Raw genomic sequence first — 57671 nt, 5'->3', positions numbered from 1 at the left:
ACAAAAGGTGCAGTCCATCGTACACGTCTTGAACGGAATCAGATCCACTCCCAACGAGCGGCCCAGGCGGCGCGAAGGAACAGGACCAAAAAGGTATTTAAAGTTTTTAGTCATAACCCTTTATGTCGTACATTTCTGAAGCGGCATCAACTGAAATAGGCCGAAAATTAATCCGTATAAATCGGTGCACATTTGTTATAAACCTTCTTTCTGAACTGGTTTCCGCCGGATGAATCCCCCTGCATTTTTCCCGTTGCTTCCCCCTGCGATTCCTGTTCATATTCCCAACATGAAAATAACGTTACTCTACAGCCTGCTCCTCTATGCCGCAGCCGCCGCCGGAGCAACAACCGAAAAACTCTACCAGAAACATTGCTCGCATTGCCACGGTACCAAGTTCCAGGGCGGTAATGCTCAGAGCCTGATCGACGGCATCTGGCAGTTCGGCGATGCCGACGGTGCCATCCAGCGAAACATCAAATTCGGCATTACCCATCTCGGCATGCCGGCTTATGAAAACACGCTGTCCGATAAAGAAATCCGAGATCTCGTCTCTTTTCTGCGGAAAGCGGAATCCGCCGCAGAACCCGTCCCTCTGCCGTTGCCCGCTTATCTCCAGACTCTGGATTATCAAATTAATGTGGAAGTTTTTGCCGAAGGACTCGACATTCCGTGGGATATCGCTTTTCTGGATAAGGACACCGCCCTGATCACCGAACGCTCCGGTGCGCTGCGCGTTTATGCCGACGGTCACCTCTTTTCCAAACCGGTCGAAGGCACCCCCGAAGTCGTTGCCGAAGGCCAGGGCGGGCTGCTTGCCGTCGCTTTCGATCCCGACTATACAGACGAAGGTAACCAATGGGTCTATCTGGCCTACAGCCATGGTCTCGAAATCGGCCCCAACGGCCGTAAGGCGCCGGCCATGACCCGGATTGTACGTGGCCGCATCGACGGTAACCTCTGGAAAGACGAAGAGGTGATTTTCGAGGCACCGCACGAAACCTACCGCACCACCCGTCACCACTACGGCACGCGGATTGTTTTCGATAAAAACAAAGACCTCTATTTTTCCATCGGAGATCGCGGCACCGGTATGCATGCTCAGGATCCGGCACGGCCCAACGGAAAAATCCACCGCATTCACCGCGATGGCAAAATTCCGCGAAATAACCCCTACCGCCGCACCAAAGATGCAATCAAATCCATCTGTTCTCTCGGCAACCGCAATCCGCAGGGCCTTGCCTTTCATCCTGAAACCGGCGAACTCTGGGCCTCCGAACACGGACCGCTCGGCGGCGATGAAATCAACGTCATCAAAGCCGGAAAAAACTATGGCTGGCCCGTGATTTCGTACGGCCGGAATTACAACGGATCCATCATCACCGAGCTCACCCATAAAGAGGGTATGGAACAGCCCATCTGGTACTGGAACCCCTCCACCGCCGTCTGCGGAATCGATTTTTATTCCGGGGATCTGTTTCCGAAATGGAACAACAAACTGATCGTCGGCGCACTCAAATACGAAGACGTCCGCATCCTCAGTATTGAAGGGCACCGCGTCATGCACGAAGAGGTTATCCTCAAAAACGCCGGCCGCGTCCGCGACGTCTGCTGCGGCCCCGACGGCGCCGTCTACATCGTGCTCAACAGCCCCGGAATCATCCTCAAGCTGACGCCGAAGAAATAGCTGAATACTCACGGCTGCCCGGACTTCGCACTCAGGGTATACCAGTCGACCTTCCGGGTGAGCATCATCGTGAGCGCAATGAGCCCGAACACCAGCGCAGAGCCGGCGACCAGGGCATGATCCTCCGACTGCAGCAGGGCATACAGCACCCCGTAGAGCAGCAGGAGCAACCCGCCGAAGAGTCCGCCGCGCCCGACTCCGCAAAGTACATGGCACAGATAAACGGTAATCAGCAGCACCGTGGCAACCGTTGCCGTCAGATAGGAAAAGCCGTAACCGATGTGCTCAGACAGGCTGAGCAGCAACAGAAAAAATACCGCCTGCGCCAGTCCGACAAAAACATACTGCACCGGATGAATCCGCAGCGCCGCCAGCATTTCAAAAAGGAAGAAAGCGGCAAATGTGATGAAAATAAACAGAAAGCCGTATTTCAGCGCGCGGTCAGTCAGCGAATATACATTGACCGGATCCATCAGGCTCACCCCCATTTCCTGCAGGCGGCCTTTCCGGGCATGGGAAAGATCCTGCTGCACTGTGCTGGCCAGGCCGTTCACATTCCATTCCGCCGAAAATCCGTTTTCTGAAACCGTCCGTTCCGTCGCCAGAAAATCGCCGGTAAAAGATGGGTGCGGCCAGGCGGAAGACAACCGGATGCAGTTCTGGTCTCCGACCGGCACAAACGTCACTTCGCCCATCCCGTGTACCGCCAGTTCCACTTCAAAGCCGAAACGGGCACCGAACAGTTCAGCCGATTCCGGCAGCGTTGTATGAATGCCGCTTCCCGCAAAATCCAGCTCACTCCCCGGTTCAATCTCCAGCGTTTTGTCCTGCCAGAAAAATGCAGGCACCCGGGTGAGTCCCCGCAGGTCACTCAGTATCATATGGGCTTCAACCGACAGCAGCTCCAGTCCGGAACCCTGCCGCGTCCGCAGGCTTTCCCATTCCGGGAAGACCACTTCGCCCTCGATGGCGCCTTCAGTTTGGAAAATATTGGCCTTGAAAATTCCGCGGTACCGCTCCTCCACCTCCATTTTCCCTGAATACGCATAACGCGCCGGATACACCACATGGATACGGTCAGCACTCAATTCTTCTTCGTACCACGTATCGGTTTCACGGTTGTATTTTCGCTCATTCCAGCATTCACGGAACTGCACCGTGAAAACCGGCCCGATGATCCGCTGACTCCGCGCATAGCTTTCCGCAATATTCCGTTGCACCGCGGCCGACCGGTCCTTTCGCTCCCGCGCCAGGCCGTCGATCGACGACAGCGCAATCAGCATCCCCATCGAAATCAGGAAGAGCACCAACAATTTCAGGACCATATTTTTACGCATACTTCACCTCCGGTTAATGTTGTTTCCAGAGGTTGGAATCCGTGTTTGAAGTGCAGTTGAAGTGAATGTGAACTCGACGTGAAAAATCAGCCCCACCGCAACACGGCCTCCACGCCGCCTTCCGGACGGTTGTTCAACTCCACATCACCGCCATGCAACCGCGCAATTTCACGCACAAAATTAAGCCCCAGTCCCGAACTTTTGGCGCCTCCGTCGGGACGCGGCAGCGAATAGAACCGTTCAAAAACACGACAAAGCGCATAGGCCGGAATGCCGCCGCCTTCATCTTTCACCGTGATCTGCGATTCGGATGCCGCCACTTCAACCCCCCTGTTCAAGGGGGAAAAATCAATCGCATTCATCACCAGATTCATCAGCGCCTGCCGCAGCAGAAAATAATCGCCTTTCAAAATATCGGTATTGGAAACCGATGTGCGAATCGTGATTTCTTTGGCCTGCGCCACCGGCAGCAGGCTGTCGGCAACATCCTCCAACAGCACCTGAAGATCAATGTACTCGTGCAGTTCCAGTTCTTTTCGTTTTTCAATGGCGGCCAGTGCAAGCATCCGTTCCACCAAACCGTGCAGTCGTTCCGATTCCGTTTTGATATTCAGCAGAAAACGCCGGCGCTGCTCATCACTCATCTTTTCATCCAGCAGTTCCGCCGCCCCCTGGATTGCCGCAAGCGGACTTTTCATTTCATGGGTGAGCGACTGCACATATTCTTCGACATACTGTTTTCCTTCCAGCGCATCCCGCATCTCTTCAAAGGCATCCGCCAGCTCACTCATTTCCCCGCCATGGCCCAGCTTCGGGCGCTGCGCTTTCCGGCCGTCGCGAACCGCCCGGGCATACCGCGTCAGCGCACGCACCGGCTGAATAATCCAGAGCGAAACCGGAATCAGCAGCAGCACAATGGCTGTAAATCCCGCCAGCCCCGAAACCACCAGCCGCAACCGGGCCGATTTCATAAACGGGGTAACACTGACCAACGGTTTTCCCACCGCCACTGCACCCACAATCTCCTCTCCGCTCAGAATCGGTGCCGCCACATACATGTGGGTACTGTAGGCATCGTATGGATTTTCATAGGTGGTGCGTGCCCCGTATTCCCCCCGCAGGGCCAACGTTGCATCGCGCCAGTCATACCGTGCACCGCGCCGCAGATCGCCGCGCGAGTCAAATACCGTCCGGCTTCCGGCATCCACAACCACCACCCGCAGATTCATGTTGGTTTTGGTGTGGTTATAAATCCTTGCAGCAATCTCTCTCTCGCGCGCCCTCACCAGCGCATCTTCAAAATCCGGACGGGTACCCCCGCCACCGGCCAGCTGCTCCGCCAGCAGCACCGACGTATCCGCCAGTGATTCCTCCATGGTGATAAAATAATGCAACCGGACATCGCGAACAATCCAGTCGACCAGCCAGTAAAAACCGATCGACAGCAGCAGCACGGCCGTCAGCAGCAGGCGGCTCCGCATCTTCATACATCGACCCTCAGGCAATAGCCGAAACCGCGACGCGTCTGCAGGCAGTCGCACACCGGGTCCACATTCCGCAGTTTGGAACGCAGTGTTTTTATGTGCGTATCCACTGTCCGGTCATAACTCGCGTCTGGCTCCTCCCAGGCATGATTCATCAGTTGATCGCGCGAAAAGACCTGGCCCGGATGACGGATCATCAGCTCCAGCATGCGGAACTCATAGCGTGAAAGATTCAGCGCTGCGCCTCTGTAAAAGATGGTTTTTGTTTTCTGGTCTACGGAAAACAGCGGCTCCGGTTTTCCTCTTCCATCCCCTGGAACCGCATTGCCGCTGCGGCGCAGAATCGCCCGTATCCGGGCGGTCAGCTCCCGCGGACTGAACGGCTTCGACATATAATCATCGGCCCCGAGTTCAAGCCCGACAATACGGTCAATCTCCGATTCACGCGCCGTCAGAAAAATGATCGGCACATCACTCCGCCCACGAATACGCCGGCAAAAGTCAAAACCGCTTTCATCGGGCAGCCCGACATCCAGCACGATCAGATCGACAGCCCCTTCAGCAAGCCGCTGTTCCGCTTCCCCGGCCGTGGGCGCATACACCGCTTCCATGTGCTCGGTCTCGACGGCAAAAGCAATATTATCCGCAATCGCCTGCTCATCCTCAACAATCAGGATCCGTTTCTGTGTATGGTTAACATCTAATCCCATCCCTCTATAAAACACAAAGGCACGAAGGGCGTAAAGCCCTCGTGCCTTCAGCGTTTCCAGCCCTTGTAAAATTTTCAGCCGGCCATTTTATCGACCACGCCGGCAACCGCCTGAATGGCCTCACCGATTTTGGAAGCGTCTTTCCCGCCGGCCTGGGCTTTATCGGGCTTGCCGCCGCCCCCGCCGCCGCAGATTTTCGCAATCTGCCCGATCAGCTTGCCGGCGTGAATACCCTTCGCCACCAGATCTTCGGAGACGCTGGCTGCAAGACAGGCCTTTCCTTCATTGGAGGAACCGATCACAATGACGGCGCTCTCAATTTTCTGGCGCAGACCGTCAAGTACCTGACGCAACGCATCCATCGGCATTTCGCCGAGTTCAGCCGCCAGTATTTTCACGCCGCTGCTTTCCTGCACTTTATCCACAAGACCATCGACATTGGCCACGGCCGCTTTGGTCTGCAGTTCTTTCAGCTGTTTTTCCGCCGCCTTAATCTGGTCGGCCATAGACTTAATCCGCTCCGGCAGTTCCTGCGGTTTTACACTCAGGCTCTGACTCAGACCGCTCAGCAGAGCATGTTCCTCCGCCGCCCAATTCAGCGCATCGAGACCGGTCACCGCTTCGATCCGTCGGATTCCCGACGCCACGGACGATTCGGAAACAATACGGAACTGGCCGATATCGCCGGTCATCTGAACATGGGTTCCGCCACAGAGTTCTTTACTGGTTTCCCCGATGGAAACCACACGAACCACATCACCGTATTTATCATCGAACACCGCCTGAATATCCGTTGAATTCTGCACATCAGCCAACTCCATTTCCGCAGTCTGAAGTTCGGTGTTTTTCATAATTTCATGATTCACCATCTGCTCAATCTGGCGAATCTGCTGCGAGTTGAGCGCTTCAAAATGATTAAAATCAAAACGCAGATAGGTATTCGCCACCAGCGATCCAGCCTGTTTGATGTTCGGATCAACAATCTGACGCAGCGCCGCGTTCAGCAAATGCGTCGCAGTGTGATTCCGCCGCATCTGCCCGCGGCGGAAGCGGTCAACTGCTGCAATCACAGGAACCCCTTTCATCGGTGCGCCGTATACCAGCTCACCCTTGTGCACAATAATGCCCTCCGGCGTCTTCTGCGTATCGGTTACTTTAAAGCCGAACCCGTTTCCTTTGATTTCACCGTGATCGCCCTGCTGCCCCCCGGACTCGGCATAAAACGGGGTCTCTTTCAGAATCAGCGTATTGTTGTCAAGCACCTCCGCCACTTCGGTCTGAAGCTGCGTCATTTCATATCCAAGGAACGGCGTTTCATCCACATCCAGTGTTTTGTCCGACGCCATCACCACCGATTTTTTCGCGGCGTGGTCGGCCCGGGCTTTCTCGCGCTGTTCATTCATCAGGCGCTCAAAACCGTCCTCATCAATATGCATGCCCTTTTCGCGCGCCATCAGCTCCGTCAGGTCATACGGGAATCCATAGGTGTCGTAGAGCTTGAATACATCCGCGCCGTCAATCGTCTTCGATTTGGTGCTGCCCAGAATCGAATCAAAAACCTCCATGCCTTTATCCAGCGTGCGGTTGAACGATTCCTCTTCCGCCTTCAGCGTTTTGCTCACGCGGCCGCGGTTGTTGACCAGCTCCGGAAAGGCCCCGCCGAAATGCTCAACGACCGTGTCCGCCAGCTTAAAGAAGAAGGGCTCCGTGAATCCGAGCGTACGGCCGTAGCGCACGGCACGGCGCAGAATGCGGCGCAGGACATAACCTCGGCCTTCATTGGAGGGAATGATGCCGTCGGCAATCGAGAACGACAGGCAGCGGATGTGGTCGGCAATCACGCGGAACGCCACATCAACCGCCTCCTGCTCGGTCTGTTTCGCAGGGTCTTTCGGAAGCGTGCTGGTATAGGATTTTCCGCTCATTTTTTCCAGGGTCTGGAAAATCGGTGTAAAGACATCGGTTTCATAGTTGGAGATGACGCCGGAAAAATCGGTGAAGTTTTTGGTGCACTGGATAATCGAGCAGGCGCGTTCGAACCCCATACCGGTATCCACATGCTGCGCCGGCAACGGCGTAAAGGTGCCGTCGGGGTTGGCATTAAACTGAATGAAAACCAGATTCCAGATTTCAATACAGTCGGCGCTGTCGGCATTCACCATCTCCGCCCCGCAATCGCCGTTCGGTGTCAGATCGACGTGCAGCTCCGAGCACGGACCGCACGGACCGGTGTCACCCATCATCCAGAAATTATCTTTGCGATTACCCGGCACCACACGCTCCGGCGGAAGCAGCTTCAGCCACATTTCCTTTGCTTCCAGATCGGCTTCTGATTTCTCGTCGCCGCCGAAATAGGTCGCATAAACCCGCTCCGCCGGAAATCCCCAGACCTTGGTGATCAGCTCAAACGACCAGTCGATAGCCTCCTGCTTGAAATAGTCCCCGAACGACCAGTTGCCCAGCATTTCGAAAAAGGTGTGGTGATACGTATCGAGCCCGACATCGTCGAGGTCATTGTGCTTGCCCCCGGCACGGATACATTTCTGCGTGTCGGCGGCGCGGCCGGGTGTATAGGGGCACTTCTGCTGCCCGAGAAAAATTGGAACAAACTGGTTCATCCCGGCATTGGTGAACAGCAGGTTCGGCGCATCCGGCAGAAGACTGGCGGATTTTACGACCGTGTGCTGTTTCGATTCAAAAAAATCAAAAAACGATTGGCGGATTTCATTGGATGTCATGGCATTCCCTGCTTTCTAAAATGAGTGTGCCGGAATTCATCCGGCGGAAAAAGCGCACTTTATACTGCTTGCCTGCCCGATATGCAAGTAATGCCATGCAGGGAAAGGCCTAAGGAAAATTCCATACCGCCCTGACTTGAAAGTCTATTGCCTGGTCAGCTATAGGTAACGGTATGAATGGAAAAACACTGTTAAGAAATCTGATCGGCAGCACGAGTCTGATTCTGCTACTCACCGGTTGCGGCGGGGGAACACAGGATCCGAAAACCCTTTATAACAAAGGCATCGCCCTGCTAGATACCGATCAGGCCCAGGCCGTTGAAGTGCTGACAACTGCAGCAGAAAGCGGTCATGCCGGGGCCATGATGGAACTCAGCACCTGCTATACCTACGGCACCGGCGTTGACCGGGACGAAGAACTGGGATTCAGCTGGATCAAGCGGGCGGCCGATGCCGGCTCCTCAAAAGCAAAAGCCTATATTTCGATTTTTTATCTGCAGGGTATCGGCACCACACCGTCGCCGGACACAGCCATTCAACTGCTGGATTCGGAAGTGGAAGCCGGAAATATCGATGCCATGACCATTATGGCGGGTCTGCTGGAAATCGGGGTCGGGGTCGACAAGGACCCGGCAAGAGCCTTTCAGCTTCATCTGCAACTCGCTGCACAGGGCAACATCGATTCCATGTATTATGTGGCCCGTTCCTATGCCAAAGGCAAAAACGGCATAAAGAAGAATGAAAAACTCGGTGTGGATTGGTACCAGAAAGCGTCAACCGCCGGGTCGGTGGCCGCAACCGGAAAACTGGGGGCCTGCTATATGATGGGTAAAGGGGTGAATCAGGATATGGTTGCCGGCATCAGCCTCATCAGAAAAGCCGTCAAGGAAGGCGATCCCGATTCCATGCATAATCTCGGAGTCTGCTATGAGCGGGGTCTGGGCGTACAGCAGGACATGGTCAAAGCCGTCGAGTACTACCGCATGGGAGCCGAGGCCGGGTGCGCGGAAGCCATGTATAACCTGTCCATCTGCCTCTCCAGCGGAAACGGAGTTAAACGGAATCCCGAAGAAGCCGCAGTCTGGAAAGCCAAAGCCAGCGAAAACGAAACCCCCTTGCGCGGCCGCGAAAGCTAAGCCGCAAAGCCCAGAAAAGGATGTAAATTCTTTTTCCGGGCCGATAACGCCGCACCAACTTTTAAGTTGATGAAGTCTGAAGCTCCGGCATGGCCGGGGCTTTTTTTGATGGGAGCAGCTCCCGTATTTACAATCCCCGGAACCGGCGCTGATGCACTATGCCGCCATTCGTACAGATCGAGAGAAACCGGTTTTATTTTTTGTGCAGAACGTCGCTCTGCGCCGTGTAGCGCTATCATGATCCACGGAACAGAGCCCCGTTTCAGCAATTCAATATATCCCCGGGAGTTCTCATACAATCAACCGAACAGATTCCAGCTGGCGGTGGAAGCGGTCGTTACCTCAATATTGGAAAGGGTAACCCCGAGCACAACGACCAGCAGGCCTGCAATCACGATAGCAACCGCAATCGGATGCCCCGGAAGGTTACGCTCCGGCGTCTGGACGGGACGGGTAATTACTTTAGACTCGCCCTTAGACGATATGGGCTGAACGGTATATTTTCTTCTACGGTTTTTCATTTTTCAGTCTCCAGTTTCAATACAGTTTCTTTAGCTGCATGAATAACGGGAGGCCTGAAAAATTATTGTGCATCAAAATGCCGATTTATTTTCAGCACGAAAAATAGAAACCATAAATCATTAAAATTCCACGTCTTTGTGCAGACGCGCCTCGAGCATCGGGCGCGCCTCGCTCCACCCTTTGGAAAGAGCATAAAGGTCATGCTTAATACGGGTGGTCTCTCTGAACCGCTCTTCGTTGGTCATATCGGTCCGCCGGGCAAGCACCTGCTGTTCGCGCTCCAGAGACCGTTTCCAGAAAAGCAGGATATAACGCTGCGCCAGTTCCAGCGGCAGCGTTTCCACATCGATTTTCCGCGATTCCTCCACCTGCACCCGGCTGATAATTTTCTGCTCCGGTTCTGAAAATTCATGAAAGGCTTCGGTCAGCGTTTCCGGCGGATCAAGCATGAGCACTTCGACCAAATGCCGGCAGGTGGGATCCGTGAGATGCTCCGTCGGCAGGAAATCGTGCACCAGCGGATGAACCTCGCGATAGTGGTGAACCAGCAGCTCCAGCAACGCCGTCTCCTGTCGCGGATAGGTTTTCTGCGGCACTTTCGGTACAGCAGCCGGTTCCTCTTTTTTCTTTCCACTGCGTTGCTGCGGCTTAATGCGCCCCAAATCCTGGTTCAAAGCCAATGGAGAAATATTCAGCCGGTCCGAAGCCCCACGAATCATCGGATCACGCCGTGCGGCGGAAGGACAATGACTGATCAGGTTGAGTACCGCCTTCACAACACGCATCCTCCCGGCTTCCGTTTTTATATTTTCCGAACGTTGGAAAGCATCAATCAGAAAATCCAGCGCGCCGGGTGCTTCCTCAACCAGTTTAATCAGGACGTCCCGGCCGCTGTTCTTAATCAATGAATCCGGATCCTCTTTTTCGGGAAGCGTCACCACGCGAACACTCAACTCGTTGGCGATAAAGATTTCGGAGGAAGCCAACGCAGCCTTCACGCCGGCGGCATCGGCATCGAGCACCAGCACCACTTCGTCGGCATAGCGTTTGATCATTTTGGCATGGTTGTCGGTAAGCGCGGTGCCCTGCGAAGCCACCACATTATCAAGGCCGGCCTGATGGCACCGGATGGCATCAATCTGCCCTTCCACCACAATCGCCTGTCGCGACTCAACGATGGGTTTTCGCGCTTTATCAAACCCGAACAGCACCCGGTTTTTTTTGAAGAGTAAAGTTTCCGGACTGTTCACATATTTTGCGGTTTTTTCGGCCTTATTCATGATGCGGCCGGAAAAACCGATGACCCGCCCCATCTGATCGCAGATGGGAAACATGACACGACTGCGGAAACGGTCGTAGAAACTCTTTTTTCCGTTACGGTCGGAAGGCACTACCAGGCCGGCCGCTTCGAGCTGCTCGTCTGTATATCCCTTTTTCTTCGCCCGCGAACGAAGCTCCTCCCAGCCCTGCGGCGCATAACCGATCTGCCATTCTCTGATAATTTCCATCGGCAAGTCGCGCTCTTCCATGTAGCGCCGGGCTTCCTCGCCATCCGGGCTGTCGGTCAATATACGATGATAAAAGGCGGCGGCATCGGTATGCAGTTTAAACAGCACATCTTTATTTCCGCTTTTGTCGGGCTGCCCCCCTTCATACACAATTTCCACGCCGACGCGCTCGGCCAGAATCTTCACCGCCGTCACAAAATCAACCTTTTCATAATCCATGACAAACTTGAAGACATCCCCACCTGCACCACAGCCGAAACAGTGAAAAATCTGACGGGCATCATTGACCGTAAACGACGGCGTCTTTTCCTTATGAAAAGGGCAGCAGCACTTATAGGTCGAGCCGCGGCGACGCAGTTCGGGCAGGTACGCTCCCACCACGTCCACAATATTGCATCGTGCACGAATTTCCTCGATCTGCTCTTTGGGAATCATGGCCATAATTTACTGCTGTTCGTACGTTTCATCCTTCCAGACAAACAATTTGGTGACACACCATTCAGCACCCTTCCATACATAACCGAGCGGACCGAGCACTTTTTCATGCTTCAGGGCCTTCAGCTGAACCGTAAGCGATGCATAATCCACCTTTCCCTTCATGGCCTTGAGACGGGCAGTCATGGAATCGATATCTGCCTGCAGACGGGTCAGCTCCTTTTCAATGGCCAGAATATCTTTCACTTCGTCGGCGCGATCTAACAGGTTCTGCAACCGGTCACGCAGTTTTTTCTTGGTGCCGAGACGGGCCTGCATATCGATATAGAGCTCGGTTACATCCTGCGAAGACAGACTCTGCGCGGTCACTTCACCCAGGCTGCCCATTGAATCCACCATGCCGCCCAGCCGGTCAGCCGGAATACGAACGACCATGGTGGCGGTCGGTCCCTCACCGGACTCATACCGGCTCGTCGATTCAATATAGCCGCCGGCAGCTTCGGCCTGCACGGTAATCTGCGCAGAAGCATTCGTGATGCTCACCACTTCAATGGAAATCGACCCGGTCCAGATCAGCATCTGCTCCGGCAAACCCGCCCCACCGGCTTCCGACAGCGGACGAGCCTCGATGGCGGCATCCGCGGAAAAATCAGCTCCGTATTGCGCTGGACTGTAGCTATGGCATCCCGCCAAAAGAGTTGCGATGAAAAGCAGGGATAAAGTGTGTTTGAGCATGATGGTTCTCCGAAATTAAAACTGGCTATAGACATACCGGAACCTTGCATCCCCCTCAATCCTGAGGGGCGGAATTTTACGCCTGCTGCCTGACTGGCACAAAAATCGCTTTTTAAACAAGCTGGAGAGGACCCGATGAATCTACCGAAACTGGAAAAATTTGACAGTGAGCGCTTCATGCACGAAGCGTTCGACAAAACGATGCGCGCGCGCTGGAAAAAAAGGATCAGCATTCGGCGTAATGTATATCTGTGCCTCTTCCTCATCGGAATGCTCTGCATGCTTTATACCGCACTTATTGCACGCACTACGCTCTGCATTCTTTCTCTTGCACTGGCGATCATCTCGCTGGTGGTAATGACCAAGTATGAAACCCAACTGCATTTCCTGAAGATTCTGCAGACACGGGAAAAACAGAAAAACAGTACTCCCGATTATTCATGAACCGTCGAAAATCGGCCGAATTACATATCCACTTCACTTGCGGCTTCTTCACGCCGGAGCAGTTCCGCCTTCCAGTCCCTGATTTTGTTTTCATACAGCGTCGTTAAACGCGGTTGAATGCGCGGCACAATTTTATGACATACGGTTTTCCCGACATAGGATTTCATACGAAGCTTGTCGTACGATCCGCCCGTACGGTCAACCATCACCAGAATAATCAATGCAATCAGTCCAAACAGAGCCCCGTGGATCAGTCCGAGCACAGTACCCCAACCCGCGTCGGCGGCATCGGATACATTCGACTTCAAAACCGCAGCCAGAATTTTACTGAACAGCACAAAAATCCCCGCTCCCGCCAACAGCAGCAGGCACAGCAGAATCCACATTAGATAGGTCTCTTCCAGATTCCGGAAAATACGCCCGAAATATACGAAGCAGAATGGATAAGCAAAATAAAGCAATGCGCCCACGGCCACAAAGGTGATCACATGGGCCACCTGTGCGGCAAAACCTTTTTGCAAACCGCCCCATGCAAACAGACAGACGATCAGCACATAAGCCGCATCAACGAAACTCAACCAATTGGGCAACATAAAACCTTCTCCTTTTCAATAAGCAGGGAGCACCAACCGGATATAAGCAAGTTCAAAGCCATCCCGATACCAAAAATTGAAAATACCATACTTTACTAGGTATTTAGCATTTTTTACCTTTTAACCACAATATATGGTATACCCCCCTTGACAACGACACTCTTACTTGCGTAATTTATTTTCTCGAAATCTGGCAGAAACTGCCGCACAGAGACCTTAATACACAACAATGCAGGGGGAAAAATCATGCCGGGGGAAAGACCCAACACCGCATTTGACGGTTTTCAGAAACGTTCAGGACTCATTGTTCCATTCAGCGGGCAGAAAATCGAGCGCGCCATCGACCGCGCCGTTGAAGACGTTGCACGCAAACAAGGCAGTGAAAAAAACGAAGGGCTGGACTCGAAAACAGCCGATCTGGTACTGCAGCAGCTGAACAATCCGAACAGCGAATTTTATGTGCATGCCGACGAAAACGGAAAACGCATTCCCAAAATTGAAGATGTGCAGGACCTCGTGGAAATCACACTGGCCGAACAGGGCGAAACCCTCGTCGTCGCAACCTATAAGCGCTACCGCAAACAACGCGAAATTGCCCGTCGCAACATCCGTGTACGCGGAACCGATTCCGCTGCTGTCGATGTCACCGACGCCGCCCTTCTTCTGGTGGAATCTTCTTCAAAAAATGTCAATCTTCCGTGGGACCGAAAACGCATTGTTAAACAGATTCTCGACAAAACCGACCTCTCGGTCGAAGTGGCCATCAATGTCGCCAAAGCGGTCGAAAACCGCATTATCGGCGGCGATATGACCATCATTTCCACCGCGCTCATCCGCGAGCTGGTCAATAACGAACTGACCGAACGCGGCTATGCCCAGCAGCTTCGCGATCTCTCGCTCTACCGCGTTTCCAAAGATTACCTGGAAAATCTGATGTTCACCAAATCGACCGAAAACTCGAACATCGTGAACAACAACCCGGAAGCCGTAAACCTGGGTATTGCCGAACTGGTCCTGAAGCAGTGGGCCCTCGACACCATTTTCAGTCCGGACGTCAAACGTGCTCACGACACCGGTGCCATTCACGTACACGATCTGGGCTATCCAACCCGCGTCTACTGTTCGTCCCACTCCATCGAATACGTCAAAAAATACGGACTCAACGGACTGATCAACCTCAACACCTCCTCCGATCCGGCGCGCTCAGCCTCCGTTCTGACCGGCCACCTCAACACCTTCCTTGCTTCCATGCAGGCCAACTATGCCGGGGCACTCGGCATCGCCTACATCAACATCCTCTATGCCCCGTTCCTCGTCGGCATGGATGCACAGCAGCTCAAGCAGGTTGCCCAGGAACTGATTTTCAACGGGTCCCAGAATGCTTTTTCCCGCGGCGGACAAACCCTGTTCCTCGACTTCAACATTCACACCGGAGTTCCGTCCTACATGAAAACCGTTCCGGCCATCGGCCCCGGCGGCCGCTACCAACTCCGCCTCCAGGACGGATCGATTGCGGAACTGACCGAAGAACTGCGCGAGGAAACCGATGCCGGCGGAAACCGGCTCATGGATCTTTACTACGAAGATCCAAACCTCGGAAAACGCCTGGTACTGCGCGAAATCACCGACGAAAGTGAAGGCACAATCTACGATCCCGATGTGGCAGCCATGCTCGCCGAAAACGGCGAAGCCATCGTTACTTATGGCGACTACACCCAGGAAACACAGGATTTCTGCCGCGCCCTGCTTCAAGTCTTCGCTGAAGGCGATGCCCACGGCCGCATCTTCGAATTTCCCAAATGCGACTTCCACGTTTCCGATGAAACCTATGAAGATCCCGCCCAGTTCGAAATCTTCAAAGAAGCCTGCGAACTCGCCTCGAAAAACGGCTCCACCTATTTCATTTTCGATCGCGACGAAGTCACCCTCTCCGCCTGTTGCCGTCTGCGCACCACGATCGACGACAACCGCATGCTCAAGCATCCGGAAAGCATGCGCTTCTGCGGATTCCAGAATGTGACCATCAACATTCCGCAAGCCTCCTACCGCGCAGCCCGAACCGGCGGAAATATTGTGCAAAATTTCTACGCCGAGATTGATCGTACCATGGAACTTGCCGTTGATGCCCACCTGCAGAAAAAACGCAAAGCCGCTGAGATGCTCTCGGGACCCGGCCACCCGCTCTGGCAGATCGGAAAAACCGCCAACGACGGAAAACCCTACGTCGATCTCGAAAACTGCACCTATATCCTCGGCCTCATCGGGGTAAACGACGCCGTCAGATTCCTGATCGGACAGGAACTGCACGAAAGCAGAGAAGCACAGCGGTTCGGTCTGAAAATCGTGGCCCACATGTACCGCAAAGCAAAAAAACTCGCCGCCAAGCACAACCTTAAGTTTACGCTTGAAGAATCTCCGGCCGAATCCGCAGCGCGGCGCCTCGCTAAGTCTGACCTCGTCTACTTTCCCGAAGAAGCCGCCGACATCGTCAAAGGCCCGGAAGATGCGGAATATTACACCAACTCCATCCACCTCGCCGCCGAAGCCGACGTATCACTGGTCGACCGCATCACCGAACAGGCGAAATACCACAGCATGATCGAATCCGGTGCCATCACCCACTGTTTCATCGGTGAAGAACGGCCCAATGCTGAATCCATTGCACACCTCATGACGGAGGTTTTCTACCGCACCCAGTCCGCACAGGTCTGCATTTCGCCTGAATTCACCTTCTGCAACCACTGTCAGCACCAAACCCGCGGACTGCTCGAACAATGCCCGGAATGCGGATCCACCGACGTCGTCGGCGAAACCCGTGTGGTCGGCTACTTCAGTAAAATCCAGAATTGGAACAAATCCAAACGCTACGGCGAGCTGCTTGCCCGCCACGCTGGCAAATACAACATCGTTGAGGCCGGCGACAACGAAATGGTTACGGTTTAAAAATGAATAATCAGCCGCAAAAGAACGCAGAAGGCACCAAATATCCACTCAGTATATACTGCGCTCTTTTGAGGCCGGTCTTCCTATAGAAAGGATTTTTAAAATGAGTGCAAAATATCAGATCAAAGTATTCGGAAAAGAGGGGTGCGACAAATGCCACACCCTGAATCAGCGCCTCGATAAATTATTGAAAAAAGAAGATTTCAACGATTTTGAAAAATGCTACTGCGACGTCGAAACCACCGACGGACTCGTCGCTTTCTCCGAAGCCGAATGCATCAACCCCTCCCGCATCCCCGCCATGCTCATCAGCCGCTGGGACGACGAGGAGCAGGATTACATTCCCGTCGAAACCGCAAACCCCGGCAGTGCAGACCCTATCTGCAAAAAATCCCGGCTCTACCAATACGTCGGACTTCAAACCGACTACAGCCCGGCGGGCAAAGGAATCCTTACCCCGAAAATGATTCAGACTGTACTGGCCGAAGCCCGGCAGTAAACGTTTCCTTCACCCGGTCCGCCGGATGCCTCCATTCCTTCCCTCGGAGCGTCCGGCGGGCCCTAAGGTGAACACGGAAACCAGAGCCCATTTCAAACCTAAAATTGCAGGTTTTACATTATGACTTCATCGGTATATGCCTACCTCGAAAAACCCTCTATGGTAGATTTCCCCGGAAAATTCTCCGCGGTTTTTTTCACCAGCGGCTGTAACTTCAGATGCGGCTTCTGCCACAACGCTTCGCTCATGGGCCGAAAACGTTCCGGCATCGACCAGGAGGCCCTCGAACTCGCCTGCACAAAATTTAAACACAACTGGGTCAACGGAGCCGTCATTACCGGCGGCGAACCCACCTTGGCCGACGATCTTCCGCAACTGATCGAACTCATGAAAAAATATGGCTTTGCGGTCAAACTCGACACCAACGGTTCCAACCCCGGAAAACTGCGCGAGGTGCTGCCTCTGGTGGATTACGTGGCAATGGATGTCAAAACCGGTCTTTCGGGGTATCGCAAACTGGTACACTTTCCAGACCTTGGAAAAATCAGCGAATCCATTGAACTCATCAAAGCCGAAGCCAAAGATTACGAATTCCGCACCACCGTCATCGAATCTTTACACACCGATGCCCTGATGGACGAAGTCGCCGATGTCATCGCCGGCTCCAAACGTATGGCTCTTCAGGCTTTTATTCCGCGCGACAACCTGCCCGACAAAAAATTCACCGTCCTCCCCCGCACCCCCTCCTCCCGCCTCCAGGAACTCAAAGACCGGATGGCCGGATGCGCCGACGAAATACTCCTGCGCGGGGCGTGAGGCAGATTCAGGCCGCCGAACTGACCCAGGCGCGCCCGGCGGTCTCGCCCTACCGCTCTTTTCCCTTCCAACCTCTGGAAGAAATCGGCATTCTCTTAACATTCATTTTTGCATGTTTTAAGGAGACCCATGCCCACGCTCGACTGGATTGGAAAAGACGCCGTAATCCGCCACCACAAAGAGGTGGAATTCCGACTATTGGAACCCGACGCCGCCCTGTCGCACGGCGACGAATCCGACGGAAATCTGATTGTGCAGGGCGACAATCTGCACGCCCTCAAAGCCCTGCTGCCGAAATATGCCGGACGCGTCAAATGCATCTATATCGACCCGCCCTACAACACCGGCAACGAAGGCTGGATCTATAACGACAAAGTCAACTCCCCCGAAATCAACCGCTGGCTCGGCCAGACCGTCGGCAAAGAAGCCGAAGACCTCTCCCGCCACGACAAATGGCTCTGCATGATGTATCCGCGCCTCGTCCTACTCAAACAGTTCCTCTCCGACGACGGCGCAATCTTTGTCTCCATCGACGACAACGAAGTCGCGTCGCTACGGCTACTGATGGATGAGATTTTCGGGAAGAAGAATTTTGTAGAAACCATTATTTGGCAAAAAAACTATGCGCCAAAAGCTTCTGCCAAGCATTTTTCAGAAGCTCATGACTACATTGTTGTCTACAAAGGAATCGGCAATTGGGGACGGAACCTAATTCCGCGCTCAGAAAAACAGAATAAAAATTACAAAAATTATGATAATGATCCGAGAGGACTTTGGAGGCCAAACAATCTCGCCGCTCGAAATTATTATAGTAAAGGTACGTACTCTATAAAATGTCCTTCCGGTCGTGTTATTGATGGACCGCCTTCTGGTTCGTATTGGCGAGTATCAGAGGAAAAATTTTGGGAGCTTGATCGTGATGGCAGAATTTGGTGGGGCAAAGATGGTAATAATGTTCCTGCCCCAAAAATCTTCTTAAATGAAGTGCAAGATGGCGTGGTACCAATGAGTCTATGGTTTTATGATGATGTTGGCCATACTCAGGAAGCAAAAAGAGATTTGCTTGAGGTGCTCTCCTTCGCTGGATCCGATGACGTTTTCATCACCCCCAAACCCACGCGTTTGATTCAGCGGATTCTGCAGATTGCGAGCGACAAAGATTCGATCATACTCGACAGCTTTGCGGGATCGGGGACGACGGGTCACGCGGTGCTGAAGCAGAATGCGGCGGACGGCGGAAACCGGAAGTTTATATTGGTGGAGATGGAGGAGCAGATTGCGGCAAATATTACAGCGGAACGGGTGAGGCGCGTGGCAGCAGGTTATACCGATGCCAAAGGCAACGACGTTCCAGGCCTTGGAAGCGGCTTCCAGTTTTGCCGATTGAGCGATGAGCCGCTGTTTAATGAGTTCGGCGATATCCGCGACGATGTCACCTTTACCCAGCTCGCCGATTTTGTCTGGTTTTCAGAAACCGGCCGCGGCAGGGACGGGGCAGGCGGGCCGCCTGCGGTACGGCAGGATGCCGGCAAAATCGAAGAATCTCCAAGGCTTGGAATACACGAAAACCGGGCCATCTACCTGTTGTTCAACGGCATTCTGGGCGATCGCCGGCCGCAGGGCGGAAATATTCTGACGAAGGCGGTTTTGGATTCTTTACCGCCGTACGATGGCCCGAAAACGATTTATGCGGCCGCCACGCGCCTCGGCCCGGCGGCGCTCCAGCGCGAAAACATTGTGTTCAAACAGACCCCGTATGCGATTGAGGTTTAGGAAACGATGATCGGATTTGTTCAGCCGTTTGTGGAGGGGCACTCGCCGAGTGCCCGCAGGTTAATATTGAAAACAGGGGATGACCTGCTAACGTTCAAATCAACAATACCTGCCAAGCCTAGCTCTGCGGAGATGCTCAAATCGGCGGGTTACTTTTTTTCCGGGCACAGGAGGTAAACCGCATGTCCCTGTCCACATACCATTCAAAACTGACGCTCGAAAATCTACGGCTCAGCCCCGAAAACCAATATCTGGAACGTAAGGGCCGGGATACCAAACCGACTAAGATTGCCAATGAACTGATCGGCATGCTGAACGCCGGCGGGGGAACGCTGGTTTATGGAATTGCGGATGACGGAACCATTGAGGATCTGGCGCATGTAGGCGGACTGCTGCCGAACGAACCGACCAAGCTGGATGCCTATCGCAAACTGGTTCACGAATTCATCAAGCCTCCAGCCAATATTCAGCTGGAGGAAATCTATCTGGAAAGCGGCGAGCTGATCTTCCTCTTCCATGTAGACCAGGATTATGAACGGGTTTTCCAGCGCTCGGACAATGAAGAAGTCTATCTGCGCGTAGCTGACAGCAATAATAAGCTTAACCGGGATGAAGTCAAAAAGCTGGAATACGACAAGGCCATACGCTCTTTCGAGGACGAGATTCGCCTGGATTTCGATCCGCTGGATTTGGATCGAAATGCCTGCGAAGACTATCGCACTACCATGAGTTATGAGGGCTCTTTTGAAGATTTGGCCATCAAACGCAATTTGGCTATCCGACGCGAAGGTCAAGTGCTTTATAAAAACGCTTCCATTCTTTTATTTTCCACCGACCCTGAAAAATATATTCCCAACGCATCTGTACGCTATGTTCGTCATGAAGGAATGGAACGAAAGTCCGGATCGGCATTCAATGTGGTTAAGGATGTCCGGCTTGAAAGCAGCATTCCAAAACTGATTCAGGAACTTGAAACCTTCATGGAGGCGTCGCTCCGGGACTATTACTACTTAAATATGGATACAGGGAAATTCCATCGACTTCCGGAATTTCCCAAGGAGGCATGGCTGGAAGGCATTGTGAATGCCCTATGCCACCGCTCCTACAATCTGCAGGGAAACCCGGTCATGATCCGGCATTTTGACGACCGTCTGGAAATCTCCAACAGCGGTCCACTTCCGGCACAAGTTACCGTCGAGAATATTGCGCACGAGCGCTATTCCCGGAATCCCCGTATTGCCCGGGCATTGGCTGATATGGGCTATGTCCGGGAACTGAATGAAGGTGTTCCGCGTATATACAGCTCCATGCAGGAGGTCATGCTGGCCAAACCTGAATATACGGATACACACAATACAGTGACGCTTACGCTCCGCAATAAAGTGTCAGATCATAAAGAAACGATTCTTGGCGAAGTGCTCGATCAGGTCAGTTCCATGTGGAAATCATTCAACCCTAGCCAAAAACAGATCATTTCTATTTTGTTCGAATGCCAGGAAGCCACTGTTGATCAGCTGGAAGACAGCATGGAGCTTACCAAACAGTCTGTACGCTATAATTTACGATATCTGCTAAAGATTGGTGTTTTAGAACGGGTCAGCGAAAAAGAGCGCGATCCACAGGCAATTTATCGCTTCAGAAGCGGTTAAGGAAAAAAGGGCTGAAATAAGGAAAAAACAGGAAATTCATTTTAACCGACTGTTTTTCAGCGGGTTATGCATGAATTTCTATTCATTCAGAACGCTTAAGGAAAAAAAGGCCGGAAATAAGGAAAAAACAGGAAATTCATTTTAACTGGCTTTTCTTTAACCATTTATATGTGAATTCCCAACTCCCGGAACCGACATAAGAAAAAGGCCGGAAATAAGATAAAATTTTAACCGTTGGAAAAAATGAACACATTTACCCCGAAAAACTATCAGCAAAGCGCTCTCAACAGTATTGAGCAGTATTTCCGAACCTGCCGGAGCATGGGCAATGCAGACTATGCTTTTCAGGAAACTACGAAGGAACTTTGGGGACGGAAATCGGCTTTTACGCCGCTGACAGGTTTTCCGGAAGATATGCCCTATTTCTGTCTGCGGATTCCCACCGGCGGCGGCAAAACCTTTCTGGCGGCCAAAAGTGTGGCGCTGGTGAACAATCATCTGCTGTTCAACGAACACGGCGTCATCCTCTGGCTGGTGCCGTCGAAGGCGATCCGCGACCAGACGCTGGCGGGACTGCGCAACCGGGAGCATCCCTATCATGCCGCCCTGCGTGAAGCCGGGCCGGTTTCGGTGCTCAGTCTGGAGGAAGCAAAGGATCTGAGCCGCTCCACCCTCGATACCAGCACCGTGGTCATTGTTGCCACCCGTCAGGCGTTCCAGGTGGAAAACGAGGAAAACCGGAAAGTCTATGAAAGCAGCGGGTCCCTGATGCCGCTGTTCAGCGATCTGACCGAAGAACAGAAAGATGATCTGCTCAAGGACGCCGACGGCACCCTCCCCTTTTCGCTGGCCAATGCCTTGCGGCTGCGTCGCCCGTTCGTGATTGTGGACGAAGCCCATAACAGCCGGACCGAACTCGCCTTCGACACGTTGGCCAAATTTAAACCGGCGGGCATCATGGAATTGACTGCCACGCCGGATACCGAAAAAACACCCAGCAATGTGCTGCACGCGGTTTCGGCGGTGGAACTCAAACGTGAGCAGATGATCAAGCTGCCGATCGAGCTGGAAGTGGAAGCCGACGAACAGCGCTGTCTTAATCTGGCAATCAATCAGCGCGAAATGCTCAGTCAGGCAGCAATTCAGGAACAGCGCGAAGGGGCACCCTATCTCCGCCCGCTGGTGCTGATCCAGTCGGAGCCGAAATCAAAAACCAAAGAAACGCGCCATGCCGAATGGGTGAAAAATGAACTGATGAGCAATCATAATATTCCCGCGGAGGAAATTGTGATTGCCACGGGCAGTGAACGCGGACTGGAAGCGCTGGCAGAGGAGTTTGATGGCGGTATTTTTTCCGAAAATTGCCCGGTCAAATTTGTGATTACCCAGAAAGCGCTGGCCGAAGGCTGGGACTGCGCGTTTGCCTATGTGCTGGTCAGTTTGGCCGGCATCCGCAGCGCCACGGCGGTGGAACAGCTGCTGGGCCGTATTCTGCGCCAGCCGCAGGCCGCGCACCGAACCACCGAAGCCCTCAACCGTTCGTATGCGTTTGTGGTTTCGCACGATTTCGGCGAAACCGCTGCCGCCCTGCGCGACAGCCTCGTGCAGACCGCCGGCTTTAACCGGCACGATGCGGCCGAATTTGTCGCCGCACTAAAACCCGAACAGGCGAAACTCGATCTGTCCAGCGGGCGCATCCGCTTCACTCCTGTGGAGGTTAAAGTTTCTGAAGAACTGAACCTTTCCGCCATATCCCGGCCGACCCGCCGGAAACTGAATTGGAATAAAAAGGATAAAACGCTGACGTTTACGGCCCCGTTAAGCGAAGCCGAAACGCTTGAAGTCCAGACCGCGGCCATCATGGACTCCAGCCGGGAAACCATCGCCACCGCCGGTGCCGCCAGTCGCAACGAAGCCGTAAAGATTTTCCACACCCCTTCGGAAAAGGGGCTCGCCTTCCGGGTTCCGCAGCTGGAAGTGATGATTGACGGTGAACTTCGGATCTTTGATGAACCCGAGGCGCTGGACTATCCCTGGGAGCTTCCGCTGTATCAGGCGGGGATCACGGAATCACAGTTGGCCAAACTGAACGGAGGCGGAAAAATTGCGGAAGCGGGCCTCATTGATATCGATGAAGAAAAGGGCCGGGTGCAGACCCGGTTCACGCTGGAACTGACGCGTGATCTCGGGTTGAGTTACCACCCGGAGCACTGGGATGAAGCTAAACTGGCGGCCTGGTTCTGCCGGCAGCTGAACGATCCCTACATCACCCATGCGAGTAAACGTGCTTTCGTGGCGCAGTGGATCACCAGCCTGCTGGAACAGGGCGGACTGGATCTCGCCGCCGTAAACCGGAAAAAATTTGACTTGCGCAACCTCCTCGAAGAACGCATCAACGAGCTGAGAAAAGAGGCGGTGCATACGGCCTATCAGCAGTTTCTCTTTACCGACAACGTTAATGACCGGGTGCGGGTGGGCTCTGAATATCATTTCGAATTTCATCCTGATGCCTACGCACCATCACGCGTGGATGAAGGGGAGTTTGGCGACTATGTATTTGAGCACCATTTCTACCCCCGTATCGGTTCCTTTGACTCCGGAGAAGAGTATCAGTGCGCCTGCTGGCTGGACCGGCAGCCGGAAATCGAATTCTGGGTCCGCAATCTCGTTGGCAAAAACGAGGCCTCCTTTTTCCTCCAGACGGCCACGAAAAAATTCTATCCCGATTTTGTCTGTAAACTGAAAGATGGCCGTATTCTTATCGTGGAATACAAAGGGGCCGATCGCTGGAACAATGCAGAACCCGACCGGCTGGTCGGCCAGCTCTGGGAAGAGCTGAGTGACGGCACCGGCCTTTTCGTGATGGTGACGGAAAAACGCTGGGCGGATATTCGTGCGAAATTCTGAGTCATCCATTTGACACGGACATCAGGGATAATCCTGGCGGGTGGGACGTACCACAATATCGCTGATGTTGATGTGCGGCGGCAGTGTGACTACATGATGAATTGCATCGGCGATATCACTGCACTCCGGTAACGGTCCGAATTTTTCATGAAAACTGTCCACCAGTTCGTCACTGTAGTTTGCAACCGCCTGAAATCCGCTGATGACAATGCCCGGTTGTACCAGAGAAACACGCACGCCCTGCGGGCCAACATCGCGACGCAAAGCTTCGGCCAGCGCATGAACCGCAAATTTTGATGCCCCGTATACCGCACTGAAGGGCGAAATATGGCGGCCGACCACGGAACCGATAATGACAATATCGGCGGCTGATTCCGGGAACGCGGTTTTCTGTATTTCAACCATGCGCTGCGCCGCTTTCTGAATCAGATAAGTCGTGCCAGTGATATTAAGATCGATCAGCTCCTTCAACTGTGCGAGATCGGCCTCTCTTACCGACCCGCCGAGCCCGCGGCCGGCATTTGCCACCACAATATCCGCTTCCCGGCCGAACTCTTCATGAGCTGCCTCAAACAACCGGTCCAGCACCTCTTCATTTGAAGCATCTCCGGCCACACCGTAAAATCGGTCTCCCAGTTCCTGTTCAAGCGCAACCAGCTTTTCTTTCGTCCGGCCGCAGCCCACAACCTGCATACCGCCGGCGATAAATTTACGTGCCGTGGCTTCGCCGATTCCTGATGTTGCTCCTGTTACAATGGCGATCCGTTTTTTGTGATCGTTCATGATTTCATTTCCCTTATTTATTCAAGCAATGGGATCCGCGCAGAAACTGCGGCGTTGGCAGGCGTCGCACCGGGCGCCCATCCATATTTCATCGAACTGGTTCATGATGCCGGCAAGCAGTTGCGGGTCCCGGGTGAGAATACCGGATTCAAAATTCCGGCGATTGGCACTTTTCGCCCCCATGCCGGCTCCGGTGAGGTTGGCGGAACCGAGGTAGGCGGCGCGGCCGTCAACCACAATGGTTTTGAGGTGTACACGCGGGCAAATGTTGCGTTCCAGTCCTTGGATAAGGTTCGGATAACAGTCGAAATCACGTCGGAAATTTTCTCCGGGCTCCTTGGCGTGCAGCAGACGAATTCCAACCCCGCGGCCCACTAAATCAGAGAGAATCCCGAGAAACGGACGAAAATTCCCGTGATCGGAGACATGCATATCTTTGATGTCCGCAGTAGCGATCCAGATATATTCTGCGGCCTCGGGAATGAGCCCCTGAATGACCTCTTCATAAATCTGCCGGTTGTGAAGAAAAGTGGTCATATGCGAACGGCCCGACGGCAGCCGTTAATCCAGCAGCTGTTTGAGTTTGAACCCGATCAGGCAGACATCGTCGGTATATTTTCCCGTACCGGCAAAGGCGTGCACATCGCCTTCGAGTCCGTCGAAGACATCTTCGAGTGGCTCACCGGCCCAACTGTGTGCCGAATCAAGCAGGCGCTTGAGACCGTATTCGTCGTCCATCCGGTTCCGGACGGTATAAAGTCCGTCGGTGAAGGCGATCACAGTGTCACCGGGCTCGATGCTCCGTTCAACCACGGGATATTCAACATCGGGCTCAAGCGCCAGCGGCTTACCGATGATACCGTTTTCCTCGGAAAACCAGGATGCCGAATATTCCTGACGGAAATAGATCGGCATGGGATGACCGGCATTGGCCAGCCGAACCAATCCGCTTTTAAGATCAACAGCCATATAGCAAGCCGTGGCCCCGAGAGAAAGTTCTTCAACAGTGAGCAACGGACGGAGCAGATTATTCATGCGCTGGAGAAATTTTCCGGGATCATCGGCACAGATGCTGAGCTCCTGAATCAGGCCGCGGATCAGCGCCGTTCCAAGCGCGGCGCGAATGCCCGATCCATTGATATCGCAGATAAATATTCCGGCCTGCGTATCGGAAATCCTAAAAAATGCGCAGTAGTCGCCGGTGATCTGCCGGTTGAGCACAAAGCGATGCATAAACTCGATGCAGTTTCCATTTTCATTGGTAAAAATGGGATAGCCGCCGGTGAAAAAACTTTTCTGAAGCTTGCCGGCCATACGGACGTCCTCTTCCAGCTCATCAGTCATGTTTTTGAGGTCTTCGGCATATTGACGAATTCGGAGCTCGGCCTCTTTGCGCAACGTGATATCACGCGAAACGCCAAAGGTACCGATAATGTTTCCTTCTCCGTCGCGCAACGGCATTTTGGTGGAGGATACCCAGGTGATCCGTCCATCCGGCCAGACTTCCCGTTCTTCGAATGAGTTCTGTGGTATACCGGTGGCGATAATGCGCTGTTCGCGCTCGAAGGCCTGACGTGCATGTTCTTCCGACCACAGGTCGAAATCCGTTTTCCCGACAATTTCATCCGCAGAAAGAAATCCGTGTTTGTGTGCGCAGGCTTCATTGATCTTGATGAAGCGGGACTGGAGATCCTTGAAGTAGATGACATCCGTATTGTTCACCATCAGGTTTTCAAGCAGATCCCCGTATTCTTCTTCTTTCAGCGGCATGGGTGAACCTATAAAGCCCGACGGCGGAAGCCCGCCAAACAGATATCGTCGTCAAATTTCCCGTCAGCAGCAAAGCAGCGGACCTCTTCAAGCAGTCCGGAGAACAGATCCGGCAGATCTTTTCCGGCCTGTCTGGAGGCTGCGGCCAGCAGGCGTTCTTCGCCCAGCTCTTCGCCGTCGTCTCCAATGACTTCATAAAGGCCGTCGGTATACATGACCACCCTGTCTTCTTCAGCCACCTGCCGTTCCAGAGTCTGGAACTGCATCCCTTCGGCAATGGCCAGTGCGGGACCCCGCTGAGCGGGATCATCCATCAGCCAGACCGCCCGTTTTTCCAATGCCTGGAAATGAAACGGTACAGGATGCCCGGCATTGGCAAACTGCAACAGGCCGGTTTCCATATCGAGCACCATGTAGCACGCCGTGGCATAGAGGAAAATATCCTCCTGCCGCAGAATCGGCAGCAACAAACTGTTCATCCTGCTGAGAAAGCGGCCGGGATCCGACTCAACCGGAGCCGTTTCCTCGACCAATGCGCAGATCAGAGCGGTCACCAAAGCCGCCCGTACCCCATGCCCCATGACATCGCACAGAAAAATACCCACTTTTGAATCGCTCAATTCCTGAATCGTACAGAAATCGCCGCTGACTCCGCCGCTGGCGTTGTAGTGATGAAGAAATTCAAATCTGCGGTGACCGGGTGCAGCGCCGGGCGGATAGACCGGATAGGTGCGCGGGAAAAAAGTTTTCTGCAGTTCGGCCGCCATGCGGACGTCCTCTTCCATCTCTTCCTTAATGCGGCGAATCTGCTCGGCATAGTATGCCGCACGAAGCTCTGCTTCTTTGTGCTCGGTAATATCCCGTGAAATACCGAAGGTCCCGATAATTTCGCCTTCGGCACTTTTCAACGGCATTTTGGTGGAAGAAACCCAGGTGATGCGCCCGTCTTCCCACGTCTCCTTTTCCTCAATACCGATAATCGGCTCCCCGGTGGCAATGATGCGCTGCTCGTCGTCGTAGGCCTGCTGGGCATGCGCAGAGGCGAAAAGATCGAAGTCGGTTTTTCCAATAACCGCCTCGTTGGAAAGCCCCGTCCAGTCGCAGAAAGACTTATTGACCATGATGAACCGGGACTCCCGATCCTTAAAATAAATATTATCCGTCATGTGTTCCATGAGGTTCTGCAATAAGAATCCTGTATCCTGCAACTGTCCGGACATATCAATCAATCTCCCCGATTACGCGTATTGTTAGCAAAGCTTTTCACGGCTTCAACGTAAAAGGCGATTAATCAACTCCCCAAGCCGAATGAATCTGCTAGGCTTCAGGTCATGGAAGAACGAATTATCCAACTTGAAACACTGGCTGCGATGCAGGATAAAACCATCGAAAGCCTGAACGAAGAGATTTACCGGCAGCAACAGGATATTGCCCGGCTGACCAAACGGCTGGAGCGAATGGAAGAAAAAATTCTGCAGCTGCAGCATCCGAACGAAATCGCCGGAAATGAACGCCCGCCTCATTATTAAATAATAAAATTGGGCTAGCCTCACTGAACCAATCTGATAAAAACCTGCGCTTGCAATCACACCGAGGGCCTATGCTTAAAAAACAGACAAAAATTATCTGCACTATTGCCGGAAACCGTTGCGAAGAAGATTTTCTTCGCAAGCTGCACAAAGCGGGCATGAACGTCGCCCGACTCAACACCGCCCACATCTCAACGGTTGAAGCGGACCTCATGGTCCAGCGAATCCGTTCCGTTTCGAAAGATATTGGTATCCTGATTGATACCAAAGGGCCCGAAGTCAGAACCTCGGGCATGGGCAACGAAATCCTTGAACTCTGCACCGGTGACATCATCGAAATCGGCGATAAAATACAGCCGGAAAACGGATTCATGGTGAATTACGAAGAATTCGTGAACGACGTACCGATCGGTAGCGATGTCCTCATTGATGACGGTGAGATCCGGCTGACCGTAATCGAGAAAAAAGCCGATCTGGTGGTCTGCCGCGCCGAAAACAACGGCGTCATTAAAAACAACAAAAGCGTAAATATCCCGAACGTTGAGCTGGGCCTTCCGGCACTCACCGAAAAGGATGCAGAATTTATCGACTGGGCCACGCGCTCAGAAATCGAATTTATTGCTCACTCGTTTGTACGCAACCGCGATGACGTGATGGCGATTCAAAGCATTCTAGACATGCGGAAAAGCCCCATCAAAATTATCGCGAAAATTGAAAACCGCGAAGGGGTAGACAATCTGGAATCCATTCTCGATGTAGCCCACGCAGTGATGGTCGCCCGCGGCGACCTCGGCATTGAAATCCCGGCCGAAGAAGTCCCGATTATCCAGAAGCAGATGATCAAAACCTGCATCCGCCGCATCAAGCCGGTAATCACCGCCACACAGATGCTGCACACCATGATCGATAATCCGCGCGCCACCCGCGCCGAAGTATCCGATGTAGCCAACGCTATTTACGATGGTACCGACGCCGTCATGCTTTCCGGCGAAACCGCTTATGGTAAATATCCGGTTGAAGCCGTAACCACCATGGCCGAAATCGCCCGACGGGTGGAAGATCAGAAAGAAGATCTCGTTCGGAAAAAACTTCACATTGTGCAGCAGTCGGAAGAAATGCGCCCCCGCAACCACATTGCACGTTCGGCCGTTTCGATTTCCGCCAACCTGCCCGCCAAAGCAATTATTACCAGCACCAAGTCCGGCGATACCGCCATGGTCTGCGGCTCCTATCGCGGAAAAACCCCGATTTATGCGTTGTCCGCCAGCGCCCGCACGGTACGCGAACTTTCGCTCTGCTACGGCATCTACGCCCGCCAGATCGAAATTCCGGCCAGCACAAGCGAACTCGTGAAATCCAGTGTGCAGATGCTGCTAAATGAAGGCTATTTTGAAAAAGATGACCTCATCATGTTCATCGGCGGCGGACAGATCTATTCTTCGCATACAAACTTTCTGCAGGTGGAAACCCCCGCCACATTGCTCTCATCGTAATCGGCATTTGAAATGATCAAACGCTTCATCGCCTTTTACGGGCCGCACAAACCCCTGTTTGCGCTCGATCTGTCGATGGCGTTTGTTCGTGCGCTGTGTGCGATTCTGATTCCGCTGGTCACCAAACACCTGTTTGAGATGCAGAAGGCATCCGGCGCGGAAATCGCCGGCATCGTGGCGCTGCTGATGGCCCTGGTGGCCGTGCTGGCGTTTTCGGCATTCAATAACATCAAGTGGGGTCATGTGCTGGGAACGCGTATCGAAACTGATATGCGCGGCGTACTCTTCCGTCACCTGCAGAAACTCTCTTTCAGTTATTTTGACCGAACCAAGACGGGACATATTATGTCCCGTCTGAGCAACGACCTCTTTACCATCTCGGAGGTTGCGCACCATGTCCCTGAGGATATCTTCCTCGCCGTGATCACCATCAGCGGTGCCTTCATCTGCATGTTCTGGATGAATCCGCTGCTCGCCATCATCGCACTGATTCCCATCCCGCTGATGATCATCAGCGGCATTCTGTTCCAGAAACGTTTCCGAAAAAATGTTCGTGCCATGCGCCGTCGCGTAGCCGACATCAATGCCAACATCGAAAACTCGATTCAGGGCATTCGTGAAGTGAAATCCTTCGCCGGTGAACAGCACGCGGTGACCCAGTTCGACGAGGTAAACCACGATTTCCGGGAATCCAAGGAAACCATGTATCACACCATGGCCGCCTTTCACTCCACCATGATGGGGCTGATCCATTTTCACGAGATTCTCATCACCGTCACCGGCGCTGTCATGGTTTTCAATGAAATCGCATCCATTTCCGATGTACTCGTTTTCCTCATGTTTGCCCGCTTCATGAACAAGCCGATCGACCGGATGGTCAATTTTGTTGAACAGTTCGGTCAGGGTGCGGCCTCATTCGAACGTTTTACCGAAATCATGGATATCGAGCCCGACATCCAGGACCGCCCGAATCCCGTCGAACCCGCATCCGTCAAAGGGGCCATCCAGATCAACGATCTCAGTTTCGCCTACTACGGCAACGATGCGCTGGTCCTGAAAAAGATCTCAATGAACATCACCTCCGGACAAACCGTTGCACTCGTCGGCGAATCCGGCGCCGGAAAATCAACCATTGCTGCTCTCATTCCCCGTTTTTATGAGGCCTGCGAGGGATCCATTTCGATTGACGGCGTGAATGTGCTCGATCTTCGCCAGCAGTTCCTGCGCGAACAGATCGGCATTGTTCAGCAGTCGCCCTTCCTCTTCGACACCACCATTCGCGACAACATTCTCTTCGGCAACCGCGATGCATCAGAAGAGGAAATGATGGCCGCAGCCCGCCAGGCCAACATTCTTGATTTCATCGAATCCCTGCCCGACGGCTTCGACGCCCTGGTCGGCGAGCACGGAGTCAAACTGTCCGGCGGCCAGAAACAGCGCATTTCCATTGCCCGCGTTTTTCTGAAAAATCCGCCGATCCTGATTTTTGATGAAGCCACCTCGGCCCTCGACACCGAATCCGAACAGCTGATTCAGGAAGCCATGGAACGTCTTTGCAAAGACCGTACGACCATCATTATCGCCCACCGTCTCTCCACCGTAAAACATGCCGACACCATCTTCGTGCTGCGTAACGGCGAAGTGGTTGAAAACGGAAGCCATGCAGCACTGACCGAACTTAAAGGCTATTACCACATGCTTTACACCAAAAGTCTTTTCTAGCGGAGGCCCACCGCTCTTCGGTGCTCATTAATCCGGCCACCGCAGAACCGCTTCAATCGGATTAACCAGCGGGCGAGGCAGAATAATGCTTCCGAGCCCGTCGCCGCCGCCCACTTCGCTGCCGCGTCCCTCCACAAATTCGCGCACGGTAACCGCCGCCGCCATGGCGTCAAAAAGATCCCCCGTCCCCCGTTTCCAGACCTTGGAAAAATTAATGGTTATTCTGACGGACGGATCTTCATGAAGCTGAGTGTATGCCGCCGAAGGAAACGCTTCATACGTTGCTCCGAAGGCTTCCAGGCTCTGGAAAAGGTCAAAACCCAGCTGCATCCAGGCCGGCGCATCCTTCCGCTGCGGGGTCCACTGGGGATTGGCCAGATTATGCGCCTTAATCACCACCTCGCAGTGCCGGCCGAGCCCCTTGTCTTTTTCCGTTTTTCCCCGCCACTGTTTTTTCGCGCCGTTCCAGTACCACGTCCGGGGCCCGGAAAGCGGAACGCGCGATGCATCGATGCCCAGGTGAAGAGCTGCCGTATGCCCCAGATTTTCCAGAGTCTGGAAAATTTCGCGCGGCGTTTTAAACCATCCCGAATCGACCATCGAGCCCGACGCATCGATCGCCACAAATACGCAGGGACGGCTCACCTGAACATCTATGCCTATGAATATATTTTTCATCCGGCCTTTCAGCATGACCGAAGACAGTATGCATTCAACAGCTTATGTCTTCCTGTTTATTCTGTGCTTGCCGACGACCTGATATTCCAGGCCTTGGAAAAATCTGAATTTCTCGTCTTTGATCTCGCTTAAGCACGAGAAAGGAAACCCGATCGCCAATCAGCAGGCCGGCAATCCGTCTTCGAGATAGGCGCAGCAATAGTCGGCATATTCCTTGACCACCAAATCAAATTTTGAATCTGCCGGAACCTCGAAAGATTCTCCGGCTTTAAACGTTTTCCAATCGTCGGAACCCGGTAGTTTTACATCCATCGCCCCGCCGATCATTTCCATGATTTCCGCCGCACCGGTGTCGAAAGAGTATTCTCCGGCCAGCATAAAGCCGAGCGTCTTCTTTTTTCCATCTTCAAAAATAACGGTGCGACTGGTCACTTTTCCACCGAAATAGACATTTGCTTCGCGCACGACCGTTACATTATTAAATTCTGACATACTGCATCCTTTCATTATACGCCGGGGACGCTCGCATCCCCCAATCACCGCCGGATATCAGGAAAACACCGATTCTTATTCAGCGATGCCGACCTTCTTTGAATTGCTCCGGGGCAAAAAAAAGGCGGCCCGCTCAAGGCCGCCTTTGTTCACACTACACGGAAAACTCTGTCATCTGATCGAAGTTCAGATACCGGTAGATTTCATCCGTCCGGCCTTCCAGTTTCGGGCTGACGATATCGACATATTCCTGCGGGCTCGGCAGTTCACCCTTCAGCGCCACAACAGCAGCGAGCTCAGCAGAACCGAGATAAACCTGCGCGTCTTTACCCATGCGGTTGTTAAAGTTCCGGGTGGAGGTCGAGAACACCGTCACCCCGTCCTTTACGCGCGCCTGATTGCCCATACAAAGCGAACAACCCGGAATTTCCATACGGGCGCCGGCGGCGCTGAACTTGGAATAATAGCCTTCCTTGATCAGCTGTTTTTCATCCATCTTGGTCGGCGGACAGACCCATAGCAGCACATTGGCGAATCCCTGACCGTCCAGCACCTCGCCGGCGGCACGGAAGTGGCCGATGTTGGTCATGCAGCTTCCGATGAATACATCGTCGACCTTCGCGCCCTGAACATCGGACAGTTTTTTCACGTCGTCCGGATCATTCGGACACGCAAGAATAGGCTCCTTGATTTCATTGAGATCAATTTCAATGACGGCGGCATATTCCGCATTCGCGTCAGCTTCCATCAGTTCACCGTTAGCCAGCCAGTCCTTCACATCGGCAATGCGTTTTTTCAGCGTTTCAGCATCACCGTAACCGCCCTTGATCATCTCTTCCATCAGCGTGATGTTGGAATTCAGATATTCCTCAATCGGCTCGCGGTCCAGTTTGATCGCAGCAGCGGCGGCAGAGCGTTCGGCGGCAGCGTCGGTCAGCTCGAAAGCCTGTTCGACCTTCAGCTTCGGCAGCCCTTCCATTTCGAGAATACGCCCGGCAAAGACATTCTTTTTATTCTTTTTCTCAACCGTCATCAGACCGTCCTGAATGGCCTGATAGGGAATGGCGTTTACAATGTCACGCAACGTCACGCCCGGCTGCAGCTCTCCTTTGAATCGAACCAGCACCGATTCCGGCATATCCAGCGGCATCACGCCGAGCGCGGCCGCAAAGGCGACCAGACCGGAGCCGGCCGGGAAAGAGATGCCCAGCGGGAAACGGGTATGTGAATCGCCTCCGGTTCCGACGGTGTCGGGAATCAGCAGGCGGTTGAGCCAGGAGTGAATAATCCCGTCGCCCGGACGCAGCGCAACTCCGCCGCGGTTCATGATATAATCCGGCAGCGTGGCATGCGTAATGACATCCGTCGGTTTCGGATAGGCCGCCGTATGGCAGAACGACTGCATTACGAGATCAGCATTGAATTTCAGGCAGGCCAGTTCGGTAATCTCGCCGGCGGTCATCGGGCCGGTGGTATCCTGAGATCCGACGGTGGTCATTTTCGGCAGACAGGCTGTGCCCGGCAGAATGCCGTCAACGCCGCAGGCTTTACCGACCATTTTCTGAGCAAGAGTATAACCCTGGCCCTCTTTCGGCTTCGGATTGTCCGGAACCACAAAAATACCGGATTCATCGATTGAGCTCATTCCGAGCGCTTCCCGTGCTTTTTCGGTCAGCTGTTTTCCGATAATCAGCGGAACACGACCACCGGCACGGAACTCGTCCAGAATGGTATCAGGTTTAACCGGGAAGGTCGTGAGTTCAGCGCCGTCGGCATCGGTGATCAGCCCTTTGACCGGATAAACCTTAATCACTTTTCCGGTCGTCAGCTCTGAAACGTCGGTCTGAATCGGGAAGGCTCCGGAGTCCTCCGCGGTATTGAAGAAAATCGGGGCGATGGTGCTGCCGATAATAAGGCCGCCGCGGCGTTTGTTCGGAATGCACGGAATGTCATTGCCGATGTGCCAGATCAGCGAGTTGCAGGCTGATTTTCGGGAAGATCCCGTTCCGACCACATCACCCACAAAAGTGACCGGCAGGTTGTTTTCTTCTTTCAGTTTCGCAATTTCCTGCGGGCCGTCGGGAAAGAGCGAACCGCCCATGCAGTTCGAGTGCAACGGAATATCGGCGCGGGTGAACGCAAACGACGCAGGTGAAAAATCATCGGTATTGATTTCGCCGTCGACCTTATAAATGACCGTTTCTATCTCTTCATCAATTTCCGGCAGCGAAGTGAACCACTCCCCATTCGCCCAGGATGTAATAATATCTTTCGCCACATCGTTGCCGGCATCGGCCAGCGCTTTGACGTCATCGAAACGGTTTACCGAAAGCACCATATTTTTCAGCGCCGTGGCGGCGGAAACAGCAAGTGCACCCTGCTCTTCCACCAGCTTAATAAGTCCGTCAAGGTTATAGCCGCCGACCATGGTTCCCAGCAGCTCAACTGCCCGTTCAGGGGCAATCAACGGAGTGGATTCTTCACCGTGCGCAACCTTGAAAAGAAACTCGGCTTTCACCTGGGCTGCGGGGTCAACGCCGGGATTCACGCGATCGATAATCAGCGCGACCAGCTCGTCTTCTTTCCCGGCCGGCGGATTTTTCAGCAGATCAATCACCTGCTCAGTCTGCTCTTTGCTGAGCGCAAGCGGGGGAATTCCCTCTTTTGCACGCTCTTCAACGTGGGCATAATATTCGTCAAAAAATAGGCTCATAATGCGATCATCCTTTTCTTGGTTAGAGAATGCTCGGGAAAATAAAGGTTCACTGTTGGCCTGTCAATTGCGTTGACTCCGTCAGGGATTTTGTTTTCGCAGAAATGGAAACGGTTTAATTCAACAATGAAGAGAGAAAATATTTCATTTTTACCCCGGATAAGCCGGCTGTTGACGGTCCTTTTGCTCGGTCATCAGGTGGCTTTCGGAGATCAGATCATCCTCCGCAACGGCCGCACGCTGGACTGCACGATTCTTTCGGTACAGGCCGAATACGTCGAAGTCTCTCTGGGCACCGGTACCGTAAAAATTCCGAAAAACCGACTGGAACGGCTTGTCCGCACGCCGGACAGGAAAACGGCCGACCTGTCAGAGCCGACATCCGGCAACATCCTGAGCGAACAACACGCCCCGCCCGCCCACGCCGAACTGGCGGCGGAATTTCGTCAGCTCATGAATCAGCGCAATGCGGCGCTTGATGCTCAGTATATGATGAATCTGTATGAAAGTCAGATTCAGCAGGAAAACCTCAGGGCGGAACAGCTGCTCGCAAAATTGAAACAGATGCATCTGATGATTGAATCCACGGTCAACGCCATTAAAGCCATTCAGATTCCTGCCCAGACTCCACGCACGCACCGGGAATATGATGAAAAGAATGCTCTGATGCAAAAAAAATCAGCCCTGCGAGACCGGCTCATCGAACTGAATGCCGCCATGTCCGGCCTGCAGGCGGAACGCTCTGAAACCGAAAAAAAGAACGGAGATCTACAGCAAAAAATCAATAAAACCATCGCTCCACTGCCGATTTACTTCAATGCGGTAGAGCAGTTCGGCATCCGGTATGCCGCATACCGGAAAGCGCTCAGCCCCGACTCGATCGACCAACCTGCCAGACTGCTGTTTGATAAGATCGACTATTACATGGCCCGGTTCCGCAACGAAACTTCCAGGGTGGTCATCGATTCCTGGAACGAAGATAACACCACTTTTGTCCGGGCTCTGGTCAATGGAAATACACCGGGCGTATTTATCTTTGATACCGGCGCAACTTCGATGGTGATTTCAGAACCTTTTGCCCGAAAAATCGGTCTTCAGCTCGACCACCTCCCTCTTCAGCAGGCTACCGTTGCAGACGGCCGGAAAGTCGATATGCGACCGGTGATCCTTTCCTCGGTGAAAGTCGGCGATGCGGAAGTAAAAGATATAACCGCGGCCGTACTGGGCAACGGTATAAACAGCCGGGCCGACGGTCTGCTGGGCATGAGCTTTCTCCGCCACTTCACCATCGGCATGAACGGGCGCTCCGGAAAAGTCACCCTGACCCGCTTTTCAACGGACTAACAGAAATCTTCGCCGCGGGCACTGCAGTATTCAATAATCCCCGAAATATCAGACGGATCAACGCCGCGCCAGTAGATCTGCCATTTTCCGGCATGATGATGACCGTTCGACTCTTTGTGATACCATGAGTTAAACGGATTATTTACATTCGACCGCCAGAACAGAGCATTGTGCGTTTCATGAACCTCGCGCCAGAGTTCCAGCGCCAGCCCTTCACCCCGCGCCTCTTTTCCAACGGCAAATTTAGAGAGATACAGTCCCGCCGGATGTTCCTCCAGCAGAACGGCCCCGCGATAATCCTGCTCAATATAGGCATGTGCCACATTATCCAGAAAATCCGTCCCCGCGAGTTTTTTACCGAATGCCGTTTCGAGCAGCTCCAGCAACCGCCCGCGGTCGGCATCTTCCAACCCCTGGAAATGCAGGATTTCCGACCCCTTTCGAAACAGCGTACCCGCCCCTTTGACCGTAAAAATCTCCTCCAGCAGATTAATCGGCGAAGTGATTGAAAGATGAACCCCCGGGCGCGTCTCCAGCAGTTTTTTCCCAAGTGCCGGATAATCAAAGGGAAGCGCTTCCAGAGCCTGGAAATTTTCCTTGTGGGTGTAGACATAAGGCACCAGTTCGCCGGCGGTATTTTTCAGCCCCCCCGCGGCACGGATAAAGTGAACCCGCTGCGCCGTTTCGGGCAGCAGCTGCAGCAGCGCCTCTTCCAGGCTCTGTCCTGCCGCCACCAGTACCGGCACGCGTTCCTGAGCACGGGCATGTTCAATAAACGAAGCTGTCGTGCCTTTTTCCAGGGTCTGGAAAATAAAAATCGGCTCCTTCGCCAGCGTCTGCTGCATCGTCATCGCCTCATCCCCCGCCAGCAGAATGGCGGGAACCAGTTCGAGCCGCAGCAGAAAATGGAGATCAAAAGCCAGCACTTCCGCACCGGCTTCAATACTGCCCGCATCCGGACACAGCAGCGCAAAACAGTCGGTTGGCCCGGACTGGAACTTGTTGAGATAGAACTCATACTCATCCCGCCGGCCGATGCTGTCCAGAAACAGCCGTATGGTTTTATTCAAAGCGATCATTGTCTCGATTAGCATCGAAACGGTTGCAAAGTTCAAGGGTTAAACCGTTCAAAACGGTTTCCTTTCAACCCTGAAACCCGACTACCCCAGTTTCTTCTTCGTCTCTTTAACAAGACGTTTGAGCTTGCCGCCCATGGCCACTTTCTTGACATGCGACATCCGGTCAACGAGCAGAACGCCGTCAAGGTGGTCCAGCTCATGCTGAATCGCCCGGGAAAGCAGCCCTTTGGCATGAATCCGCTGCGGCAGGCCATCGAGATCAATGTATTCCGCGTCGACTTCATACCAGCGCTCGACGTTGGCAAAAATGTCCGGGAAACTCAGACAGCCCTCCGGCCCCACCTGCACCGTTTCAGAATGGCCGACAATTTTCGGATTAATGAAAACCAGCGGCATTTCAATTCCGGGATTCTCCCGCTCGCCATCTTCGCCGACATCGCCGTCCGGCGGAATATCCACCACAAACATACGTTCCGTCCGGCCAACCTGTTCAGCGGCCAGGCCAACGCCCTGTTCAGCATACATCGTCTCCAGCATCTCTTTCGCCAGCGCACGGATATCGTCATTAACCATCATCACTTCAACGGCCTTCTGACGCAGAATCGGATTTCCATAGGTACAAATCGGTAAGCTCATAGGCGCTAGGTTTTCCGTGAGAAGTCCGCTATTGTCAATCGAATTTAGAAAACACAACTACCTATGTTAAACGAGATCCTTTTTGTCGCCTTTAATGCCCGCTACGCCCATACGGCCTTCGGAGCACGTTATCTGCTTGCCAATATGGGCGATCTGAAACCCCGTTCCGAACTCCTTGAATTTGATCTTCAGGTGCAGCCCCGCATCGCCGTCGAAAAGATCCTCGCACACGACCCGGAAATCATCGGCATCGGCTGCTACATCTGGAACATCGACCTCGTCACCAAAGTCGCCGCCCTGCTCAAAGCCATCCGCCCGGACATCCAACTCATTCTCGGCGGCCCCGAAATTTCCTACGAAACCGAACAGCAGGAAATTTTCCGGTATGCAGATCACGTCATCTGCGGCGAGGGCGAAATCGAACTCCCGAAACTCTGTCGCGAACTGCTAGGCAGACAGGCGGCCAGCCCGCCCCGTAATGAAATCATACAGGCTGAACCTGTGGATGTTTCAAAGATTGAACTGCCTTACGATCTCTATTCCGATGAAGACATCAAACACCGGGCCATCTATGTGGAAGCCTCGCGCGGTTGTCCGTTTCAATGCGAATACTGCATGTCGTCGCTCGATCCCTGTGTCCGCTATTTCCCCGAAGAAAAACTGTTTTCAGCCTTCGGCAAACTGCTCGACCGTGGAGCGCTGAATTTTAAATTTGTCGACCGCTCGTTCAACATCGATATCCGCTTTGCCCTCAAAGTCCTCGATTTTTTCAAGACCCGCTATCAGCCCGGCATGATGCTGCACTTTGAAATCATTCCCTCCCACCTGCCGGATGAACTCATGGACGCCGTCAAAGACTGCCCGCCCGGCATGCTCCAGTTTGAAATCGGCATCCAGACCTTTAATGAAGCGGTTGCCCATCGAATCCAGCGCCCGCTCGATATCGAAAAAATAGAAAACAACATGCGCCGCCTGCGTACCGAAACCGGCGTGCATATTCATTCCGACCTCATTGCCGGACTGCCCGGCGAAGATCTCGAAAGTTTCGAACACGGGTTCAGCCGCCTGCTCGCTCTGAACCCGCAGGAAATCCAGCTCGGCATTCTCAAACGGCTCCGCGGAGCACCGATTGACCGCCATTCCAAAGACTGGAATATGGTCTACAGCCCCCACGCCCCCTACGACATCCTCAGCACCCGTTCGGTTTCCTTCAAAAACATGCAGCGCCTCAACCGCTTCGCCCGCTACTGGAACCTCGTCGTCAACAACGGACAGTTTATCGAAACGGCTCCCCTCCTCTGGACGGCAGGCAGGCGGGCCGCCTGCGATACAGCCCCGAATGCACCGCAGTCCTCCGCCCAGCCCGAAACCCCCGTACCGCAGGCGGCCCGCCTGCTGCCGTCAAACGGGAACTCCCCTTTCGCCGACTTCATGCATTTTTCCGACTGGCTTTACGCCAAAACAAATACCACCGGGAATCTGCATGTTATCCGGCTGGCCAAACTGCTGCTGGAATTTTTAACACAGGAAAAAGGTCTTGCTGAAAAAGATGTGGCCGAGGCGCTGTGGAACGACTACCAGCGCGGAAATCGTCCCGACGTCCCCGGATTCCTGAAAAAATTCGGATTTGAAAAACGTGACACAACCGAAGTAAAACCGTTTATTGCCATGGCGCGGCAGCGCCGGCATTTGAAAGAATAATTTATGAAAGAAAAAAACAAAAACTGCGGCGGACAACTCAACCTGCTGGTTCCGGCCGAACACGCGGAACGGATCTGTGAATGGGTGCGCGATGCCCTCGGCAAAGAACCGATCGAAGTCAGCCACCCCCATGCAGAACGGGCCCAGATTGAAATCTATTTTGACTCGCTGGTCGAAGCCCAGCTGGTGCAGAAAGCCCTCCCGGCCGACCTGATCATCGAGCACGCTGAAGCCAAGGAATACAAAGAGCAGGACTGGACCACCTTCTGGCAGCACCACTTCAAGATTATGGAACTGGGTCGGAACCTGCGCATCGTCCCCGAATGGGAACCGGTGCCGGAAGATGACAAAATCAACATCATCATCAATCCCGGTCTCAGCTTTGGAACCGGCGGACATTTCACCACCAAATTCTGCCTCGAAGCGCTGGAGGCATCGCTCCAATCTATGGAAATCAACACCATGATCGATGCCGGCACCGGCAGCGGCATTCTCTCCATCGCCGCAGTCAAGCTGGGTATTCCCGACATCGTCGCTTTCGATTACGATCCCGTCTGCGTCGACCAGTGCAACCTCAATGCGGCACGCAACGGCGTGGAGGGAAAAATCCACTTTTTCCAGGCGGATGTTCTGCAGCCCGGCTGGAACGCCAAACCGGCCGACCTCATCTGCGCCAACATTTTAACCTCGGTGCTGCTGGAGGCCGCACCTCTCCTGAAACGCGCGGCCAACAAACGCCTCCTGCTCAGCGGCATCCGCGAGATCGAGGCCGACGCCGTGGCCGGCACCTTTATGGAACTCGGTTGCAAAGAGGTTTCGCGCGATGGCGACGGCAAATGGTGCGGGATGATCATTGATGTCTGAAAAAACGACGCGAAAGCGGTCGCTGAATCCGGCGAGCGCCATTGATTTCATTGCCCTCGGACTCGTCGCGGCAACGGTCTTCGGCTTTCTCGGCCGGCTCCATTGGTTTCTCGATCTTTTTTCGCATTTCCGGGTGCAATATATGCAGCTGTGTCTTCCAATCATTGGAATCTATCTCTGGAAACGGATGAATAAAAAAGGCGCGGCGATGATTCTGCTCGCCGCCATTAATTATGCGCTGGTTCTGCCCTTGTATTTCGGGAAACCCGATGCACCAACCAAAGAGCCGATCCGCGCGATGCTCATGAATATCAATGCACTCAACGGAAATACCGATGAGGTGCTGAGCGCCATTCATGATGCGGATCCGGACATTCTACTGCTTGAAGAGGTCACGCCCAAATGGGACAACGAACTCCGGACACTGAATGACGCCTATCCCCACCACATCGAGCAGCCGCGCGATGACTGCTTCGGCATTAAACTGTTCAGCAAACTGCCGCTTTCAAAAAGTGAAATTAAATCGATCAGCGAACGCGATGTTCCGACCATCCTCACCACGATCCACACCCCGCAGGGCGAAATTTCCTTTATCGGCACCCATCCACTTCCACCTATTGGAAAAGCCTATTCAGAATCCCGCAACCTTCAGCTCCGGGCTCTGCCGGATCTTGTTAAAAATCAGCCTCATCCTGTTTTATTGATCGGCGACCTGAACACCTCGCCCTGGTCGCCGCATTTCCAAAGACTGGAAAAAGAGAGCGGGCTGAAAAACAGCATGAAAGGATTCGGCTTTCAACCCAGCTGGCCGGCCGACCGATTCTTCCTTAAAATCCCGATTGATCACGTGCTGTATTCTGAAGAAATCACGATTCACAACCGTATGACCGGAAAACGCATCGGATCCGATCATCTGCCGATTATCGTAGATTTTACATTCGCTCAATAAAATCCACCGCCATCCACTTCGAGCAGATCTGCGGGGATTTCTGAAATAAACCGCGAGGGGTCGAGGAAAATCATGCCGCCGTCGCGCTGACGGCGCACCATCGGTGAGCAGATGTAGAGTTCATCCTCGGCGCGGGTGACCGCAACGTAGAAAAGCCGCCGCTCTTCGGCATCGCCGTTTTCCTCCACGGACTTCTTGGACGGAAACATATCCTCGTTGACGAACAGGATAAACACGACTTTCCATTCCAGCCCTTTAGCCTGATGCACGGTGCTCAAGCGGATCGCATCGCGCTGCTCCTCTTCGGCCGGAGCGTTCCCGCCCTCGGCATCCATATTGGTGAGCAGCGCAATTTCCTGAAGAAACAGCTCGGTGGAATCAAACTTCACGGTGAAATCGATCAGCCCGTCAATATCCTCCTGCCGGAATTTATGGTTATCAAAATTTTCAACCATGTATTCTTTGTAGAATGCTTTGACGAAACGGAAGATGATTTCCCCGGGATCGTTGACCAGATTTTCCTCGCGGTAGGCCACGAAAATATCCTGTATTTTTTCCCAGTCCGCTTTGGCCGCGGCGGGCAGTGCCGCCAGCACTTCCGCACAGGCTTCCGGACGTTGCAGATTTATGCGCCCGCCAAGTTTTTTGAAAATTTTCGATGCCGTCTTTGCTCCAACCTTCGGAAAAAGCTGAACAAGGCGCGAAAACGCCAGCTCGTTGGCCGGATTGACCAGCAGCTGGAGTGTGGAACAGACGTCTTTAATGTGTGCTTTTTCGAAGAAGCGCACACCGGAGGTCAGGGAATAGGCCATTCCCGCACGGTTCAGTTCCATTTCCAGTTCCATCGCATGGAAATGCGAGCGATAGAGCACACACATATCGGAGAGTGCAATCCCCTTCCGCCGCAGTTCGTTTGCTTTTTCAATCACATAACGGGCCTGTACCGATCCGTCGCGTACCTTGGCCAATTTCGGCAGCACATCGCTTTCACGAACCGCCTTCAGCTCTTTCTGGAACTGCTCCGGATTCCCGGCAATCACTTCGTTGGCCACATCCAGAATTTCCGGCGTCGAGCGGTAGTTGGTCTGCAATTTAAAGGTCTGCGTGCCGGGATAGGTCTTTTCAAACTCCAGGAAGTTGCGGAAGTCGGCACCGCGCCAGGAATAGATGCTTTGGAAATCATCGCCGACCACCATGAGATTCCCATGCGTCTGTACCAGCAGATGAACCAGCTCGGCCTGAATGGCATTCGTATCCTGATACTCGTCGACCAGCACGTATTTAAATTCTTCCTGATAGTGGTGCCGGATATCTTCATGTTCCAGTAGCAACTTATGGGCATAGATCAGCAGGTCATCGAAATCCATGGCATTGGATGCCTTTTTTTTCTGCTGATACAGATTGTGTGCTTTAATGACATCATCGGCCTCGACGTCGGAATATTCGAACTCCTCGTCAATCGCCGCATTAAGATCTCCCATGCGGCCGCTCACCACGCCGAATAAGCTCAACAGCACTTCCGGTTTCGGAAAATGTTTTTTAGACACGCCGATATCATCAATACACGTACGCATCAGCTTTTTGGCATCATCCGAATCCAGAATCGTAAAATCGCGGCCGAATCCGATGCGGTTGGCACCGGCCCGCAGAACCCGGTTGGCAAAAGAGTGAAAGGTTCCGCTGTCATAACTGCCGAACTGATTTCCGACCAATTGGTGGGTGCGTTCCAGCATTTCCCGCGCGGCTTTATTCGTGAACGTCAACAACAGTACATGATCGGGATGAACCCGTTTCTGTGTGGCGAGGTAGGCCAGACGGTAAATCAGCGTGCGTGTTTTTCCGGTACCGGCGGCGGCAATCACCAACGTAGGACCATCCGGTGCCTGGACGGCGGCGAGCTGCTCTTCATTCAGTTCATTTTCAAAATCAATTTCGGCTGCCAGCTCCACAAAGTTCCGCTTGTGGCGCACCGGCGGTTTCCAATCGGATTCTGCTTCCTTTATTTTTTCAGGCGGAGTTTCCGGCTGCGAAAAACTGTGCCATGAGCGGCCTTTGCCGGAGGTGATGAATTTCGTGAACCGGGCGCGCGTGACGCCCCGCTTTCCCGGGATCAGGCTTTCCGGTTCAAGCACGAGCACGGGAATCTTTTTTTCAGTATAATCTGCGGCCAGCCCGGTACTCCCGGGATCCACAATAACAATCTGTTCATCGTGATAGCTGGTACAGAGAAAAGCGACCTGGCCTTTTCCAAAATCACCAAGCTCCGTGACGGCCTTGAATGAAACGGGCTTCGGTTCCTGCACCTCGATCGCTGCACCGTCATAGGTCCCGGTCTGCCCGGGAAGATAGACAATTCCGTTGGTCATCAAATGTTTTTTTAAGAGGTCGTATACTTCTTTTGAGGTCCCGCCCCCATTACTTTGTGCTGCATCTGAAATCATGCGCGAGAATCTGCCAGAATGTCGGCATCGCTTAAAGCCCCGTTAGCCATGAATAGAGCACTCACACAAAACCACGGACCGGATTTGTTAACCGAAACGTGTTTCTCACAACAGCACGGTCATATTTTGCATCTCTGAATCTCAGGGAGAAAATCAATCTTCCCTATCCGTGAATTTTTTTATGGTGATGGCATCGAGCGTTTCGTCGAGCGAGACATCGAGTACTTCGAGCATTTCATCCGCCGCGAAATCTTCGGCCAGCCCGAGCTCGGACGGCGAGGCACCGTCGTGGATCAGAAGATCATAGATTTTTTTTGCCGTCACGTGCTCCGGGGCGTGCAGCAGGACATATTCCGTACCGTCCTCCGGCCCGACGCGGCCGAGCAGATCGGCTTTGGCGAGCACTTCAACCACCTCATTCATCAGGCGGACCGGAATATTATTGGCCCGGGCAAATACAGCGGTATTCAGTGCCCGGTCATCGCTCAGAAAAATGCGGACGGCTTCTTTCATGGCGGAAAATGCGACCCAGAGTTTGGCCACCATGCTGGCACGGACCGCCGCCTGCTCCTCGGCATAGGTATCGCGGTTCTGCACCGCGAAGGCCAGTTCCGCCCCGAACAGCAGAATGGTCCAGCTCATCTGCAGCCAGAACAGGAAAATCGGGAAATAAGCAAACGTACCGTAAATTTTGCTCAGCCGCGTCACTCCAATACCCAGCTTGACCATGAAAATCTGCAGGATCAGCGCCAGCAACGAACTGGTAAACCCGCCGATCAGCGCCGCGCGGAAACTCACCCGGGTATTCGGGATAAACATGAACACCATAATGAACGCCAGCGTCATCATCAGTACCGGTGCCAGCTGCAGCACGGTTTTAATGACCGGCCCGAGCCATACATAGTGGTCCGAAAATGCGGATAACTGGATGGAAATAAAGTTGGCGGTAATCATCAATACCGGCGTAATGATCAGTACCGAAAGATAATTCCGGATTTTATCCACCACCGCGCGCGAGGATTGTACGCCCCAGATCTGGTTGATCGATTCCTCGATTTCACTCAGCAGTTTGAAAATGATGTAGATGAAAATCACGCCGCCGAGTGTACCCAACGCCCCCATATCGGTTTTTTCCACCAGCTCAATAAGCTGGTAGACAAACTCCTGGATCTGAGGCATTTCAGCCGACTGATCCATCATCCATTCCTTGGCCGTGGTGAACCCGATGGCACTGGAAATGGAAAAGATGATTACGAGGAATGGAATCAGCGCCATCAGCGTGGCAAAGGTCAATGCCGAAGCATGCAGTTTACAGCGGTTGGTTTTGGTCCCCCGGAAAACCAGATGCATGACGCGCAGGGTTTCAATTCCGAAAGCCCGCATCCGCGAATGATGTTCCTGATTAATCCGCCAAAGGTCGTACTGAAGAAAGTGCAGAAACTTCTTCCACTGTTCTATAAACGTTCCGGCCATCCGTCAGCACTCCTGCGTTTGATCAACTCCGGAACTTTACGTGGGTTTCCCGGGGTTGGGAAGCGGGAAAAGCATCCCAGATGCATAGACTTTGGGCCTCACAGTCATCCAACTTATATACAGCAACACCGTCTTTTTTTAATAGCTTAGCGTAAAACCGGTGTAGAAACCGCTACGTAGATCAACCACACCCTGATCCCAGATCCAGCGGTATCCGGCACGGACCTGAAAGTAGCGGGCTCCTAAACTGGCCGACAAATCGTAATCGCGAATAAAAATTTCATCCCAACGATAAAATGCTGGCCGGAATTCAATACCACCCCATTCTACAGGATAATATTTGAGCCCAAACGTGAATGCCCCCGAAGTCGTATCCTCCAGATCACCGCCATACGTAGCTACACCCGCACCAATATTTGCTTCAAAAGAGCCTGGTAAAAAATCCGGTCGACACCCTCCATATCGCAATAACCCATAATACTGACGATGGTCCAAAGAAACACCTTCCCGGTCGCTATATCGAGTCATCCTAGCCTGTAAAGCAACAAATCTGTATCCTACTTCAACTCGACCATCATGGGCATCCGATTCTTCCGCCCATTGAAAGTTGTAGTCGAACCGTACATATGGAACCGTTGCCTGCCCTACCTCATGATGTGGAAAAAGAGATCGAGGCTCATCGCTCCAAACATTCTGTTCGCTATTCATAGAGGTTAAAGGGTCATCATTCCTATAAGCAAAGGGTGCCATAACCAGCCAGCCCCAGAAATCAGACATAAAACCGCCTGATGAAGCATTACTGGCAGTAGGATAAGTTCCGGAACCGAACGCTACATGTGCAATATCATCATTATCAGAATAAACTTTCTTCCCTGCATCCTTTGCTTTTTTGGCCTTGGAGCGTTCCTTTATTTCCTGTTCTCGCTCTTTAAAACCACCCACAGCGGAGCACGCCAGCGAAACCGCCAGCATGCCCAGACATAAACGTTTTAATTTCAGTTGCACGTTATCCCTGCAGAACCGCTCCGTTGCTGGCATTGGTCGCCATTTTGGCATAACGCGCAAGCCATCCGGTGGTGAAGCGCGGTTCCGGCTCCTTCCAGTTCTTACGACGTTCCGCAAGCTCCTCTTCGGACAATGCGACGGATAACCGGTTATTCGGAATATCGATTTCAATGATATCGCCTTCGTTCAGCAGACCGATCGGGCCGCCTTCCGCCGCTTCCGGGGAAATATGACCGATGCACGCACCGTGCGTTCCGCCGCTGAACCTGCCGTCGGTAATCAGTGCCACACTGTCACCGAGTCCCTGCCCCATAATGTAAGAGGTCGGTGCCAGCATTTCCTGCATACCCGGTCCGCCCTTCGGGCCTTCATAGCGGATGACCACCACGTCGCCGGCTTTAACCTTGCCTTCCAGAATGCCTTCACACGCATCTTCCTGCGATTCAAAGATGACCGCCGGGCCGGTATGCACCAGCATTTTCGGATCTACGCCGGCTTTTTTCACTACGCAGCCGCCTTCCGCCAGGTTACCCCAGAGAATAGAGAGGCCGCCGGTTTCGGAATAGGCGTTTTCAACCTTACGAATACACTCAAGATCCTTGCTTTCCGCTCCGGCAATATTTTCGCCCAGCGTTTTACCCGTCACCGTCGGGCAGTCGAGATTCAGCAATCCTTCTTTCTTTGCTGTTTCCGCCAGAATCGCACTGATGCCGCCGGCGGCATGCACATCTTCAATATGATAGTGCGAAGACGGCGAAACCTTGCAGATGTTCGGGCATTTTTTGGAAACGGTATTGATGCGGTCCAGATCGTATTCCACCCCGGCTTCTTTCGCAATGGCCAGCGTATGCAGCACGGTGTTGGTGCTGCCGCCCATCGCCATATCCAGCGCAAAGGCATTGTCGAGCGATTCCTGCGTCACGATCTCTCGCGGCAGCGGGCCATCGGCGCGGGCCATTTCCACGGCGCGTTTCGCGGCATCTTTCCAGAGCTGATGCCGCGCCGGATCCAGAGCAAGAATGGTACCGTTGCCCGGCAGCGCCAGACCGATCGCTTCGCACAGACAGTTCATCGAGTTGGCCGTAAACATCCCGGAGCAGGAGCCCTGACTCGGGCAGCCTTTGCATTCGATCTCTTCCAGTTCTTCGTCGGAAATGGAGCCCTGTTTATGCTCAGCCACCGCTTCAAAAACACTGATCAGGTCAACGACCCGACCATCTTTTGTTTTTCCGGCTTTCATCGGACCGCCGGATGCGAAGATCGTCGGAATATTCACACGCATCGCGCCCATGATCATGCCCGGAACGATTTTATCGCAGTTCGGAATGCAGATCATTGCATCGAACGCATGGGCACCGACCATGGTTTCCACGGCATCGGCAATCAGCTCCCGGCTCGGCAGCGAATATTTCATGCCCGCGTGCCCCATCGCAATGCCGTCGCAGACGCCGATCATATTGAATTCAATCGGGGTGCCGCCGGCCTCACGCACAGCATCCTTAATAATTTTTCCGACCTGATCGAGATGAGCGTGGCCCGGAATCACCTCGTTGAAAGCATTACAAACCGCAATAAACGGTTTTTTAATATCCTCGGATGACATCCCCGTAGCACGCATAAGCGCACGGTGCGGAGCCCGTTCTAATCCCTTTTTTGTTCTATCACTGCGCATTTTACCTGGTCCTTTCTTAAAGCGTTGAATGGTGGGCAATAGTACCAGAGCCGTCTTTTAAGTAAACCCCGGCCTAAAAAAGAAAAGCCGCCCCGAACCGGAGCGGCTTTTCCAAAATCTTGAAATCAAACCTTAAAACTTGATGGCCAGAACACCGGCGACGTGTGCACCGCTGCCTGAAAACGTAACATCGTCGGTCCCGATCCAACCGCCGTCATATTCCTGCTCGTGCGAGAACCCTTCATAACCCACTTCAAGACCCAGCTCTACATTTTCTCCGAGCAGAACAAAAACACCGGCTTTCAGTCCGAAAAGTCCGTAACCGCCGGTACCATCATCATATCCTGTCGTTTCATTTTCGGCTATTCCCAAGCCCAGATACGGTCCGGCCTCGATAACCACCTGCTCACCGACTTTTGCAGCGAGTCCACCCTGCAGCAGCAGTCCGAATGTTGTTAAATCAACGTCAGCAGCCCCATCTGAAAGAGCATGACTTCCGATAAATATCCCGCCACCCAGCATACCGCCAATCGCAGGATTATTCTTACTCCAGAACCGGTGAACATAAAGAATCTCTACACGTGCACCGCCATCGTCATCTACAGAATAGGTTCCCGTCGAATCCTCAACCTCATCAATGCCCGGTGCAGAACCCAGAGAAATACGAATAGAGTTTGCTTTGTCCTTGGTTTTATTGGCTTCATTAATTTCATCAGCAGCCAAAACACTGCCACTTACAGCAACTGTAATCCCTAATATAAGTAAACGTTTTAATGCCACAAAGGCCTCCTTTAGTTAAGCTGACTTAAATGTTAAGCAACATAACAGCTTTCGAAAAAAGAAATCAAAGACTTTGCGCCAAAAATTCCAGCCGGGAACGTACTTCGGCACCTAATGCGGGCATCTCAACCGCCGCGATGGCAGAGCGATAATCTTCGATATTTTTGGCCCCCATGCAAATCGTATGAGCACCGGGCTGGTCGAGAATCCATTTAATGGCGGCCTGCGCCATGGTCATCCCTTCGGGGAGACACTCGGCAAGAACGGCAAATTTCGAATAGTCTTCGTCCGCACACCAATTGGACCGATTGTCATCGGAAGCGAATTTCGGTTTTTTCTGAAAATATTTTCCGCTCAACCGCCCCTGTGCCATCACCCCGCGCAACTGGGTGCCAAGCTGATTTTCCCGTGCAATTTTCCAGGCTTCGGAAGCCGGATCGAGCAAACTGACCGGAAACTGCACCACCTCGACATTCCCGGCCTTAACCATCGTTTCCAGCAGTTGAAAATCGCCGGTCGAAATCCCGTACGCCCGGATTTTTCCATCACCCTGCGCCTTTTCCAGAATTTCGCGGCCGGCCTCGAGATCTTCAACATCCGGTGCGCAGTGATAGAGATAAACATCGATATAATCGGTGCCCAGCCGCTTCAGCGACCCTTCCAGACTCGGCAGAATGGTCGGCGGCGACGAATCGTCAATCCGCATTCCGCCCTCGCCTACACGATAGCCGAATTTGGTGGAAATCACCCATTGGTCTCGCCGTCCCTTCAAGGCTTCACCCACGCGCCGCTCGGATTCCCCGGCACTGTACTGCTCCGCCGTGTCGATAGCATTGATACCGAGGTCCCCCAGCTCATGGATCATGCGGATCACATTTTCTTTCCCGGGGTCCGGATGCCCGTCCGGCTTGCCGTCAAAAAACAGCGGTCCGCCCAGCTGCCAGGCACCGATGGTTAAAGCCGAAACCTCTATTCCCGTCTTTCCAAGCTGATTATATTTCATGAGTTTACCAAACCGTATTAACAGATCCGCCATCGACAGCAATCGTCTGGCCGGTGATGTAGCTGGACGCATCGGAGAGCAGAAAGGCACCGAGCTTTCCGAATTCCTCAATCGTGCCGTAACGGCCCAGCGGAATTCCCGCTTCATTAGCGGCTTTAACCTCATCGACCGGACGCTTCAGGTTTTCCGCATTCATACTGTCTAAAGACTGCACACGGTCAGTATCGATGCGCCCGGGCATCAGATTGTTGACCCGGATATTTTCCGGAGCGAGCTGTTTCGACAGGCTCTTGGCCAGACTGGTCACGCCGGAGCGCATAACATTGGACAGCAACAGAAAATCAATCGGCTCTTTCACGGAAACAGAGGTGATGGTGAGAATCGACCCACCGCCCGCCTGACGCATCAGCGGCAATACCTGCCGAATCATCCGGACCGAACTCATCAGCGTAAGATTAAACGCCTTTTCCCAGTCGGCATCGTCAAAATCATCAAATTTACCCGCCGGCGGCCCGCCGGCATTCACCACCAGCGCATCCACGCCGCCAAAGGCATCCGTTGTATTCTCCACCCACCGGGAAATCGAATTCGGATCAGCTGCATCAAGCACATTCGGCAGCACCTCGGCTTCGGTTTCCTCAATCAATACGTCAGCAGCGTCAAATACTTCCGCTTCTGTACGCGCACCGATGGAAACCAGAGCGCCTGCTTTAACCAGTTCGCGGGCAATGCCGAAACCCAGCCCTTTACTTGAAGCGGCAACCATCGCCACTTTTCCATGTAATCCCAGATCCATAATCATCTCCTTATCAATAACCAAACGCCCATTAGAACCCCGGCATCCGCCACCGCATGCGTCAACACCGGCAACAGATATCCGCCGAACCGCTCCGCCGCCCAGCGCCAGAAAAACGAGCTCCCGACCAATATACCGAACACCATAAACAGCCAAGGCCAGTAAACCAGCTCATACAACACGAATACATGATATCCCGCAAAAGCAAAATCCTGCCAGCACAGCCTCTCCGCCCCTTCCGGTCCGATACCCCGCCAGTGAAGCTCTTCCAGCATCGGATGTACGACCGAAAACCAGGGGATCAGCAGCATCCACGCAGCTCCGGTAAGACCGTATTCCGCCATCCATTCCACCAGCGCATGTTCCGATATCCGTAAAAACGGCCACATAAAATAAACCACCGGCGCGGCCAGCGCACATACGATCATCGCCGGAATCAGCAGGGGCGAACAGCCCCGGCCGATCTTTTTCCAATCTCCGGAAGATTTTCTTATACACAGAAATAACAGCATACCGGCGTGATAAAACAGCATAGCCGCCCATGCGCTGCTGAGCACATGCATCCCCAGCAGCACAGCCAGATACGGAATCAGAGCGGGAACGATTTTCATGACGCAACCTATATTGCATTTTCAAGGTTGCGCCAATGAAACAACTTGGACAAAGTGACCCGATGGACGACACATGGATTCAACAGCAACTCGACATTTTCGCGAAACAGGGACTCGAACGCCGCGCCCGCGTTTTCCCTCAGGCCGGGGGACTCATCCGCATTGACGGAACAGAAATGCTCAATTTTTCGAGCAACGACTATCTCGACCTCGCCCGCCACCCGCATGTTACCGACCGCGCCCGTCAGGCCCTCGACGAATTCGGAAGCGGGACCACCGCTTCGCGGCTGGTTTCGGGCACGCTGCCCATTCACGAAGAACTTGAAAACCGGCTCGCCAAAGAAAAAGGCTATGAATCCGCCCTCGTCTTCGGCTCCGGCTACATGGCCAACGCCGGCACTATTCCCGTTCTCGCCGGTCGCGACGACCTGATTTTTGCAGACAAACTCGTACACGCCTCAATGATCGACGCCTGTAAACTCTCCGGCGCCAAACTTGTCCGCTGGACCCATAACGAGGTCCAGGCTCTGGAAAAACGACTGGAACAATATGAAAGTTCCAAGGGTCGGAAACTCATTATCACGGAATCCGTTTTCAGCATGGATGGCGATATCGCGCCGCTGAAAGAGATCGCCGCGCTGGCGGAAAAACACGGGGCGATGCTGATGATCGACGAAGCCCACAGCACCGGCACGTTCGGTCCCAACGGCGCCGGACTGGTTCGGGAGCTGGGCCTTGAAAACGCCGTCACGGTTTCCATGGGCACCATGAGCAAAGCCATGGCCGGTTTCGGCGGCTACGTGGCCTGCTCTTCCAACCTTCGGAAACTGCTGGTTCATTCCTCCCGCGCCTTTATCTATACCACCGCCCCGCCGCCGGCGGTCATCGGCGCGGCGCTCGGAGCCCTCGAAGTATTTGAAGCTTCTCCAAGGCTTGGAAATATTCTGCAGGCGAATGCCGACTATTTCCGGTCGCTATTGCACGACGCCGGACTGGACACGCTCGACAGCCGAAGCCAGATTATTCCGGTGATCATCGGCGATAACGAAAAAGCACTCGCTGTTTCGCAAAAGCTGCGCGAGGAAAATATCATCTGCGCCGCCATCCGGCCCCCCACCGTTCCGACGGGCACCGCGCGGCTGCGGATTTCAATTACCCTGGCGCACCTGGTCGACGACCTCGAACGCGCCGCCAAAGCCATCATAAAAACCATCAAGGGCTAATTCTGACTGGATTAACAGGATCTACAGGATGGAATCTGAAAAACTCACAGAGCAGATTATCGGATGTGCTTTCAAGGTGCATAAGAAACTGGGATATGGTTTTTTAGAATCCGTTAATCCTGTCTAAGCATATGAAAACCGTTATCGTCATTTCAGGTTGGGCCCACGGGCTGGATGCCATCCGGCCGATCGGCAATGCGCTGCGCGATCAGTTTGAAGTTGAGCTGATGACGGGAACGCAGGTTTTGAAAAACCGCAAAATTCCGGATACGGACGTTATTGTGACGGGTTCGATGGGCGGACTGCTGGCTATGGAGCTGTTGCCGGAAACCTGTAAAAAACTGGTCCTCATTTCTTCCACGGCCAAATTCTGCGCGGCGGAAGATTATCCCTGCGGTACGCACGAAAAAATTCTGAAGCGGATGATTGTGCAGCTGAAACGTAAGCCGGAAGCCGTACTGAGCGAGTTCTTCAGAAATGTGCACCATCCCTATGAATTTCACACCTTCGAAGGTGTGAACGAACCGCTTGAAGACCTGGTCGCCGGACTGGAATATCTACAGAAATCGGATGTGCGGGAAAAAGTTCCAACCCTTGGAATTCCGGTACAGCTTTTCCATGGATCACAGGACCGGATCATTCCGCCGGGGGCCGCGCAGTGGCTGGCGGATCATCTGCCGAACAGCGATTTAACGGTCTATGAAGACGGCCACGGTCTGGCGGCGCATCATTTTCAGGATATGATGACCGGTATTCGGGAATTTCTTTTGCCGTAATCCGCGATTAAAAACTCGATTGCTCAGCGGATATCGCCTATTCAGGCCAATGACCTAAAAGGATATCCTATGAACGAACCTCTTAGACTGGGCTGGCGGGAGTGGTGTGCACTCCCGGACCTGGGCATTCCGGCCATTAAAGCCAAGGTAGACACAGGGGCCAAAACCTCCTGCCTGCATACGTTCTGTATTGAGCCGTATTATGAAAACGGCATTTATTTTGTGCGCTTCAACGTCCACCCGCTTCAGAAAAATGACACGGTCATCGTGGAATGCACAGCCCCGGTGAAGGATGAGCGGGAGGTCAGCGATTCCGGCGGGCATAAAGAGATGCGCTATATCATTGAAACCCGGATGCGAATTGGCGATAAGGAGCGGTTGATTGAAATGTCGCTGACGAACCGGGACTCCATGCGCTTCCGCATGCTGCTCGGCCGCCGTGCCATGGCAGAAAACACCCTCGTCGACCCGGCGGCTTCCTATCTCAACGGAAAGCTCGAGGCCCGGTCTTTGTATGACCTGGCCTGAACCTGGAGAACCCTATGAAAATTGCCCTGCTGTCACGAAACCCGAAACTCTATTCCACCCGACGACTCAAAGAGGCGGCCGAGGACCGGGGCCACGAAGTTCAGATTATCGATGTCCTGCGCGCCTACATGAATATCGCCTCGCACCACCCCACCATTCACTATAAAGGGGAACCGCTCACGGGCTTTGATGCCGTGATCCCGCGTATCGGAGCATCCGTCACCTTTTACGGGGCCGCCGTACTGCGTCAGTTTGAAATGATGGGCGTTTATCCGCTGAACGAGTCTGTGGCGATTACCCGGTCGCGCGATAAACTCCGCTCACTGCAGCTGCTTTCCCGCAAAGGCATCGGCCTGCCGGTTACAGGATTTGCCAGCAAACCCGATGATATTAAAGACATGATCAAAATGGTCGGCGGCGCACCGCTGGTGGTCAAACTGCTGGAAGGCACGCAGGGTATCGGCGTGGTTCTGGCTGAAACCCAGAAGGCGGCGGAAAGCGTGATTGAAGGTTTTATGGGCGTGAAAGCCAATATTCTGGTGCAGGAATATATCAAGGAATCCGAAGGGGCGGATATCCGCTGTTTTGTAATCGGCGGAAAAGTGGTGGCTTCCATGCAGCGCAAGGCCGCGCCCGGAGAATTCCGCTCCAACCTGCATCGCGGCGGCAGTTCGTCGCTGATAAAAATCACACCGGAGGAGCGTTCGACCGCCGTTCGCGCCGCAAAAATTATGGGCCTCAACGTCGCCGGCGTTGATCTGCTGCGTTCCAACCACGGCCCGGTGGTGATGGAAGTGAATTCCAGCCCGGGACTGGAAGGCATCGAAAATGCCACCGGTAAAGATATTGCCGGGATGGTCATTGAATACATCGAGAAAAACGGCAAAGCCGGAAAAACGCAAACCAGAGGAAAGGGGTAGTCCATGCAGGCGGCCATCACCCTGGGCAACCGACGGATTGAAGGCGGAACGGAAGCCTCCATTCAGCTTCCGCTGCCGGAATTCTACACCAACACGCCGGCATCGATGACCATTCAGGTCATCCATGGAAAAGAAGCCGGGCCGTGTATGATGGTGACGTCCTGTCTGCACGGCGATGAGATTAACGGCATCGAAATCATCCGTCGCCTGCTTGGTCAGAAAGCGCTCAGGCGGCTCAAGGGCACACTGATTCTCGTGCCGGTGGTGAATGTATTCGGTCTGGTTGCCCGTTCGCGGTATCTGCCGGACCGGCGCGACCTCAACCGCTCGTTTCCCGGATCGCCGAAAGGCTCCATGGCCGGCCGGCTCGCCCATGTTATCATGTCGGAACTTTTTCCGCATTGCACCCATATCATTGACCTGCACACGGGGGCCATCGACCGCGAAAATCTGCCCCAGATCCGGGCAACGCTCAACGGCGATGCCACCCTCATGGAACTGGCGAAGGCATTCAATGCTCCGGTCATTCTCGATGCTCCGCTCCGCGACGGCACTTTCCGGAAGGCGGCCCACAGCCGCGGTATTCCCACGCTGGTTTATGAAGCCGGCGAAGCGCTCCGTTTCGATGAAATTTCGATCCGTGCCGGGGTCGCCGGCATTCTGAACGTACTCAGCAGTCTCGGTATGATCCGCAAACGGACCGCACGCAAAGACCACCCGCCGCTGCTCGCCAAGAGCTCCTCGTGGGTCCGGGCGCCGCAGAGCGGGATTGCCCGTTCTGTGATTGCGCTCGGTGAACGGGTAAAAACCGGCGATAAACTGGCCTACATCAGCGGTCCGCTCGGCGAACTGGAGGAAGTGGTGAAAAGTACCGTCTCCGGAATTGTGATCGGCCGCACCCGGCTGCCGTTGGTGCATGAAGGCGAAGCCATTTTCCATATTGCAACGTTTGCGCGCCCGGCGGCCGCGGCGGAATCCATTGAAAATTTCCAGGATGCCTTCGACCCGGAAACGGATACCGTGGAAAGCGAAGAACCGCCCCTGATCAGCTGACCCGCTTCCATGAAGAACCGGGCGGACGAGCCGTTACAGCCGGTCATCCGCTTTTTTCTGTGCTACAATACGGTACAGATCATTCCGACGATCCTGTTTGTTTCTAACACTGCCGCGAGCGTGCAGCTCTTTGAGCAGGTCAAAGTTGACGTCCGCAATCAGCACCATTTCGGTATTGGGTGTGGCCTCGGTCTTGATGGTATTGGTAGGGAAGGAAAAGTCGGAAGGGGTAAAGATGGCCGACTGCGCATACTGGATATCCATGTTATTGACGTTCGGCAGATTGCCGACCGCGCCGGCGATGACGACATAGCATTCATTTTCGATGGCGCGCGCCTGGGCGCAGTGCCGGACCCGCATATAGCCGTTCTGCGTATCGGTCAGAAACGGAACAAACAGAATGTTCATGCCCTGGTCGGCAAGGATGCGGCAAACCTCCGGAAACTCGACATCGTAGCAGACCAGAATGCCGATTTTCCCGCAGTCGGTATCGAAGGCCTCAATCCGATCCCCGCCCGCCATACCCCAGGCCTCCACCTCCGACGGCGTGGGATGGATTTTATGAAAACGGTCGAAGGTACCGTCGCGGCGGCAGAGAAACGAAACGTTGAGCAGCCGGCCGTCATCCGCCACCTCCGGCATGCTGCCGGTAATCACATTGACGTTATAGGCCACCGCCAGCTCCAGAAAGCGTTCCCGCAGCGGCTCGGTGAAGCGGGCCAGCGCACGGATGGCTTTGGCTTCGGGAAGATGGTTGTGCGGCGACATGAGCGGTGCATTGAAAAACTCGGGAAAGAGGACGAAATCCGCCTTATAATCTGAAACCGCGTCGATGAAATATTCCGCCTGCTCCATCAGTTTTTCGAGGCTTTCGAACGGGCGCATCTGCCATTGAACCAGACCGACACGAACCTCTGTGCGTTCCATGTTGAGCACTTTGGGATCGGACTGATAATAAATGTTGTTCCACTCCAGCAGCGTCGCAAATTCGCAGCTTTCCACATCCCCTTCCAGATAGTTTTTCAGCACCTTTTTCACATGAAAACCGTTAGCCAGCTGAAAGGAAAGCGTCGGGTCGTGAATCTCTTTGCCCTGCACTTTTTCGATATAAACGCGGGGCGACATATGGTCGGCATAGTTTTTATAGTTCGGGATTCGCCCGCCGGCCATAATGGCGCGCAGGTTCATATTTTCGCACAGCTCTTTTCTTCCTTCATAAAGGCGGCGTCCCAGCCGCATGCCGCGGTATTCCGGATGCACAAAAACATCAATTCCGTAAAGCACATCGCCTTCGGGATCGTGGGTATCGAACGTTTCGTTCCCGTGAATCTGGTCATACGTATGGTTATCCCCGAACCGGTCATACTGAATGATCAGCGAAAGCGCACTGGCCACCACCTTGCCGTTGAGCGTAATACAGAGCTGCCCTTCCGGAAAAATCCTGAGCAGACGGCGGATATCCGTCTCTTTCCACGAACCGAGGCCGGTCTGCTCATAGGCTTTATCCATCGAATTTCTTAAATCAACATAGTCTTCGATCTCCAGGTGACGGAGTTCGATGATGTCCTGTGCACCGCTATCCATAGCTACCCTCCTGAACGCTCAGTCTAAAACCACTTCTTCCGACGAAAATAAAACAGCATTGCCGTCGTGATCAAAACCATAACGATCCAGAAAACGGGATAGCTGTATTTCCAGCCCAGCTCCGGCATATGTTCAAA

At 53.5% G+C, this 57671-nt stretch carries 50 protein-coding genes (2 of these 50 cut by a window edge); 22 read left to right on the top strand and 28 right to left on the bottom strand.

The window, feature by feature from the left end; translation table 11 throughout:
- Window positions 1–114 carry the start of a radical SAM protein gene (locus tag P9H32_RS05660; protein ID WP_322607910.1) on the bottom strand. The gene continues 822 nt to the left of window position 1, outside the view, so the window shows 114 of its 936 coding nt (coding positions 1–114); it begins with the start codon at window positions 112–114; its stop codon lies off the left edge, out of view.
- 175 nt (window positions 115–289) lie between these two features.
- On the opposite strand from P9H32_RS05660, the gene P9H32_RS05655 reads away from it, so the two are divergent.
- Window positions 290–1687, top strand: coding sequence for a PQQ-dependent sugar dehydrogenase (locus P9H32_RS05655; RefSeq protein ID WP_322607909.1), 1398 nt, complete (start codon window positions 290–292; stop codon window positions 1685–1687).
- Between the two features lie 8 nt (window positions 1688–1695).
- Here P9H32_RS05655 and creD read toward each other — a convergent pair whose 3' ends face one another.
- From creD to alaS, 4 genes are all read right to left on the bottom strand, one after another.
- The gene (gene creD / locus P9H32_RS05650; protein ID WP_322607908.1) at window positions 1696–3024 is read right to left on the bottom strand and encodes a cell envelope integrity protein CreD; all 1329 of its coding nucleotides are present in this window, start codon (window positions 3022–3024) and stop codon (window positions 1696–1698) included.
- Window positions 3025–3110: 86 nt separating this feature from the next.
- The gene (gene creC / locus P9H32_RS05645) at window positions 3111–4511 is read right to left on the bottom strand and encodes a two-component system sensor histidine kinase CreC (protein ID WP_322607907.1); all 1401 of its coding nucleotides are present in this window, start codon (window positions 4509–4511) and stop codon (window positions 3111–3113) included.
- Entirely contained in the window at window positions 4508–5218 is a 711-nt protein-coding gene (gene creB / locus P9H32_RS05640; protein ID WP_322607906.1) for a two-component system response regulator CreB, read from the bottom strand. The genes creC and creB overlap by 4 nt, the downstream gene beginning before the upstream one ends.
- Before the next feature lie 74 nt (window positions 5219–5292).
- The gene (gene alaS / locus P9H32_RS05635; RefSeq protein ID WP_322607905.1) at window positions 5293–7956 is read right to left on the bottom strand and encodes an alanine--tRNA ligase; all 2664 of its coding nucleotides are present in this window, start codon (window positions 7954–7956) and stop codon (window positions 5293–5295) included.
- Window positions 7957–8129: 173 nt separating this feature from the next.
- On the opposite strand from alaS, the gene P9H32_RS05630 reads away from it, so the two are divergent.
- A complete protein-coding gene (locus tag P9H32_RS05630; RefSeq protein WP_322607904.1) occupies window positions 8130–9092 on the top strand; it encodes a tetratricopeptide repeat protein in 963 nt (320 codons plus the stop codon).
- A 299-nt stretch (window positions 9093–9391) separates the two neighbouring features.
- On the opposite strand, the gene P9H32_RS05625 is transcribed toward P9H32_RS05630, so the two are convergent.
- From P9H32_RS05625 to P9H32_RS05615, 3 genes are all read right to left on the bottom strand, one after another.
- On the bottom strand, window positions 9392–9613 hold the full coding sequence (locus P9H32_RS05625) for a hypothetical protein (RefSeq protein WP_322607903.1): 222 nt from the start codon (window positions 9611–9613) through the stop codon (window positions 9392–9394).
- Window positions 9614–9733: 120 nt separating this feature from the next.
- The gene (dnaG, locus tag P9H32_RS05620) at window positions 9734–11563 is read right to left on the bottom strand and encodes a DNA primase (RefSeq protein WP_322607902.1); all 1830 of its coding nucleotides are present in this window, start codon (window positions 11561–11563) and stop codon (window positions 9734–9736) included.
- 3 nt (window positions 11564–11566) lie between these two features.
- Window positions 11567–12292: a DUF4349 domain-containing protein gene (locus P9H32_RS05615; RefSeq protein ID WP_322607901.1), complete on the bottom strand. Its 726-nt coding sequence runs from the start codon at window positions 12290–12292 to the stop codon at window positions 11567–11569.
- 135 nt (window positions 12293–12427) lie between these two features.
- Here P9H32_RS05615 and P9H32_RS05610 point away from each other — a divergent pair, with 135 nt between their 5' ends.
- Window positions 12428–12736 carry a hypothetical protein gene (locus tag P9H32_RS05610; protein ID WP_322607900.1) on the top strand — a complete coding sequence of 103 codons (309 nt, stop codon included), beginning with the start codon at window positions 12428–12430 and terminating at the stop codon, window positions 12734–12736.
- A 20-nt stretch (window positions 12737–12756) separates the two neighbouring features.
- Here the strand turns inward: P9H32_RS05610 and P9H32_RS05605 are convergent, their stop codons facing one another.
- Window positions 12757–13329: a CvpA family protein gene (locus tag P9H32_RS05605; protein WP_322607899.1), complete on the bottom strand. Its 573-nt coding sequence runs from the start codon at window positions 13327–13329 to the stop codon at window positions 12757–12759.
- Between the two features lie 246 nt (window positions 13330–13575).
- Here P9H32_RS05605 and P9H32_RS05600 point away from each other — a divergent pair, with 246 nt between their 5' ends.
- From P9H32_RS05600 to P9H32_RS05575, 6 genes are all read left to right on the top strand, one after another.
- Window positions 13576–16272, top strand: coding sequence for an anaerobic ribonucleoside-triphosphate reductase (locus tag P9H32_RS05600; RefSeq protein WP_322607898.1), 2697 nt, complete (start codon window positions 13576–13578; stop codon window positions 16270–16272).
- Between the two features lie 103 nt (window positions 16273–16375).
- On the top strand, window positions 16376–16771 hold the full coding sequence (locus P9H32_RS05595) for a hypothetical protein (protein ID WP_322607897.1): 396 nt from the start codon (window positions 16376–16378) through the stop codon (window positions 16769–16771).
- 120 nt (window positions 16772–16891) lie between these two features.
- The gene (locus P9H32_RS05590) at window positions 16892–17587 is read left to right on the top strand and encodes an anaerobic ribonucleoside-triphosphate reductase activating protein (RefSeq protein WP_322607896.1); all 696 of its coding nucleotides are present in this window, start codon (window positions 16892–16894) and stop codon (window positions 17585–17587) included.
- A 129-nt stretch (window positions 17588–17716) separates the two neighbouring features.
- On the top strand, window positions 17717–19360 hold the full coding sequence (locus P9H32_RS05585) for a site-specific DNA-methyltransferase (protein ID WP_322607895.1): 1644 nt from the start codon (window positions 17717–17719) through the stop codon (window positions 19358–19360).
- A gap of 182 nt (window positions 19361–19542) precedes the next feature.
- Window positions 19543–21009 carry an ATP-binding protein gene (locus tag P9H32_RS05580; protein ID WP_322607894.1) on the top strand — a complete coding sequence of 489 codons (1467 nt, stop codon included), beginning with the start codon at window positions 19543–19545 and terminating at the stop codon, window positions 21007–21009.
- A 243-nt stretch (window positions 21010–21252) separates the two neighbouring features.
- The gene (locus tag P9H32_RS05575; RefSeq protein ID WP_322607893.1) at window positions 21253–23916 is read left to right on the top strand and encodes a DEAD/DEAH box helicase; all 2664 of its coding nucleotides are present in this window, start codon (window positions 21253–21255) and stop codon (window positions 23914–23916) included.
- A gap of 21 nt (window positions 23917–23937) precedes the next feature.
- Here the strand turns inward: P9H32_RS05575 and P9H32_RS05570 are convergent, their stop codons facing one another.
- Genes P9H32_RS05570 through P9H32_RS05555 form a run of 4 tightly spaced genes read right to left on the bottom strand, consistent with a single transcriptional unit; the run spans window position 23938 to window position 27644 of the window.
- Window positions 23938–24699, bottom strand: a complete 762-nt coding sequence (locus tag P9H32_RS05570) for an SDR family oxidoreductase (RefSeq protein ID WP_322607892.1) — start codon at window positions 24697–24699, stop codon at window positions 23938–23940.
- Window positions 24700–24720: 21 nt separating this feature from the next.
- On the bottom strand, window positions 24721–25236 hold the full coding sequence (locus P9H32_RS05565) for a phospholipase D-like domain-containing protein (protein WP_322607891.1): 516 nt from the start codon (window positions 25234–25236) through the stop codon (window positions 24721–24723).
- A 24-nt stretch (window positions 25237–25260) separates the two neighbouring features.
- On the bottom strand, window positions 25261–26469 hold the full coding sequence (locus P9H32_RS05560; protein ID WP_322607890.1) for a SpoIIE family protein phosphatase: 1209 nt from the start codon (window positions 26467–26469) through the stop codon (window positions 25261–25263).
- 8 nt (window positions 26470–26477) lie between these two features.
- Window positions 26478–27644 (bottom strand): SpoIIE family protein phosphatase, encoded by a 1167-nt coding sequence (locus P9H32_RS05555; RefSeq protein WP_322607889.1) that lies wholly within the window; start codon window positions 27642–27644, stop codon window positions 26478–26480.
- A gap of 156 nt (window positions 27645–27800) precedes the next feature.
- On the opposite strand from P9H32_RS05555, the gene P9H32_RS05550 reads away from it, so the two are divergent.
- The 3 genes from P9H32_RS05550 (at window position 27801) to P9H32_RS05540 (ending at window position 31213) form a co-directional block, all read left to right on the top strand.
- Complete coding sequence (locus tag P9H32_RS05550; protein ID WP_322607888.1) at window positions 27801–27998, top strand: SlyX family protein; 198 nt, start codon at window positions 27801–27803, stop codon at window positions 27996–27998.
- 71 nt (window positions 27999–28069) lie between these two features.
- On the top strand, window positions 28070–29491 hold the full coding sequence (gene pyk, locus P9H32_RS05545) for a pyruvate kinase (RefSeq protein WP_322607887.1): 1422 nt from the start codon (window positions 28070–28072) through the stop codon (window positions 29489–29491).
- 12 nt (window positions 29492–29503) lie between these two features.
- A complete protein-coding gene (locus P9H32_RS05540; RefSeq protein ID WP_322607886.1) occupies window positions 29504–31213 on the top strand; it encodes an ABC transporter ATP-binding protein in 1710 nt (569 codons plus the stop codon).
- A 27-nt stretch (window positions 31214–31240) separates the two neighbouring features.
- On the opposite strand, the gene P9H32_RS05535 is transcribed toward P9H32_RS05540, so the two are convergent.
- From P9H32_RS05535 to acnB, 3 genes are all read right to left on the bottom strand, one after another.
- Window positions 31241–31891, bottom strand: coding sequence for a hypothetical protein (locus P9H32_RS05535; protein ID WP_322607885.1), 651 nt, complete (start codon window positions 31889–31891; stop codon window positions 31241–31243).
- A gap of 159 nt (window positions 31892–32050) precedes the next feature.
- Entirely contained in the window at window positions 32051–32383 is a 333-nt protein-coding gene (gene ppnP / locus P9H32_RS05530) for a pyrimidine/purine nucleoside phosphorylase (RefSeq protein ID WP_322607884.1), read from the bottom strand.
- 154 nt (window positions 32384–32537) lie between these two features.
- Window positions 32538–35096 carry a bifunctional aconitate hydratase 2/2-methylisocitrate dehydratase gene (acnB, locus tag P9H32_RS05525; RefSeq protein WP_322607883.1) on the bottom strand — a complete coding sequence of 853 codons (2559 nt, stop codon included), beginning with the start codon at window positions 35094–35096 and terminating at the stop codon, window positions 32538–32540.
- A 171-nt stretch (window positions 35097–35267) separates the two neighbouring features.
- Here acnB and P9H32_RS05520 point away from each other — a divergent pair, with 171 nt between their 5' ends.
- Window positions 35268–36440, top strand: a complete 1173-nt coding sequence (locus tag P9H32_RS05520; protein WP_322607882.1) for a retropepsin-like aspartic protease — start codon at window positions 35268–35270, stop codon at window positions 36438–36440.
- Here the strand turns inward: P9H32_RS05520 and P9H32_RS05515 are convergent.
- Window positions 36437–37534, bottom strand: a complete 1098-nt coding sequence (locus tag P9H32_RS05515; RefSeq protein WP_322607881.1) for a hypothetical protein — start codon at window positions 37532–37534, stop codon at window positions 36437–36439. The two genes, P9H32_RS05520 and P9H32_RS05515, sit on opposite strands and share 4 nt — an antisense overlap.
- 66 nt (window positions 37535–37600) lie before the next feature.
- Window positions 37601–38155 (bottom strand): peptide deformylase, encoded by a 555-nt coding sequence (def, locus tag P9H32_RS05510; protein WP_130596301.1) that lies wholly within the window; start codon window positions 38153–38155, stop codon window positions 37601–37603.
- Between the two features lie 63 nt (window positions 38156–38218).
- Between def and P9H32_RS05505 the strand changes: the two genes are divergently transcribed.
- Genes P9H32_RS05505 through P9H32_RS05495 form a run of 3 tightly spaced genes read left to right on the top strand, consistent with a single transcriptional unit; the run spans window position 38219 to window position 41669 of the window.
- Window positions 38219–39856 (top strand): B12-binding domain-containing radical SAM protein, encoded by a 1638-nt coding sequence (locus P9H32_RS05505; RefSeq protein WP_322607880.1) that lies wholly within the window; start codon window positions 38219–38221, stop codon window positions 39854–39856.
- Between the two features lie 3 nt (window positions 39857–39859).
- Window positions 39860–40720: a 50S ribosomal protein L11 methyltransferase gene (locus tag P9H32_RS05500; protein WP_322607879.1), complete on the top strand. Its 861-nt coding sequence runs from the start codon at window positions 39860–39862 to the stop codon at window positions 40718–40720.
- Window positions 40713–41669 carry an endonuclease/exonuclease/phosphatase family protein gene (locus P9H32_RS05495; RefSeq protein ID WP_322607878.1) on the top strand — a complete coding sequence of 319 codons (957 nt, stop codon included), beginning with the start codon at window positions 40713–40715 and terminating at the stop codon, window positions 41667–41669. The genes P9H32_RS05500 and P9H32_RS05495 overlap by 8 nt, the downstream gene beginning before the upstream one ends.
- Here the strand turns inward: P9H32_RS05495 and P9H32_RS05490 are convergent.
- From P9H32_RS05490 to P9H32_RS05455, 8 genes are all read right to left on the bottom strand, one after another.
- Window positions 41663–44110 carry an ATP-dependent helicase gene (locus tag P9H32_RS05490; RefSeq protein ID WP_322607877.1) on the bottom strand — a complete coding sequence of 816 codons (2448 nt, stop codon included), beginning with the start codon at window positions 44108–44110 and terminating at the stop codon, window positions 41663–41665. The genes P9H32_RS05495 and P9H32_RS05490 overlap by 7 nt on opposite strands.
- A gap of 153 nt (window positions 44111–44263) precedes the next feature.
- The gene (locus tag P9H32_RS05485) at window positions 44264–45583 is read right to left on the bottom strand and encodes a YihY/virulence factor BrkB family protein (protein WP_322607876.1); all 1320 of its coding nucleotides are present in this window, start codon (window positions 45581–45583) and stop codon (window positions 44264–44266) included.
- Window positions 45584–45721: 138 nt separating this feature from the next.
- The gene (locus tag P9H32_RS05480) at window positions 45722–46588 is read right to left on the bottom strand and encodes a hypothetical protein (RefSeq protein ID WP_322607875.1); all 867 of its coding nucleotides are present in this window, start codon (window positions 46586–46588) and stop codon (window positions 45722–45724) included.
- A 1-nt stretch (window position 46589) separates the two neighbouring features.
- Complete coding sequence (ilvD, locus tag P9H32_RS05475) at window positions 46590–48260, bottom strand: dihydroxy-acid dehydratase (protein WP_322607874.1); 1671 nt, start codon at window positions 48258–48260, stop codon at window positions 46590–46592.
- Window positions 48261–48392: 132 nt separating this feature from the next.
- The gene (locus tag P9H32_RS05470; RefSeq protein ID WP_322607873.1) at window positions 48393–49040 is read right to left on the bottom strand and encodes a hypothetical protein; all 648 of its coding nucleotides are present in this window, start codon (window positions 49038–49040) and stop codon (window positions 48393–48395) included.
- Window positions 49041–49104: 64 nt separating this feature from the next.
- Window positions 49105–50043: an aldo/keto reductase gene (locus tag P9H32_RS05465; protein WP_322607872.1), complete on the bottom strand. Its 939-nt coding sequence runs from the start codon at window positions 50041–50043 to the stop codon at window positions 49105–49107.
- Between the two features lie 4 nt (window positions 50044–50047).
- Window positions 50048–50839: an SDR family oxidoreductase gene (locus P9H32_RS05460; RefSeq protein WP_322607871.1), complete on the bottom strand. Its 792-nt coding sequence runs from the start codon at window positions 50837–50839 to the stop codon at window positions 50048–50050.
- Window positions 50840–50841: 2 nt separating this feature from the next.
- Complete coding sequence (locus P9H32_RS05455) at window positions 50842–51450, bottom strand: CPBP family glutamic-type intramembrane protease (RefSeq protein WP_322607870.1); 609 nt, start codon at window positions 51448–51450, stop codon at window positions 50842–50844.
- Between the two features lie 35 nt (window positions 51451–51485).
- Here P9H32_RS05455 and bioF point away from each other — a divergent pair, with 35 nt between their 5' ends.
- From bioF to P9H32_RS05430, 6 genes are all read left to right on the top strand, one after another.
- The gene (bioF, locus tag P9H32_RS05450; protein WP_322607869.1) at window positions 51486–52673 is read left to right on the top strand and encodes an 8-amino-7-oxononanoate synthase; all 1188 of its coding nucleotides are present in this window, start codon (window positions 51486–51488) and stop codon (window positions 52671–52673) included.
- 28 nt (window positions 52674–52701) lie between these two features.
- Window positions 52702–52800 (top strand): GxxExxY protein, encoded by a 99-nt coding sequence (locus P9H32_RS18100; protein ID WP_348534459.1) that lies wholly within the window; start codon window positions 52702–52704, stop codon window positions 52798–52800.
- 4 nt (window positions 52801–52804) lie between these two features.
- Window positions 52805–53449, top strand: a complete 645-nt coding sequence (locus tag P9H32_RS05445; protein WP_322607868.1) for an alpha/beta fold hydrolase — start codon at window positions 52805–52807, stop codon at window positions 53447–53449.
- A gap of 69 nt (window positions 53450–53518) precedes the next feature.
- Complete coding sequence (locus P9H32_RS05440) at window positions 53519–53977, top strand: ATP-dependent zinc protease family protein (RefSeq protein WP_322607867.1); 459 nt, start codon at window positions 53519–53521, stop codon at window positions 53975–53977.
- 14 nt (window positions 53978–53991) lie between these two features.
- Window positions 53992–54897, top strand: a complete 906-nt coding sequence (gene rimK, locus P9H32_RS05435) for a 30S ribosomal protein S6--L-glutamate ligase (RefSeq protein ID WP_322607866.1) — start codon at window positions 53992–53994, stop codon at window positions 54895–54897.
- Between the two features lie 3 nt (window positions 54898–54900).
- Window positions 54901–55950: a succinylglutamate desuccinylase/aspartoacylase family protein gene (locus tag P9H32_RS05430; RefSeq protein WP_322607865.1), complete on the top strand. Its 1050-nt coding sequence runs from the start codon at window positions 54901–54903 to the stop codon at window positions 55948–55950.
- Window positions 55951–55983: 33 nt separating this feature from the next.
- Here the strand turns inward: P9H32_RS05430 and P9H32_RS05425 are convergent, their stop codons facing one another.
- Both P9H32_RS05425 and corA read right to left on the bottom strand, forming a co-directional pair.
- Window positions 55984–57534, bottom strand: coding sequence for a bifunctional GNAT family N-acetyltransferase/carbon-nitrogen hydrolase family protein (locus P9H32_RS05425; protein WP_322607864.1), 1551 nt, complete (start codon window positions 57532–57534; stop codon window positions 55984–55986).
- A 23-nt stretch (window positions 57535–57557) separates the two neighbouring features.
- On the bottom strand, window positions 57558–57671 hold the end of the coding sequence (gene corA, locus P9H32_RS05420) for a magnesium/cobalt transporter CorA (protein WP_322607863.1). 984 nt of this gene lie beyond the right edge of the window; 114 of the gene's 1098 nt are visible here — the last part of the coding sequence; its start codon lies beyond the right edge, outside the window — the gene reads right to left on this strand; the stop codon is at window positions 57558–57560.

It is taken from the genome of Pontiella agarivorans, assembly GCF_034531395.1.
GTDB lineage: Bacteria > Verrucomicrobiota > Kiritimatiellia > Kiritimatiellales > Pontiellaceae > Pontiella > Pontiella agarivorans.
This window is presented reverse-complemented; position numbering and strand designations above follow the sequence as displayed.

Coding starts and splice junctions, on each gene's coding strand:
- P9H32_RS05655 (WP_322607909.1), top strand. CDS start 290: ATGAAAATAACGTTACTCTACAGCCTGCTCCTCTATGCCGCAGCCGCC.
- creD (WP_322607908.1), bottom strand. CDS start 3,024: ATGCGTAAAAATATGGTCCTGAAATTGTTGGTGCTCTTCCTGATTTCG.
- creC (WP_322607907.1), bottom strand. CDS start 4,511: ATGAAGATGCGGAGCCGCCTGCTGCTGACGGCCGTGCTGCTGCTGTCG.
- creB (WP_322607906.1), bottom strand. CDS start 5,218: ATGGGATTAGATGTTAACCATACACAGAAACGGATCCTGATTGTTGAG.
- alaS (WP_322607905.1), bottom strand. CDS start 7,956: ATGACATCCAATGAAATCCGCCAATCGTTTTTTGATTTTTTTGAATCG.
- P9H32_RS05630 (WP_322607904.1), top strand. CDS start 8,130: ATGAATGGAAAAACACTGTTAAGAAATCTGATCGGCAGCACGAGTCTG.
- P9H32_RS05625 (WP_322607903.1), bottom strand. CDS start 9,613: ATGAAAAACCGTAGAAGAAAATATACCGTTCAGCCCATATCGTCTAAG.
- dnaG (WP_322607902.1), bottom strand. CDS start 11,563: ATGGCCATGATTCCCAAAGAGCAGATCGAGGAAATTCGTGCACGATGC.
- P9H32_RS05615 (WP_322607901.1), bottom strand. CDS start 12,292: ATGCTCAAACACACTTTATCCCTGCTTTTCATCGCAACTCTTTTGGCG.
- P9H32_RS05610 (WP_322607900.1), top strand. CDS start 12,428: ATGAATCTACCGAAACTGGAAAAATTTGACAGTGAGCGCTTCATGCAC.
- P9H32_RS05605 (WP_322607899.1), bottom strand. CDS start 13,329: ATGTTGCCCAATTGGTTGAGTTTCGTTGATGCGGCTTATGTGCTGATC.
- P9H32_RS05600 (WP_322607898.1), top strand. CDS start 13,576: ATGCCGGGGGAAAGACCCAACACCGCATTTGACGGTTTTCAGAAACGT.
- P9H32_RS05595 (WP_322607897.1), top strand. CDS start 16,376: ATGAGTGCAAAATATCAGATCAAAGTATTCGGAAAAGAGGGGTGCGAC.
- P9H32_RS05590 (WP_322607896.1), top strand. CDS start 16,892: ATGACTTCATCGGTATATGCCTACCTCGAAAAACCCTCTATGGTAGAT.
- P9H32_RS05585 (WP_322607895.1), top strand. CDS start 17,717: ATGCCCACGCTCGACTGGATTGGAAAAGACGCCGTAATCCGCCACCAC.
- P9H32_RS05580 (WP_322607894.1), top strand. CDS start 19,543: ATGTCCCTGTCCACATACCATTCAAAACTGACGCTCGAAAATCTACGG.
- P9H32_RS05575 (WP_322607893.1), top strand. CDS start 21,253: ATGAACACATTTACCCCGAAAAACTATCAGCAAAGCGCTCTCAACAGT.
- P9H32_RS05570 (WP_322607892.1), bottom strand. CDS start 24,699: ATGAACGATCACAAAAAACGGATCGCCATTGTAACAGGAGCAACATCA.
- P9H32_RS05565 (WP_322607891.1), bottom strand. CDS start 25,236: ATGACCACTTTTCTTCACAACCGGCAGATTTATGAAGAGGTCATTCAG.
- P9H32_RS05560 (WP_322607890.1), bottom strand. CDS start 26,469: ATGCCGCTGAAAGAAGAAGAATACGGGGATCTGCTTGAAAACCTGATG.
- P9H32_RS05555 (WP_322607889.1), bottom strand. CDS start 27,644: ATGGAACACATGACGGATAATATTTATTTTAAGGATCGGGAGTCCCGG.
- P9H32_RS05550 (WP_322607888.1), top strand. CDS start 27,801: ATGGAAGAACGAATTATCCAACTTGAAACACTGGCTGCGATGCAGGAT.
- pyk (WP_322607887.1), top strand. CDS start 28,070: ATGCTTAAAAAACAGACAAAAATTATCTGCACTATTGCCGGAAACCGT.
- P9H32_RS05540 (WP_322607886.1), top strand. CDS start 29,504: ATGATCAAACGCTTCATCGCCTTTTACGGGCCGCACAAACCCCTGTTT.
- P9H32_RS05535 (WP_322607885.1), bottom strand. CDS start 31,891: ATGAAAAATATATTCATAGGCATAGATGTTCAGGTGAGCCGTCCCTGC.
- ppnP (WP_322607884.1), bottom strand. CDS start 32,383: ATGTCAGAATTTAATAATGTAACGGTCGTGCGCGAAGCAAATGTCTAT.
- acnB (WP_322607883.1), bottom strand. CDS start 35,096: ATGAGCCTATTTTTTGACGAATATTATGCCCACGTTGAAGAGCGTGCA.
- P9H32_RS05515 (WP_322607881.1), bottom strand. CDS start 37,534: ATGCTAATCGAGACAATGATCGCTTTGAATAAAACCATACGGCTGTTT.
- def (WP_130596301.1), bottom strand. CDS start 38,155: ATGAGCTTACCGATTTGTACCTATGGAAATCCGATTCTGCGTCAGAAG.
- P9H32_RS05505 (WP_322607880.1), top strand. CDS start 38,219: ATGTTAAACGAGATCCTTTTTGTCGCCTTTAATGCCCGCTACGCCCAT.
- P9H32_RS05500 (WP_322607879.1), top strand. CDS start 39,860: ATGAAAGAAAAAAACAAAAACTGCGGCGGACAACTCAACCTGCTGGTT.
- P9H32_RS05495 (WP_322607878.1), top strand. CDS start 40,713: ATGTCTGAAAAAACGACGCGAAAGCGGTCGCTGAATCCGGCGAGCGCC.
- P9H32_RS05490 (WP_322607877.1), bottom strand. CDS start 44,110: ATGATTTCAGATGCAGCACAAAGTAATGGGGGCGGGACCTCAAAAGAA.
- P9H32_RS05485 (WP_322607876.1), bottom strand. CDS start 45,583: ATGGCCGGAACGTTTATAGAACAGTGGAAGAAGTTTCTGCACTTTCTT.
- ilvD (WP_322607874.1), bottom strand. CDS start 48,260: ATGCGCAGTGATAGAACAAAAAAGGGATTAGAACGGGCTCCGCACCGT.
- P9H32_RS05465 (WP_322607872.1), bottom strand. CDS start 50,043: ATGAAATATAATCAGCTTGGAAAGACGGGAATAGAGGTTTCGGCTTTA.
- P9H32_RS05460 (WP_322607871.1), bottom strand. CDS start 50,839: ATGGATCTGGGATTACATGGAAAAGTGGCGATGGTTGCCGCTTCAAGT.
- P9H32_RS05455 (WP_322607870.1), bottom strand. CDS start 51,450: ATGAAAATCGTTCCCGCTCTGATTCCGTATCTGGCTGTGCTGCTGGGG.
- bioF (WP_322607869.1), top strand. CDS start 51,486: ATGAAACAACTTGGACAAAGTGACCCGATGGACGACACATGGATTCAA.
- P9H32_RS18100 (WP_348534459.1), top strand. CDS start 52,702: ATGGAATCTGAAAAACTCACAGAGCAGATTATCGGATGTGCTTTCAAG.
- P9H32_RS05445 (WP_322607868.1), top strand. CDS start 52,805: ATGAAAACCGTTATCGTCATTTCAGGTTGGGCCCACGGGCTGGATGCC.
- P9H32_RS05440 (WP_322607867.1), top strand. CDS start 53,519: ATGAACGAACCTCTTAGACTGGGCTGGCGGGAGTGGTGTGCACTCCCG.
- rimK (WP_322607866.1), top strand. CDS start 53,992: ATGAAAATTGCCCTGCTGTCACGAAACCCGAAACTCTATTCCACCCGA.
- P9H32_RS05430 (WP_322607865.1), top strand. CDS start 54,901: ATGCAGGCGGCCATCACCCTGGGCAACCGACGGATTGAAGGCGGAACG.
- P9H32_RS05425 (WP_322607864.1), bottom strand. CDS start 57,534: ATGGATAGCGGTGCACAGGACATCATCGAACTCCGTCACCTGGAGATC.